A 57536-nucleotide genomic window follows, 5' to 3' on the forward strand; every position below is an offset into this window, starting at 1 on the left:
TCAATCTGAATAACCCCATTTGATAAATCAACAGCTACAGATAAATACATCTGCTGATCAACCGTTACCTTCGCTTCTACTTTCTTTTTTTCTAAATCAATAAATGGATAATGATATGTAATCGTATTCTCTGTATTACTTTGTTTTTTTGAATTGATCATATGCTCTCCTCCACTTCTACAAACACACTATAAACACCCTTATTACACACAATAATGAAATCTATTAAAAAACGCAACTTTTTCATAGAAAAAAGCGAGTTGTCAGACCTATAACAACTCGCCTTTATTTAAAATGTGCGACGAATATTGTACACAAGACTTAATAGATATTGGAATAAGTTAATGAAATCTAAATATAAATTTAGTGCAATCATCGGTACATCTTCATCTTTAATTGGTTGTTTTGCAATTCGATTCATATCGAAAATTGTATAAACCGTAAATACAATGACCCCTAATGCACTAACGAAAATCCATACGACTGATGAAAATTTCACAAAAATCGCAATGATTGAGAATGCGATTAAACCAACTAATAAGATGAATAAGATACTTCCTTTATTCGTAAAGTCTCGTTTCGTATAATAACCATATAAACCAGCTGCGATGAAGATGATTGCGGTCGTTCCTAAAATGAGTAGGACCACTCCTCCACCTAATGCACCTAGATAAAAATTTAATGCACTATAAAATGTAATACCGACTAATGTTGCGACAATAATCGATATGAACCTTCCTAACCTTCTCATTGTACGACTAAACATCATCGCAATTAGTAAGATTAACGTCACAATACTAAGTGGTAATATAAAGACTTGTGGTAATACGGTTCCTATTAATAATCCAATAATTGTAAAAAACCATAAGACTGTGAAGAATTGTAGCACTTTATTGAATTGTTGTTTTTCCATCGGCGTTCGCCTCCATTACCTTACTTACTGTTTTTATACCCGATTTGTTTCATTTTTCAGCAAAAAATTTGTTATGATACGTTTATGACATAATTTAGGAGTGGGTCAATTGAAAATTCAACAAGTAGCAATCGTAGGACTTGGTGCACTCGGTGTACTGTATGCAGAACATTTTTCAAAACGATTACCAAAAGAACGCGTAGAAGTGATTGCAGACGCTAAACGTATTGAACGCTATAAACGCGACGGTATTTTTTGTAATGGCGAACCTTGTACATTTCATTATGTAACACCTGAACAAGCGACACCCGCAGATTTGGTTTTAATCGCCACAAAATTCGATGGTCTATCGGAAGCCATTGAGATGATTCATCCAATCGTACAAAAACAAACCATTATTCTCTCTGTATTAAATGGCATTATTAGTGAAGAAGAGATAGCAAAAGTTTTCGGTGTCAAACATACACTATATTGTGTTGCACAAGGTATGGATGCTTTAAAAACAGGCAACCATATGACTTATGTCAATAAAGGCTTACTTTGTATCGGAGCGGGCTTGGAAGGAATGGAACTTGAACGCCTACATACCGTTACAAACTTCTTCAACGAAACAGAATTCCCCTATGAAATCGATCCAAAAATGCGCCATCGCTTATGGGGGAAATTCATGTTAAATGTAGGTGTTAATCAAACTGTTGCTGCAATTGAAGGTACATTCCATGATGTTCAAATCGAAGGTGAAGCGCGCGAGATGATGGTTGACGCGATGCGTGAAGTCATTACGATTGGACAAGCTGAAGGAATTGCACTTTCGGAAAAAGACTTGAATTATTGGCTTGATATTTTAGCAACACTAAATCCAGATGGAAAACCTTCTATGGCACAAGATGTCGATGCAAAAAGAAAAAGTGAACTGCCACTTTTCGCAGGAACTATCCGAAAATTAGGTGCAAAACATCAAATTGCTACACCAACGAATAATAAACTTTATGAAATTATCCATGCAAAAGAATTAAATTATTAGTATGAAAGCACTTTCATTTCCTTTTGTTTTATTATAATATAACAGTAAGCATTATTTTTCTTTATATCATACATAGAGAATTGTAATGCTTATTTTATTTTTACATAAAGGGGATGAATGGATGAAATTAGCAAAACGTATTTTAATGGCACTTGCATTAGGGGCTATTGTAGGTGTTATCATTAACGCCTTTTTCCCGAGTATTTTTAAACCTTTAGATGGTTATCTATTTACACCACTTGGCACAATTTTCTTAAACTTAATTAAGATGGTGATTGTACCGCTTGTATTCTTCTCGATTGTGACAGGTGTTGCGAATATTGGTGATCCTAAAAAACTCGGCAGAATTGGTATTAAGACGATTACATTCTTTTTAACAACAACTGCTATCGCAATTACAATCGGAATTGTTTTAGCGCTGATTTTAAAACCAGGTCTTGCTGGAACGTTTCAAACAGATAATTTAAACTATGAACCAACAAAAGCACCGCCCGTATCAGAGACATTCCTCGGTATCATTCCAGTTAACCCAATTGCTGCAATGGCAGAAGGTGCAATGCTACAAATTATCTTCTTCGCTGTTTTCATCGGCTTTGCGATTAGCTATTTAGGTAAAAAAGTAGAGGGTATTGCAAAACTAATGGAACAAGGGAACGAAATTATGATGTTCTTAGTCAACCTTGTCATGAAGTTTGCACCATTTGGTACATTCGGTTTAATCGCCTCTGCAGTTGGTCAACTCGGATTTAGTGCATTAAAAGCAATGTTCTTATACATGCTGGTTGTATTGCTGGCACTTGCTGTCCACTTCTTCTTCGTTTACGGCGGTGCTATCAAGTTTTTAGCAAAGCGTAATCCAGTACAGGTAATTAAAACGTATTCTCCTGCAATGGCTGTATCGTTTAGTACATCAAGTAGTAGCGCTACACTACCTGTCGCTATGGAAATTGCGCAGAAAAAACTTGGCGTCCCTCGTTCAATTAGTTCATTCGTACAACCACTCGGTGCAACGATTAATATGGATGGAACTGCGATTATGCAAGGAGTTGCAACAATCTTTATTGCACAAGTTTTCTCGGTTGATTTATCCATTACAGCGCTAATTACAGTCGTATTAACAGCTGTACTCGCAAGTATTGGAACTGCTGCTGTTCCAGGCGCTGGTCTTATCATGCTTGCTATGGTATTAACAGCGGTTGGCTTACCTGTTGAAGGTATCGCTTTAATCATCGGTATTGATCGTCTACTCGATATGACACGTACTATGGTGAATTCAACAGGTGACCTAGCATGTACACTCTATGTAACAACAAGTGAAGAAAATAAAGGTGAAGTATTTGACGATGTTTACGAGTCTGAAGAAGATGATTTTGCAAAATCGCAAACGAAGAGTTAGAGAGAAAAATCGCGCTTTGGTGCGATTTTTTCTTTTCCTACTTGAAACAAAATCTAACGTAATTCGTATATGTACTAACGAAAGGATGGTTGTGTATGTTTTTTGTGACGACATTAATTGCTTTTTTATACGAAGCCTATCTCGCAATTCCGATTGTAGGGGGGGCTACAGTACTTGCTACTGGCTATGCAACTGTATGGGTTGCTCTTGTCATTCATGCAATTGTACTCATCGTTCGTATGGGGACAATCCAATCAAAAGTAGTTCCAATCATTGCGATTTTCTTAACTTGTTTCACATGGATTCCTATACTTGGATGGGGTATTCATCTATGTATCGCAATTCTTTACTTCATTGATTTATTGCTCGGGAAATATTCAATTCGTCGACTGTAATCATTTACTTCACAATCCGAAATATTTAGAATATAATGAAAAGACTAAATATAAGGAGTGAAGTGATATGAAGTTACCTGTTCGTGAAGCTGTACCATTAGAAGAAACTTGGGATTTAACACGTTTAATCAAAGATGAAGATGAGTTTAATGAAAGAGTTGAGGCATTGTTAGATGCTGTACATCAATTCCAAGTAAATTATGAAGATCACTTACACGCTGCTACATCGATTGCACAAGCACTAAAAGATTACGAAAAAATCTTTGAGCAATTTGTGATTGTGCATACATATGCCAATCTCTCATGGGAAACAAACCAAGGCGATGAAGCGGCGCAAGCACGTGTCTCTCGCATGAATCAAGTGGCGGCGACTCTCTTTAGTAAGACATCTTTTTTCAAAACAACATTACTAAGTACATCTGAGGACGTATTGAATGAAGCAGTGGAACAAGCACCTCACTTAAAACATTTTGTAGAAGACATCTTACGCAAGCAACCGTACCAATTACATCCAGAAGTCGAAAAAGCATTCGCCTCACTTAATGTCGCTTTTGATGCACCTTATGCACTCTATAATGCAACAAAAGCACTCGACCTTCGCTTCCCTGATATTGACGTAGACGGTGAACAGTTCCCATTAAGCTATAGCTCATTTGAAAATAATTGGGAACAAGAAGTCGACTTTCATAAACGTCATGCAGCTTTCCAAACATTTTACAGAAAATTGCGTGATTATGAAGCAACAACCGCAAAAGCTTATGATACACAAGTACAAATTGAAAAACGAATGGCGGATTTACGTGGTTTTGATTCTGTCTTCCATTCTCTACTCCACGAACAAAAGGTGACGGAAGATTTATACCACAGACAGATTGATGTCATTATGAACGAATTGGCACCGCATATGCGCCGCTATGCTAAGTTACTTCAAAAAGTACACGGACTTGACCAAATAACTTTTGCTGACTTAAAAATCTCACTAGACCCTGAGTATGAACCGACTGTTACGAAAAAAGAAGCCGAAAAAATGATTTTAGAAGCATTACAACCGATGGGTGAAGACTATACAAAGATGTTACAACGTGCATATGATGAACGCTGGATTGACTATGCACCGAATGAAGGCAAACGAACAGGTGCATTTTGTGCAAGCCCTTATGGCGCAAACTCGTACATCTTGATGTCATGGAATAATCATATGAGTAATGTATTTACACTTGCACATGAGCTAGGACATGCTGGACATTTCCAACAAGCCTATCAAAAACAAAATATTTTTGACGGACGTGTATCACGTTACTTTGTAGAAGCTCCTTCAACATTGAATGAACTGCTAGTCGCAGAACATCTCGTTACAACAAAAGACGATCTTCGTTTTAAACGCTGGATTATTTCAAATATGGTATCAAAAACGTATTACCATAACTTTGTGACACACTTACTAGAAGCGGCGTATCAGCGCGAAGTATATCGTATTGTTGATGCTGGAGGTGCTGTCACAGCGAAACGCCTCAATGAATTAAAACGACAAGTGCTTGAACAATTCTGGGGTGAAGATATTCTTATCAATGAAGGTGCTGAACGCACATGGATGCGCCAACCACATTACTATATGGGCTTATATCCGTACACATACAGTGCTGGCTTAACGATTGCCACACAAGTCGCACAAAGAATCATCCATAAAGACGAAAACGCCGTAGACGACTGGCTACGCGTTCTACAAGCAGGTGGCACAGCCACACCTGAAGAACTCGCTAAAATGGCAGGCGTTGACGTATCAACAGACGAACCACTCCGCAATACCATCGCTTATATCGGACAACTGATTACACAGTTGGAAGAACTGACGGAGGAGTTAGAAAAAGCATAAACAGAGAAAACCCGTAACGATTGCAGTCGTTACGGGTTTTGTTATACTTCTTCGTTTTTTAAATAGTGATAAATCGGCATTTTAATCGATTGTTTTAAATCAAATTCAATCGTAACCACATCTACTTGATCACCTTTTAACGTTTCAATTTTCTCTTGTGTTGCTTTATTAGCCTCTGCTTCTACTTCACCTAAATAATAAAAGTCCGTACCTTCTGCGCCTTCTTTTTGAATGAATAAATGAATCTTCACACCGTGTTCTTTTGCATGAATAATTTTTTCCAATTCTTTCGATTTTAATGTTCTCGGTGTTCTTGAATACCATTTAAATAATTCTGGTGTGATTAATTCATCACCATAATGAACACTTGTCGAAAGTTTTTCATCTTTATGATAGGTCACAAATAAAGGACATGAATCTTCCACTCGTTTATAACCATACACCGTACTCGACATATCACTTCGCCAGTTTAATAAACGACATGCGTCTTTTCGTGAATATTTTTCATAGAGTGTAAATATCTTTTGTTGGTCATATTTCTCTGATTTTCTTAGGCCCACATTTAAAAGGTCTTGCATATGCTGCTTAAAATATTCATTTTGCAAAGGAATATTTAATTCATATACATCATTCTCAACTACCACTAAAGATTGTCCGCCGTAACGTTTTTGGAAAGCCTGTGTGAAAAACTCTAATGTTAAAATACGTTCCATTGATGCGATTGTTTCATAGTCGGTACGCACTTCTTTTTTATTTAATAAATGAATAAATTCTTGCTTTGAAAGCGTTGAGCACTGCAATAGTTCATTCAATAATAATAATTCATGAACTCTTTTACCATTCATTAATTCTTCACCAATCATATACAAAACTTGTACTTCATATTCTGATAAATTCGGGATATCCTCTTTCATTTTGTGCAAGAATTGATAGTACGTTTTATTTGTCCCAATCAGTACATACGGATCAATCGAATTATTTTCCATAAAATCAACTAAACTCGGAATATGCCCTAATCGATTCTTTAACTGTTCATACTTTTCTTTTAAGTTCTTTTGTGTGGATAAGTTTGTATTCGTAATCGAATCAAATATTCTTTGCTTTGCAATTTCTTCAAAATTAACGGTTGAAATCCCTTTAATGAATGACATATCGACTGTCTTACGACGAATTGTATCCTTATTTAACGTTTGATCACCTGAAAGTGCAACTGGAATTAAATAGTTATTCTCATAATTCCCGATAAAGTCAATGATGGTCACAAACTCTTTTTGAGGATGTTTACGCAAACCTCTACCAAGTTGTTGAATAAATACAATACTTGATTGTGTTTGGCGTAGCATAATAATTTGATTCACTACTGGTATATCAATACCTTCATTGAAAATATCAACAGTGAAAATATAATCAATTTCTCCATTTTCTAATTTGCGAATCGTTTTCTCACGTACTTCCTGAGAATCTTCTCCAGTTAAAGCAACGGAAGGATGATTTCTTTGTGTAAAAAGTGTGGCTAATGTGTGCGCCTCTTTTTTATTCGCACAAAAGACAAGACCCTTCAATTTTTCACCCGAATGCCCATAATAAGAGACACGCTCTAATACATGATCTACTCGCTTTTCTTGATCTAAGTACTGAAATTCCTTCGTACTCTGAATTTCTTCTCCTTCTACTTCAAAATCTGTAATACCAAAATAATGGAATGGACATAACATATCTTCTTCTAAAGCTTCTTGTAGTCGAATTTCATACGCCACATTATAATCAAATACTTCATAAATATTAAAATCATCTGTGCGTTCCGGAGTAGCAGTCATACCTAATAAGAAAGAAGGCTTAAAGTAGTTTATAACTTTTAAATAAGATGATGCACCTGCTTTATGCACTTCATCAATTAAAATGTAATCAAATTCTGTTGGATCGAAAGCATTTAAAATCTCTTGTTTAGAGATCGTTTGTATTGTCGCAAATAAGTATTTCGCATGGATATCTTTTGAATTCCCTGTTAATAAACCATATTCATCTAAATCGCCACCAATAATTTGTTGGTAGTCTTTCATTGCCTTTTTTAAAATCTGTTCACGATGCACAATGAATAAAAACTTCTTCGGACAAAAAGCTCGTACATCAAATGCAGATAAGTAAGTTTTACCTGTACCTGTTGCTGAAATAACTAATGCTTTTTCAGCACCCTGATTTCTAAGCCCTGCAATTTGAGCCAATGCTTTTTCTTGCATTTTATTTGGTTTAATTTCAAGTGTTCGACTTAAAGGATTTTCTAAAACATTCATAGGTACTTCTAAAACGACTTGATTCGTATTTGGTGGGGTATAAAGTTGTTCATATTGTCGGATCCATTCAATCGTCAATGGATATGATTTTGTCCAAAGAGTTTCAAACTGATCATGGAAATTATTAATTAATTCACCATGTTCTAACGTAGTCAATTTAATATTCCATTCGTAATTCTTTTTTAATGCATTCGCTGTTAAATTCGAACTTCCTACAATAAACGTTTCGAAGTTTTCATGTTTGAAATAATACCCTTTTGCATGAAAACCATCGATATCAGTTAAACGCACTTCTACATTCTTTAACTTTAATAACTCTTTAAAAACTTTCGGGTTATTAAAATTTAAATACGTGGAAGTAAGAATACGCCCTTTAATGTTTCGAAGGGACAATTCATATAACACTGTTTTTAACATCGCTAAACCACTCTCTGTAATAAAAGCGACTGAAATAAAAAACTCCTTACACGTCTTTAACTCTTGCAGTAAAGTTGGCAACACTTGCTCTTGTTCATTATTTAATAATAATTGCGGTCGATATGTAAGTGGCGCTACAATGTTCGAATCAATAAATCCTCGCTCAATGGATTTCTGTAAATAATTTTGACTAACTTCAATCATCTAACAAACTCCTTTTGAATCTTCTTTACTGCTGGTACATCTGCTGCTGCCCAGTTTAATTGGTCTAATTCTTCGACAGCTATCCATTTACTCGCCTGATGTTCTTGAAGAACCGGCTCTCCTTTTAAAATTTTCGCTTTAAATGTCTCTAGACGAACAACGAATGTCTCGTATTCATATGTTGTATCTTCAATCTGTTCATATACTTCAATACTACAGGCTAATTCTTCTTGAATCTCTCTTATTAATGCTTGTTGTTTTGTTTCCCCATCTTCAATTTTACCACCTGGGAATTCCCATAAACCAGGTAGAGACATTTTTTTACTACGCTGTGCGCAAAAAATCTTCTCTTCATCGTTTACCATAACTGCACCTACTACATGTACATGCTTTTTCATTATTTACGCCTCCTATAAATAAAACGGCAAATATCATGAGAATATTTGCCGTTTTACACTATTATTTCGCTACAATATTAACTAATTTACCTGGTACGGCAATTAATTTTTTAATTTCTTTACCGTCGATGTGTTCTTGTACGTTTTCATTTTCAAGTGCAGCTTTTTCAAGGTCTTCGCGTGAAGCGTCTTTTGCTACAAGTAGTTTCGCACGTACTTTACCGTTGATTTGAACAACGATTTCTACTTCGTCGTCTACTAGTTTTGTTTCATCATATGTTGGCCATTCAGCATATGTGATTGATCCTGTGTGACCTAGTTTCGCCCATAATTCTTCTGCAAGGTGTGGTGCGATTGGTGATAACATTTTTACGAAGCCTTCTGCATAAGCTGTTGGTACAACTTCTGCTTTGTAACATTCGTTGATGAATACCATCATTTGTGAGATTGATGTATTGAAACGGATGTTTTCGTTGTTATCTGTTACTTTTTGAACTGTTTGATTGTACACTTTTTCAAGTGTTGTGTCGTTCGAATCTTGAATCTTATCTGCTAATTCACCTGTTTCCTCATTGATGAATAAACGCCAAATACGATCTAAGAAGCGACGTGCTCCGTCAAGTCCATTTGTAGACCATGGAATCGATGCTTCAAGTGGTCCCATGAACATTTCGTATAAACGAAGTGTATCTGCGCCATGTGATTCGATAATATCATCAGGGTTTACAACATTTCCTTTTGATTTCGACATTTTTTCGTTACCTTCACCAAGAATCATCCCTTGGTTGAATAATTTTTGGAATGGCTCTTTCGTTGGAACAACGCCTAGATCGTATAACACTTTATGCCAGAAACGAGCATATAGTAAGTGAAGTACTGCGTGTTCTTGTCCGCCAATATAGATATCAACTGGTAACCAGCGTTTTAATAGCTCTGGGTCTGCGATTGCTTCTGTATTGTGTGGATCGATATAGCGTAAGAAGTACCATGATGAACCTGCCCATTGTGGCATTGTGTTCGTTTCACGACGACCTTTCATACCTGTTTCAGGGTCTACAACATTTACCCACTCTGCGATATTCGCAAGTGGTGATTCACCTGTACCTGATGGGTGAATATCTTTTGTTTTTGGTAATTCAAGTGGTAGTTGATCTTCTGGAACTGTTGTAATTGAACCATCTTCCCAATGGATAATTGGAATCGGTTCACCCCAGTAACGTTGACGAGAGAATAACCAGTCACGTAAACGATACGTTACTTTCTTCTCACCCACTTTATTTTCTTCCAACCAAGCGATGGCTTTTTGAATGCCTTCTTCTTTACCAAGTCCATTTAAGAAGCCTGAATTAATGTGTGGACCATCTTCTGTGAATGCCGCTTCTTCAATGTTGCCGCCTTCTAATACAGGGATGATTGGTAAGTCGAATTGTTTCGCAAACTCGTAGTCACGCTCATCATGTGCTGGAACAGCCATGATTGCACCTGTACCGTATGAAGCAAGTACATAATCTGCAATCCAAATCGGCACTTCTTGACCGTTAATTGGGTTGATTGCATAAGCACCTGTGAATACACCTGTTTTTTCTTTTGCAAGGTCTGTACGTTCAAGATCTGACTTCATCTTCACTTGATCTAAGTAAGCTTGTACGGCTTCTTTTTGTTCTGGTGTTGTGATGTCTTTTACAAATGCATGTTCTGGCGCTAATACTGTGTAAGTTGCACCGAATAATGTATCTGGGCGTGTTGTGAACACGCGGAATTGCTTATCTGTTCCTTTAATTTTAAAGTCTACTTCCGCACCTTCAGAACGACCAATCCAGTGGCGTTGCATATCTTTAATATTTTCAGGCCAATCTACATCTTCTAAATCGTCAATTAGACGGTCTGCATAAGCAGTAATTTTCAGCATCCATTGTTTCATCGGACGACGTTCTACTGGATGTCCACCACGCTCTGATTTACCATCGATGACTTCTTCATTTGCAAGAACTGTTCCAAGTGCTGGGCACCAGTTTACAGCTACTTCATCAATGTAAGCTAAACCTTTTTTGTATAATTGGATGAAAATCCATTGTGTCCATTTGTAGTATGAAGGGTCTGTTGTATTAATTTCGCGATCCCAATCATAACTAAAGCCAAGCTCTTGGATTTGGCGTTTGAACGTCGCAATGTTTTGCGCTGTAAATTCAGCAGGGTCATTCCCAGTATCTAGTGCATATTGCTCTGCTGGTAAACCGAATGCATCCCAGCCCATTGGGTGAAGTACATTGTAACCTTGCATACGTTTGAAGCGAGATAAAATATCTGTCGCTGTATAACCTTCAGGGTGTCCTACGTGTAGACCTGATCCTGATGGATATGGGAACATATCAAGTGCATAAAATTTTGGTTTTGAATCGTCATTTACTGTTTTAAAAGATTGGTGTTCATCCCAATACTTTTGCCACTTCTTCTCAATCTCTTGATGATTAAAGCTCATGTTTTTTCCTCCTTTAATATAAGAACGCATTCACCAATGACGGAAAATAAAAAGTCCCGTCCCTTGAAAAAGGGACGAGACATATAATTCCCGCGGTACCACCCAAATTAGTGAAAACACTCAACTTGAATCCTTATCGCGGATTAACGGCGTAGGTCAATCATTCCTATGCAGACTCCCAAGGCAAGTTCGATTCCATCCGTTATTAGCTCCCACCAACCGCTAACTCTCTAAAAACTTCCGTTATCTACTACTCCTGATCTTCGTCCTATTAGTATAATGCCTTTATTTTATCTGAAAAGCCTTAAAATAACAAGTCCATTTCTTTAACTCGTTACTTTCTTCCTTTTAAGTGGCAAATCGTAGAAGAAGAATGGAATTGCCGCAAGGAATAGAATACCGATTAATACGATAAACGTTACTTGCATACCATAAGCTTGCGCAAGTACACCACCTACAACAGGCCCTAGCATACGCCCAAATGTCGCAAAACCATTAATCAGTCCTTGGAAGAAGCCGTCTTTTCCTTTCGGTGCGAGCACACTTGCCAATGTTGGAACGACTGGCCAGATGAACATTTCACCGAATGTTAGAATGACCATTGCGACAATAAACATTGTGAATGTTTTTGCAAAAATTAATACAACAAACGACACGATGAAAATGGATAAACCAAATAAGATTTGTGCTTTATAACGCCCTTCTAATTTGCGTACAATTGGTGCAATTAATGGCTGACCAAGAACGATTAGGAAACCATTTACAGCCCAAAGTGCACTATATTGGTTTAACGATAAACCGAGATCTTGTGTATAAGTTGAAATCGTTGATACCCATTGTGAGTACACAAGCCATCCAAGTAAGAAGCCGACACCTAAAATACATAGCGCAATAAGTGGTGCACGATTTTTCAGCTCACCTCTAGGTAATGCCGCTGTTGGTCCATATGCATCTTCTGTTTGAATTTTTTTGAACTTGAATGCAATGCCTAAGAAAAGAATATACATAATTAAGTTGGCAACAAATAAATAATCAAAACTATAAGAAGCTACAACACCTGCTAATACAGGACCCACTGCTACCCCTAGATTTTGCGCTAAGTAAATGGCATTGAATCCTTTTCGACCACCTTCTGGCCACGCAACACCAACAAGTGCAAACATACTCGGAAATACAATCCCGCCACTAAAACCGATAAGCGCAAGCAACCATACATATTGCGGCCATCCATGCCAAATCGTTAAGAGTGCGAGACCCACAATCGTCAAAATAATACCAAATAAAATCGTTTTATAACCACCTATTTTATCAAATAAATAGCCGCCGAGTAGATTCCCTACTACGCCAGCTGCTGCATTTAACATTAATACAAGCCCTGCTACTGTTAAACTTTGACCGAGGTGGTCATGCAGATAAATTGTATTCATTGGCCATAAAAAAGAGTTACCTGTCGTATTTACAAGCATTCCGATTACTAAAAGCCAAACTGTTTTTGGCATTTTCATGCATAAACCCCCTCCTCTAATCTCAAAATGAGATGATATCTATCTCGTAATATTAAAGGAGAAATCACCTCGATACAACCCCAAATATTCCGATTTCCGAAAAATATTTTAACAAACACTTTTTAGCATATCGAAAGCATTTCATGTTAAAATAAATCGTTAGAGGAGATGACAGAAACAATGACAGAAAATCAATTTCCTTTCCCTTCAGATGGAAAGCGATATTATACATGGAACCGCTACTTACGCAATGAGTTCGGTTCAAAAGTATTCAAAGTAGCACTTGATGCTGGGTTCGATTGTCCAAACAGAGATGGCACTGTAGCATTCGGCGGTTGTACATTCTGTTCAGCTGCTGGTTCAGGTGACTTTGCAGGTGATCGTGTAGATCCAATCGACGTACAATTTGCTAAAATCAAAGAGAAGATGGAGCATAAGTGGAAGGGCGGCAAAACGATGGCCTATTTCCAAGCTTATACGAATACACATGCCCCACTTCCTGTATTAAAAGAAAAATTTGAAGCAGCACTTGCATGTGAAGGTGTTGTCGGTCTAAGTATCGCAACGCGTCCAGACTGTTTACCAGATGATGTCGTTGAGTATTTAGCTGAGTTAAACCAACGTACTTATTTATGGGTAGAATTAGGTTTACAAACAGTACATGAAAAAACAGCGAATTTAATTAATCGTGCGCATGACTATCAAACATACGTTGAAGGTGTTAATAAACTGCGTAAACATGGTATTCGTATTTGCACACATATCATTAACGGTCTCCCTCTTGAAGACTACGATATGATGATGGAAACAGCACGTGAAGTAGCCAAACTAGATGTACAAGGCATTAAAATTCATTTACTTCATTTATTAAAAGGAACACCACTTGTCAAACAATATGAAAAGGGCCAATTGGAATTAATGGATCAAGATGCCTATACGCAACTTGTTGCAGACCAATTAGAAGTCATTCCACCAAGCATGGTCGTACAGCGTATTACAGGTGATGGACCAATCGATTTAATGATTGGACCAATGTGGTCAGTGAATAAATGGGAAGTATTAAACGGTATTGATGCAGAACTTGCAAAACGTGATAGCTGGCAAGGTAAGCACTATGTACCTGTGGAGATGACGTCTTCATGCGATTAGAACGTGTTTTACAATATGCTAAAACTCTATTAAGAGATACAATCGAAATCGGTGATACAGTTGTCGATGCCACTGCTGGTAATGGGCATGATACATTATTCTTAGCTGAACTTGTTGGCGACACAGGTCATGTCTATGCATTTGATGTACAGCAACAAGCTGTTGATGCGACAATGAGTCGTCTTGCGGAAGCTGGTGTACAAGCAAGATGTGAAGTCATTCTTGATGGACATGAACAAGTAGCCAACTATGTATCCACACCGATTAAAGCAGCTGTTTTTAATCTTGGTTATTTACCCGGTGCAGCGCATGATGTGATTACAAAACCTTCTACGACGGTGGCAGCACTTGAATCACTGCTTCAACAACTCGTTGTAGGCGGTATGATTGTCTTAGTCATTTACTACGGACATGAAGGTGGTAAAGAAGAACGTGACCGCGTACTCGATTACGTCGCTTCTCTCCCTCAAAAACAAGTCCATGTACTGCGCTATGAATTCATCAATCAACAAAATGACCCACCATTCGTTATCGCACTTGAAAAAGTAAAAGAATTCCCTAAATAAAAAGGAGGCATTCACTCAATTGAGTGATGCCTCTTTCTATTTATCTGTTTATACTTCTTCGACTTGTTCACCATTTAAAATAAGTGAATGTGTAATTTCTGCTTTTAATGAAGCAGAAACCGCACAATATTTTTCTTCACCTAATTTAATCGCACGCCACACTTTTTTAGCTGTAATATCACCATCAACTGTGAACGTAATATGCGCTTTTGTAAAGGCAGTTGGCATTTCCTCTTTACGTTCGCCATCTACTGTAATATCTAATTTTGTAATTTGGTCTAAATGCGGTTTTAAAATCATCGTCACATCAATACCAATACATCCTGCTAAAGCACTCAATAACATCTCTGTTGGTGTTGGTGCAGATGAATTGCCACCATATTTTTCAGTGGCATCCATTAACATTGGAAATCCTGAATCGCCTTTTGCTTCAAAAGCACGTCCACCTTGCCAGGTTGCTTGAATTCTCATTTCTATTCCTCCTAAAATTCGTTTACTTTACGAATAAATTGTTGTGCACGTGCTGTTGTTGGTTTCGCAAAGAACGCTTTTGGATCTTTTGAATCTTCTACAATTCGACCATCTGCCATAAAGACAATACGATCGGCAACATCACGCGCGAAATTCATCTCATGCGTCACAATCACCATCGTCATGCCGTCTTCAGCAAGATTCTTCATAACACGTAGTACATCGCCTACTAATTCAGGATCTAGCGCTGACGTAGGTTCATCAAATAACATCAATTGTGGTTCCATCGCAAGTGCACGCGCAATCGCAACTCGTTGTTGTTGACCACCCGATAATTGCGAAGGATAGTTATCTAATTTCTCAAGTAACCCGACTTTGTCGAGTAAACGCTCTGCACGTACTTGTGCTTCTTCTTTTTTTAATTTTTTTACAACAATTAAAGATTCCATCACATTTTCGATGACCGTCTTATGCGGATATAAGTTGAACTGTTGAAACACCATTCCCGTCTCTTGACGAATCCCATAAATCATTTGCTTTAACTCTTTTTTATTCATATTGGCTTCAATCGTATGTTGACCGACTGTAATTTTACCTTCTGTTAAAATTTCTAGACCATTCAAACAGCGTAAAAATGTACTTTTCCCAGAACCTGAAGGCCCAATTACTGCGACTACTTGATGCGCTGGAATTGTAATCGATAAATCATGTAATACTTCTAGTTCATCAAATTTTTTTGATAAATGTTCTACTGTAATCATATGGACACTCCTAATAAACGGATAAACGTTTTTCAACTCGGTTTAAAATGAATGTGAAGAACACACTCATCGCCCAATACATTAAAGCAATCATAATGTAAAACGGCATATATACATAATATTGCGCGACTAATAACTGAGCCGCGCGCATTAATTCCGTTACAGCAATTGCTGATACAAGCGATGTTTCTTTTAACATACCGACGAATGTATTCCCAATTGGTGGAATAGCGTAGCGAACTGCTTGTGGAATAATAATACGCTTCATCGCCTGTCCTTCTGTCATACCTGATGCAACCGCTGCCTCTAATTGTCCTTTTGGTACAGATTGTAAAGCACCTCGGAAAGCTTCTGCGATATACGCTGCAATATTAATACTTAACGCGATACAAGCTGCTACAATGGATGGTAATTCAATACCATAGTCACTCAATCCATAATAAACAATGAAAATTTGAACAAGCGGTGGTGTACCTCGAATAATCGAGACATAGAATCGTGCAATATTACGTAAAAATGTATTGCCTTTTACACGCATGATGGCAATGATTAAACCTAAAATTAAACCAAAAAACATTGAAACAACGGTAATCAATAATGTATAGTAGGCACCTTGTAAAAGGAAACGCCAATTATCTAGTACGAGCTCCATATTTAGTCCCTACCTTACTTATTTTGTATATTCTGCTGGTGGTTCTTCGTTAAACCATTTTTTATAAATTTTTGTGTATGTTCCGTCTTTCTCCATATCATTTAACGCTTTATTTAATTGATCCACTAGCTCTGTTTGACCTTTTTTCACTGCGATACCAGCTTTATCTGATTTTAAAGCTTCACCAACAGCTTTAATTTTGTAGCCATTTTCTTCAACAATCGGTTTTAAAGCAAATACGTTATTAATCGTTGCATCAATACGTCCAACATTTAAATCTTTTAATGTTGTGATAACATCGTCATACGTATTAATTTTGAATTCGCCTACTTTTTTCATTAAGTCATTACGAAGATATGCTTCATCGTTTGTACCTAAACCTACACCGATTGTTTTTCCTTTGAAGTCTTCTGCTGATTTAATCGTTGTATTGTCATCTTTTACGATCGCTTTTACTTCATTTGTAATATATGGCTCTGTAAAATCAACTTGTTTTTTACGATCATCTGTAATCGTTACTTGGCTTACTAACATATCGAACTTCCCTTTTTGTAAACCCGGAATCAACCCCGAAAAATCTTGTGCGACAAACTTCGCTTTTTTATCTAAACGTTTTGCAACTTCTTTTGCAATATCAACATCAAAACCTGTATATTCTTTATCTTTATCTAAGTAGTTATAAGGTGCATACGTCCCCATAATCCCTACTGTTAATTCTTCTTTTTTCGATACATCGTTTTTACTCGTATCTTCTTTCGAACCACAAGCTCCTAGTACTAATGCAGATGCTGCTACAAGTGATGCTAACCAACCTAATTTTTTCATCTATAATTCCTCCCTTTTTTAAACACCAAAAATACCAAAAAACTCAAAGTGAACAGTCTGTTGAACGAGTTCCTCTAACGTTAACTCTTGAAATGCTGCTTCATGATCCACCCAACGACTTAGTACACCTTCAATTAAACTCATAATAAAAACCGCTAATACTTTCGGATTTTTATGTTTTGCTACCATATGAAACTTTTGTGCTTGCTGAATGTTATGAACAAATGCTTCTTCCATATTCTTTTTAATGCGCACAATTTGTTTTTGTAATAATTCTTCTGATGATAAGCCTTTAAAAAGTAACATTGTAAAAAAGCGATTTTCTTCTGCAAAGTGAAATAGTGCTTCAAATAATCGAGTAGATGAATTTACCGACTGCTCTACCGGAACGCGTGCATTTTGAAAACCGAGTGAAATCATTTGTAATATTTGTTGATTTCCTCTCTCTAAAATATAGAGCGCGATTTCTTCTTTACTTTTAAAGTGCCAATAGAATGTACCTTGTGATACACCTGCTAATGCAACTATGTCTGAGATTTTCGTCTTCGTATAACCAACTGTCGCGAATTGTTCTAATGCAATCTCAATTAATTGCTGTTTTCTTTCTTCTCTCGTAATTCGCTTTGTCATCATCACCAATCTCCTAACTGATTCATCAGTCAATTAATTCCTATGGAAATACTATAATTTATATAATCTCGAATTGCAACTATTTATTCCGATAAATTTAATAAGATTTTAATGTAATCAAAATAACCCACGAGATTCCTTTAAAATCTCGTGGGTTATTTTTTCATTTTCTTTTAAATAAACCTTTCATAAAGCCAGTCGGCTCTGGTTCAATCTCTTGTACTTCTTCTTTCAATTTTTGAACGGTTAATTTATTTAACACCGACATGATTGCACTATTTTGTGATTCAACACGGTCCAACTGGCGTTTATAATCCACTTTTGGCTCTTCTAATTGATGCTTCATCATACTCATTTCTTCTTTTAACCATTCATTTTGTTGATGTTGCATTTGTATAAGTTGTAGCAATTGTGCATTTTGTGCCTCAATCCCTTGAATATGATCTGCCAGTAGTTCCATTGTTTTTGTTAAATCATCGTATTTTTCAACAACTTGTGTATTATACTCTCTTTTAGCAGGCAACATCTCTGCATCTTGTACAACGGTTTCATTCCCAATCACCACAGCAGCTGCTTCTTTTAATGTCATTCCTTTTTCTTGATGCAACTGTTTATAATTTTGAAAAACATGTACATCTTCTTCCGTAAATAAACGATAATTTCGATGATCACGCTTTACATGGTAACCACTATTTTCTAATATTGAAATATAATGCTTGAGTGAAGATTTCGTTACGCCAACTTGTATAGCGAACTCAGCAGTACCGAACATTTTTTCCATAATAATCAAATCCCTTCTTTCTTTACAAAACTATTTCTATTCTCTCAAAAATTATATTAAAATACTATGATTACACAAGAAAAAAGAGAGATGATTGCGTGAATCACCCCTCTTCTATTATTTATTTTTCCCAGAAAGTCGCATTTTTGATACCCACTTTTCGCGGATCAAATACTGGGTCTAACCCCATACGTTTTTGCTGTTCATAATCTTTCAAAGCAAGAATGGCTGGTTTTGCCATAAATAGAATTGCAATGACGTTCACCCATACCATAATGCCTAAACCAATATCTCCAAGCACCCAAGCTGCGGCTGCTGGTCGTACAGCACCAAAGTAAGTAGCTAAAAGAATAACAATCTGAACAATACGTACTCCAATTTTTTGCTTTTTCCCATCAAATAAATACGCCACATTCGTTTCGGCAATATAATAGTAAGCCATCGTTGTTGTAAAGGCAAAGAAGAATAGAGCAAAAGCTACGAAGATTGTACCAAAACCTGCAATTGGGAATGCTGCATCTACAGCATGTTGTGTGAAGGCTGTTCCTGCTTCTACACCAGGTAGATGTTCTACAATAAATGTTCCCTTGCCATCATCTTCTTGTACATTGTACATACCTGTGAACAAAATCATAAAGGCTGTTGCTGTACAAACTAAGAATGTATCCAAGTAAACTGAAGCGGCTTGTACTAAACCTTGTTTTACAGGGTGTGATACTTCTGCTGCTGCTGCTGAATGTGGTCCTGTACCTTGACCAGCTTCATTCGCATAAATACCACGCTTTACACCCCAAGCAATAGCAGCCCCTACCATCCCGCTAAACATTTGCTCTGCGCCAAAAGCACTTTTAAAAATTAGAGCGAAAATATGCGGCACTTCTGAAATATTCATTGCAATGATAATTGCGGCCACTAAAATATATGCAATCGCCATGAAAGGAACAATGATTGAAGCAGCAGTTGCGATTCGTTTTACACCGCCAATAATGATTGCACCTAAAATTACACAAACTACTAAACCAGAAACCCATTTTGGTAACTCAAATGCATTGTACATCGCATCTGCAATCGCATTTGCTTGAACGGTTGGTTGTAAAAATGACATAGCGATTAATGCCGCAATCGCAAAAATCATGCCTAGCCAACGTTTGCCTGTGAACTTATGTATGTAAAAAGCAGGACCACCACGATAAACACCGTTTTTCTCTTCTTTATAAATTTGCGCAAGTGTCGACTCAACGTAAGCTGTAGCTGAACCAATGAAAGCAATTGCCCACATCCAAAAGATTGCACCAGGTCCACCGAAAGCAATCGCTGTTGCTGTTCCAGCAATATTCCCCGTTCCAATTCGCCCTGATAACGCCATCGTCATCGCTTGGAATGATGAAACACCTGCATCTGATTTTTTGCCTGTGAAAATTTGACCGAACATATCTTTTAAGAATCGAACTTGTACTCCTCTAGTTCTCACAGTAAATATAAGTCCCACGATGAGAATACCGTAAATCATCCAAGGACCCCAGAGTAGTTCATAGATGGTATTAATGATTGCTTCCATGTAAATCCTCCTAAATACGAACATTTAAAACATCAAATACATTAAATATACGCTTTTATTAATTACTATATTGTTCTATTATATAAAAGTATTATGTCTTTTTAAAGAGATAATTCTACATTTTTTCGCTCACTCATACATTTTTCCTCTAATTGTATTTTCAGAGAATACAATTAAGTCATTTATAAGCCTTTATTTTATATGTTTTTTATATATTTTATATTTTTGTATTTCTAGAGTAAACTACAGAAAAAAGAAAAGGAATCATGTCACTTATAAAACGTGACATAATCCCTTTTTAAACGATATATCCTATTGTTCGTAGTCTGTTTAAAATAAAATCTTCTGTATATTGATAAATCAAATCACGTTCTGGTTCTTGGAACAAATCATGATAACAGTTCGCCCACTCTTTGTAAGCATACTCAGATAATTTCTGTTTCTCCAACCATTGACGATTGTATTGAATATCAATAATTTTATCGCTCTTTCCATTCATCATTAAGACAGGTATGTCTTTAAAGTGATTTTCTAATTGATAAATGGCTTTCATAAACTGTTGAACATCATGGTACCAACGAATTGTTACATTAGAGTTGTAATAAGGGTCTCGTCCCATTTCTGTATAAAACTCATAACTACGTGACAAAAGCTTCGTATTCATCTCATGATGCATTTTAAAGCTCCCTGCAATCTTACTCACTCCTTTTAAGGCTGCAGCGAATTTTGATGGTTGATGCTGTAAATGTAGCCAAGGTGATGTCAAGATGGCTCCTGCAATCTCATATTTAAATTCACCTACTGCGTACATCGCTAATGTTGCCCCAAGACCATGCCCTAAAATAAATAATGGTAAGTTATATTGTGTCGCTTCATAAATCATTAACTTTATATATTTTTCATATTGTTTTAAATATTCATCATGGGCGGATTTCACTTTACTTTCTTCACCATGCCCAGGTAAGTCCCCTGTGATCACATGAAAACCTGCTACACGAAATTTTTCAATTAACCATGCGTATCTTCTATGATGTTCATACGCACTATGTACGATTACAATAACTGCTTTTGCATGTCCGTCTGCTTCCCATTTCCACATAAACTTCTCTCCTTCATAGTACTCATTCTTATTGTAACGCATTCCTCTACTTTTTCGTTCCATAAATCCAGGATGTCTGATACGATTATGTTACAGTTCAAAGGAAAGAGGGATGAATATGTTATACCCATACAAGGGAAAAGAACCAAAAATTGATCCGACTGCTTTCATCGGTGATAATGTTGTTATTACAGGTGATGTGACAGTTGGAGAAGGTTCATCTATTTTTTATAATACTGTGATTCGTGGTGACGTGTCACCTACAATCATTGGAAAAAAGGTAAATATTCAAGATTTATGCTGTTTACATCAAAGTCCAGCTCATCCATTAATTATTGAAGACGAAGCTTCAATTGGACATCAAGTAACACTTCACAGCTGCCATATTAAAAAAGGAGCTTTGATTGGTATGGCTTCGATTGTTTTAGATGGTGCTGAAATCGGCGAAGGTGCTTTTATCGGTGCTGGTAGTCTTGTAACACAAGGTAAGGTGATCCCACCAAATACACTTGCATTTGGTCGCCCTGCGAAGGTTGTACGTGAATTAAATGAAGAGGATAAAAAAGATATGCAGCGCATTTTAAACGAATATTACGACAAAGGACAATATTATAAATCTGTTCAAAAGAAATAATCTTAGTATTTTTATACCCTTCACTTCTTTTTTTTAACATTTAAAATATTATTTCCTAAAAAAACTAAAAGAAGGTGCTTCTCTTAAACTAGCCTCTTCTTTTTCTTATTTATACTATCAAAAGAAAAAACCAGCCTTCCTAGGGGGATACCCGAAAGGCTGGTTTTATTCTTCTGTAAATTAGTATCCCCAGATCATAGCGAATAATGAACCGAATACTGTTACTAAACCAATAACTACTGAATATAGTGTAATGACGTAAATTGAACCTTTATCGTCTGTTTCACCAATATGCATGAATAGTACTAGTTGTAATGAAGCTTGAGCAAGTGCTGTTACCCAAAGAATAACTAAACCTGCTGTTAATGATACATCAAACTGCACAACGGACAATGCAGCGATTGTTAAAATGATTGATCCAATAAACCCAAGGACATGTTCTTTTGGAAATAATTGTGCCATTTTACATCATTCCTTTCAAGTAAATAAAGCTGAATAGGAAGATCCAAACAACATCTAGGAAGTGCCAGTATAAAGAGAAGATAAACGCTTTATTGGCAGTACGCTTATTAATACCGTGCTTAGCAACTTGAATAATAATCGCAATTCCCCATAGTAAACCAAACGATACGTGGGCACCGTGAGTACCTAGTAAAGTCATTAAACTTGAAGTAAATGCACTTGTTTGAATCGTAGCATCTTCGTGATAGATATAAGTGATAAACTCATCTACCTCTACCGCGATGAATCCTGCACCAAGAATTAATGTAATGATGTAGAACACGATCATTGGTTTAACACGGCCTAAACGCATTGCGTGAACACCTAAACCAATTGTGAAACTAGATGTTAAAAGTAAGAATGTTTCTAGAATTACTGGTGGTAATTCAAAAAGGTCAACACCTGTTGGACCTGAACCTGTACGGTCAACTAATGTGAAATACGCTGTGAATAAAGTTGCGAAAAGAACAATTTCTGCGCCTAAGAATACCCAGAAACCGAAGATTTTCAAATCATTTTCTTCACCTTGGTACTCCAATGGCACTGAATTATTATGTTTTGACATTATCGGTCACCTCTCAATTGACGCTCTGTTTCTTTTAGCTTACGCTCTGTTTCTTCGATTTCTTCAACATGGATATGACGACCATTATCAATTTCAAATGAACGGTAAGCCATGAATAGTAGTGTCACAATACCTAAGATAATTGCGATACCAATTTCGTTGAATACAAAGAAGAATGATGCTAATCCCATAACAACTGATTGCCAGAATGGCGCTGCAGAGTCATTAGGCATATGAATATCTTTAATTTCGCCTGCTTGTAAATCGCGGCCTTCTTTTTTAGCAAACCAGAATTCATCAAGACGAGAAATTTTTGGAATAACTGCGAAGTTATACTCAGGAACTGGAGAGTGAGTAGCCCATTCAAGTGAACGACCATCCCATGGATCGCCAGTAACTTTTAATTCTTCTCTGTGACGAACACTGTAGTAGATGTTGTAGCAAAGCGCTAAGAAACCAAGAGCTAATACTAATGCACCAATGAATGAAATCATGTTTAATGTACCATAGCCAGTTTCAGCTGAGTACGTGTACATTCGACGAGCGTAACCATCTAAACCTAAGATGAACATAGGGAAGAATGTTACGTTGAAACCAATTGCGATTAACCAGAAACCAACTTTACCGATTGAATCTTTAAGTTGGAAACCGAAGATTTTAGACCACCAGAAGTGGTAACCAGCTAGTACACCAAATACTGTACCAGGAATTAATACATAGTGGAAGTGAGCAACTAAGAATAATGTATTGTGATATTGATAGTCAGCACTTGCCATTGCTAGCATTACCCCTGTAACCCCACCGATAGTGAAGATTGGAATAAAGCCTAGAGCATATAACATTGGTGTCGTAAATGTAATACGACCATGACGCATTGTTAATAACCAGTTGAAAATCTTAACCCCAGTTGGAACTGCGATTAACATTGTAGTGATTGAGAATACGCCGTTTACTGCTACGTTTTGACCCATTGTGTAGAAATGGTGAGCCCATACTAAGAATGATAGTAACGAGATGATGATCATAGAAGCAACCATCGAACCATAACCGAATAAGTTTTTACGAGCAAATGTAGAGATTACCTCACTGAATACACCGAACGCTGGAAGAATTACGATGTATACCTCTGGATGTCCCCATACCCAGAAGATGTTCGCCCAAAGCATGTCCATACCGCCATCTTCTGTAGCGAAGAATTTAGTACCGAACTGGCGATCCATTGTCATCATTACAAGTGCTACTGTTAACACTGGGAATGCAAATACGATGATAATGTTTGCGATAAATGATGACCAAGTGAACATTGGAACTTTCATCCATGTCATACCTGGAGCACGCATTTTCACGATTGTTGTTACAAAGTTAATCCCTGTCATTAATGTACCTAGACCCGAGATTTGTAGTGACCAAGCATAATAGTTATTGTTTACGCCTGGGTTAAATTCAATACCTGCAAGTGGGAAATATGACGTCCAACCTGCGTTTGGAGATCCACCAATGATGAATGAAACGTTAATTAACACTGCACCCATTGCGAATAACCAGAAAGATAATGCGTTAAGACGTGGGAATGCTACGTCGCGCGCACCAATTTGTAGTGGAATAACTACGTTGAACAAACCAAATAAGAATGGCATTGCTACGAAGATAATCATTAACACACCATGTGTACTGAAAATCTCATTATAGTGTTCAGAGTTTAATAATTTATTGTCCGGAACAGCAGTTTGAGCACGCATTAATAACGCCTCAACCCCACCTTTGAATAACATTAGTAATGCTACGAAAATGTACATTACACCGATTTTTTTATGGTCTACTGTCTTTACGTAGTTAGTATATAACCAACCCCATAACTTGAAATATGTTAGACCTGCAACTACTGCGATTACACCAACTAAAATACCGATCGCCGTACCCATGATCAGTGGTTCTTTAAGCGGTGCAAATACTTCACTCATTGTCATTTTGGTAAACAATTTGGTTAACTCCTTTCATACATCTACTATTTAGTAAATAACATGTTGTATCAATGTAATCGGATTATTCACCGATATCGTCCATTTCTTCCATGTCGTGAGAATCTGAATCTAAATTACCATTTTGAGCTTTTTTAGATTCATTATATTTCTCAGCATCCATCATCTTAGAGTGATCCATAGGTGGTGAAGAGAAACCTAAATGAGTAGAAGAGAAGCTCTTACGTCCAACAACACTTGCTTTAAGTAAGTTACTGAACTCTTTTTCTGTTAATTTTGGTTCATTTGCTTTTACATCTTTAACCCACTGATCGAATTCACCTTGTTTTTGAGCAGTGATTTCGAATTGCATTGCCTCGAATCCTTCACCGTTGAAGTTCGAGTTACGACCCCAATAGTCTCCCTCGTGGTCTGCTGCTAAATGGATTGTTGTTAACATGTCTGTCATCGCATATTTCTGACCAGCTAATTGTGGAACCCAGAAACTTGTGATTGTACCATATGAGTATAAACGGAACTCAATTGGACGATCTGTTGGAATATGTGCATAGTTTACAGTTTCAATTCCTTCTTCAGGATAACTGAAATGCCATTTCCATTGTGATGATGACGCATAAATTACTAGAGGTTTCTTGTCTCCGTAACCTTCTGGTTTACTTTCTACATCCTTTAATGTGATGATTGTTACAACTGATAAGAAAGCAACTGTTAGGATTGGAATAACTGTCCAGAAAATTTCTAGTTTGTGGTTACCTGCTTCGTGTGGTGGCTCATAGTCCGCCGCTTGTTTTCCAGCACGGTATTTAACTAACATATTGATTAATAAAACATAGACAACTGCTAATACACATAACATTGTCCCGATAGAGATCCAGATCGTGTTCGATAATGTTTGTGCGTTAGGTCCTTTTGGATTTAGTACCATTAATGGTTCACATCCAGATAAAAACACTGCTAACAAACCTGCAACGATTGGCATAATTAACACTTTTTTACTCATGTTGTACTCCCTTCTAAAACAACCTTCTTTTAATTTAAGTGCAGAATGTTGAATGGATATTGAAGTGTTTCCCCCTAACCTATTCTATGTAGAATAAGCAAGTTTATGAACTGCTGAGATGATTGAACATTTTTTACTCTTATTCGTCTTAATCATTGAGTCGTTCTAATTTCTTTTATAATTGCTATAGAACGAAAATACGTTAAACTAAAACGATTGTTAAGACGAAGTATAAGACGAGTAAAGCAACCCAAGCTCTCTAACCCTCTTCTTACACTAAGAAGCATTCAACCTTCTTTTCAATTCAAATGAATTATAAACCTAATATCTACCGAAAAGAATAAAAATATCTATAATTTCACATTTTCTTTGAAAGTTTTTGAACGTTCTGTGGACGACTTCTATTTATAGCAACTTTAAAGTATTTCTTAGTTACTTTAGAACTGTATAATTACCTTTTAATAACTTAATTAGTTTTCATAAACCAATATTTCTTTTGCAACTTTTTATAAATTCTAGAATACACTGCAAAAATAGGTCGTTCTTACACGAAAAACTCTTGAAAATGGAAAAAGCCACAAACAAACGACATAAACCTTACAAAAACAAAGTCTATTCGTTTGAATTGTAAATCTTTTCGATTGAAGGAGTTTACTCATATATTATATAGGAAAAACTTCTTACCCATTATAACATTGTTCTTCTTTTCTTCAATACTCAATTCTAAATTCAACGTCTTCTAAAATAGTCTGTAAAATCTGGCTTTTAAATAGAGTTTCTTCTATTTAAATAGTACATATGCTACTATACGTATTTTTCTTATTCACCCCTCTCTTTTTATACGCATATAAAATATCAGACCATACCTCCTTATTTATTTTTTACCATCTCTATTATTTTCCCTTATTCCATAATTTTACTCGTTAAATATAGAGAAATTTTCATATAAATCATTAAAAAGAACCTAGGACAGAACAAAATAATATGTCTCAATACGAATGATCAAATCAATTGAACGCGTAAAAATGACTCCTGAGGGAATAGCGTGAGCTGAAAACCCGACAGGAACGTAGTGACGAGGAGTTTGAAGCCATACCCGAGCGCTACGTAATATCGTGGGGCAAGATTTGCAACAGGACGTTGCGTTCTTTTCTCGCCTACCTCTATTCGTTTTCCGAAGCGGAAATGATCTGAACGAACAAATCCCGTATGATTTTGAAAAATCATACGGGATTTGCTCTGTTGAAAATACTTTTGTCTCAGATTCTTAAATTGTTTTTCTTAATACACTCTCTGGAAAGTCAACTCGCTCCGTTTTACGTGTACCATCTGGTTGGATATTGTTTTTGATATAAATTATCTCACTTAACATATTTTGAAGTGTATTTGTTAATAAATCTTTTTTATTTTGCTCAGTTACTTCACAGTAAATCCACTCATTCGTTCCAGCGCCATTGTTTACATGCGGTGTAAACGACACAGCCGTATTAAAATAATCAAACGTATTATTACGAATTGTTGGATTGATTGTGCCATTTGCGATAATTCCATTTGCATTGAATGTTTCAGCATGCTTTTTACTCATCTTAAATGTATTTTTTTCAATCAATGTATTCGACCAATTCATCGCACGAATTGGATCTTTTCGTAAATTATAAAAAATATTCGAACGAATAACTACTTGATTATGCAATTTTTTATACGAATATTTATGCGTACCAATTGCGCGTGGCATATTTGAAAACTCATTTTTCTCAATTAATACATTTGTATTTGGATACGCATCAAATTTACTCCATTGTTGACTCCAGCCATTCGTTGTACGATCTGGTGTATCTAAATTAATCGCTTCTTTAATAGATGAAGCATTATCCTTAGCATTTTTAAATGATGAATTTTTTATCGTTACATTTTTAGAGGCATCCATTTCAATAAAGTGTGCATTGTACATATTTTTAAACTGAATACCCTCCACTGTTACATTCTGATTATGTCCCATAATAATGGCTATACCACGCTCATGATTTTTCATATCAAATGTAACATTCCCTTTTCCTATAAACTTAATATTTTTTTCACCTTTGTACTTATCATATACGCCTGTTGAGTGTGCTTTAGACGGGCGAATTAATTGAAAAATTGATGTAGATGGTTGAAATACATATGTCCCTGTCTTTGTTCCTTTTATGATTTTTACTCCGTCTTCAAATTGAAGCGTTACATTAGACGGTACATAAAGCGCATTAGAAATCGTGTATGTCCCTTTTTTAAAAATAAGCGTACCACCTTTTTTCTTTTCAAAGAGTTCTAAATAAGAGCGAATAAGATAATAATCTTTCGTATCTTTATTATATGTTGAATAACGAAGAATTATTGGGTCGAAAGGTTTTGAAGATGGTGAAATTGTGTAGGTATTTTTTTGCGCTGCTTGGACTGTAGTCATCGTATACTGATTTTCGTAAATTAAGCTCAAACCTACAATTATAAAGAATAATATTACAACTCGAATCACTTTATTTCTCATTTTTAAGCTCCTTAGATGTATATGGATACATTTTTTCTCACTTACACTATTTTACACTGTTAAAAATTGATGTAAACGATAAAAAAATGGCAGGAGTTTCATGTTTTTGCATGACTCCTACCATTTTACTTTATTATTTTAAAAGTTTTGCTTTTAATGCATCTGCTTTGTCTGTTGCTTCCCATGGAACATTTAAATCTGTACGTCCAAAATGTCCATAAGCTGCTGTTTGTTTATATATAGGACGGCGTAAATCAAGCATTTTAATAATACCTGCTGGACGTAAGTCAAATAATTCACGAACAGCTTCTACAAGTTCTGCTTCTGTTACTTTGCCTGTGCCGAATGTATCGATTGCGATTGATACAGGTTGTGCTACACCGATTGCGTATGCTAGCTGTACTTCTGCTTTATCTGCAAGACCAGCAGCTACGATATTTTTCGCTACATAGCGTGCTGCATAAGCACCTGAACGGTCAACTTTTGTAGCATCTTTACCAGAGAATGCACCACCACCATGACGTGCATAACCACCGTAAGTATCAACAATAATTTTACGACCTGTTAAACCTGCATCACCTTTTGGTCCACCAATTACAAAGCGACCTGTTGGATTAATAAAGTATTTTGTATCTACATCTAATAGTTCAGCCGGTACAACTTCCGCAATCACATGTTTACGAAGATCTTCATTGATTTGTTCTAATGTTACTTCCTCATCATGTTGTGTTGAGATAACGATTGTATCCACACGTACAGGGTGGTTATTTTCATCGTATTCTACCGTTACTTGTGTTTTACCATCTGGACGTAAATACTTTAATAATCCTGATTTACGAACTTCTGTTAAGCGACGTGATAATTTATGCGCTAGACTAATTGGTAGCGGCATTAGTTCAGGTGTTTCATTATTTGCATAACCGAACATTAAACCTTGGTCGCCAGCACCGATTGCTTCGATATCTTCATCTGTCATGCTTCCTTCACGTGCTTCTAAAGCTTGGTCTACACCTTGTGCGATATCAGGTGACTGTTCACCGATTGCCACAAGTACAGCTAGGTTTTCTGCATCAAAACCATATTTACCACGTGTATAACCGATTTCTTGAACTGTTTCACGAACAATTCCTTTAATATCTACATATGTAGATGTTGTAATTTCTCCTGCTACTAACACAAGTCCTGTTGTAACAGTTGTTTCACATGCCACACGAGCATTTGGATCTTTTGCGATGATTGCATCTAAAATCGCATCTGAAATTTGGTCACAAATTTTATCAGGGTGTCCTTCCGTAACACTTTCTGATGTAAATAATCGACGTTGAGCCATAATTGGTTTCCTCCTATACGAGATCGCCTCGAAAAAAGATACGGTACTCTTTATCCATGTGTGTTCCTTCTATATTATTGTAGAAAAAACTCCAAGCCAGCCTATGCTGCTTTTTACACGAGGATTTTTTTATAGAAAGTGCCAGTATATACGTAATAAAAAGATGGTTTTTTCCACCACCATATATTTTGAAATAAAAAAACCCTCTCACTCATACAGTATGAGAGAAAGGGGTTATTTCGTAAGCACCTTTCACTCTTATCGTTCAAGGAATGAATCCTTGCATTCAGATTAGCACCAGCGCATCTCGTGAAATGAAATGCAGGTTGCCGGGTTTCGTAGGGCCTGACCCTCCACCAGCTCGGGATAAGAGTATCCGTTCATAGCCTATGTTAGTAGAATTATACGTCGATGTCAACCTCAATTTGAATATGACTTAAATGTTATACCTATATAGAGCGTTTTAAATAAAGTATATATATAATTTGTCCTAAACATGGTAAAATGTTAAAAAAATAAAAAAACATATCATATTAGTATAGACTAATTCTTTTAATGTGTTATACTAATTCCATAAATGATGACTAACCACATTTGTGGGTACAATAAATACGAAAAAAGGATGGTATATACACATTATGAATTCAGTAGAAATGATGAATGAACTGAACACACTTCTATCAGGTAATAACATTAAAGAACAACTAACTGTTCCAGAACTAGTTGAAAAAGCAACATCTCGCGGTGAAGCGATTTTAACAGTTGATGGTGCATTACGTGCTAACACAGGTAAATACACAGGTCGTTCTCCTAAAGATAAGTTTATGGTTGAAGAAGCGTCTTCAAAAGATCATATTGATTGGGGTTCAGTAAACCGTCCAATCTCATCTGAAGTATTTGATGCCCTTTATACAAAAGTAATTAATTATCTTAAAGAAAAAGAAGAAGTGTTCGTATTCAAAGGTTTTGCTGGTGCTGACGCTGAAACACGTTTAGCAATCCGCGTTGTAAATGAATATGCTTGGCATAATCTGTTTGCACATAATCTATTCATTCGTCCAACAGAAGAAGAAGCTGCAAACCATATTGCTGATTTCACAATCGTATCAGCTCCAACATTCCATGCAGACCCAATTGTAGACGGTACAGAATCAGAAACATTTATTATGGTTTCACTTGAAAAGAAAATCATCTTAATCGGCGGTACAGAATATGCTGGAGAAATGAAAAAATCAATCTTTGGTATTATGAACTACTTATTACCACAACAAGGTATTTTATCAATGCATTGCTCAGCAAACGTTGGTGAAAAAGGTGATACAACTTTATTCTTCGGACTTTCTGGTACAGGTAAAACTACTTTATCTGCAGACGCAAATCGTAAATTAGTTGGTGACGATGAGCATGGTTGGTCAGATAATGGCGTGTTCAACATTGAAGGTGGTTGCTATGCAAAAACAATCAACCTTTCAGCTGAAAAAGAACCTGAAATTTATAACGCAATTCGTTTCGGTACAGTACTTGAAAACGTAGTAGTAGATGAAAAAACACGTATCCCAGATTATGATGATGAAACACCTACTCAAAATACACGTGCTGCTTATCCGATTACGAATATTGATAATATCGTATTACCATCTGTTGCAGGTCACCCAAATACAATCATCTTCTTAACTGCAGATGCATTTGGCGTATTACCTCCAATCTCTAAATTAACAAAAGAACAAGCAATGTATCACTTTATCTCTGGTTTCACTTCAAAAACACCTGGTACAGAACGTGGTGTTGTAGAACCAGAACCAGTATTCTCTACTTGCTTCGGTTCTCCATTCTTACCATTACCAGCAACAGTATATGCTGAAATGTTAGGTAAGAAAATTGATGAACATAATGTTAATGTATTCCTAGTAAACACTGGTTGGACTGGTGGTTCATTCGGTACAGGTACACGTATGAAACTTTCTTATACACGTGCGATGGTTAATGCTGCAATCGAAGGTAAATTAAATGATGTACCAACTGAAAAAGATGCATTCTTCGGTTTAGCAATTCCAACTTCAATTGAAGGCGTACCAACTGAATTATTAAATCCTCGTAATGCTTGGGCTGATAAAGATGCTTATGACATCAAAGCAACACAACTGGCTGGTATGTTCCACGAGAACTTCAAAAAATTCGGTAAAGTGGCCGAAGATATCGCAACAAAAGGCGCTCCTTTAGTTTAAGATTAGTTACACCCAAATATCATATGGTTTAAATAGAAAAGAGGCTCTTTCCCAAAGAGAGCCTCTTTTATTTTTGTTTAATTTAATGAAATTGTATGACCTAATTGATTTTCCCACTTTTGTTGTGTTTGTTCTAAAGCTTTTTTCATTCCTAGTTCATCGACTAGATCTCCCTTTATCACTTCTCGAATAGTATATTCAAAGGATGACTCTCCTTGCTCTTTCCATGATTGCTGTAAATTTTTGTGCATATGTGTTCCGGTATTTAATTGAAAAATAATTCCATTCAATCGTTTTAGATTATTTAATGAACCGATATATATGTCTCCAGTTTGCTTATTTGTAATCGTATAAATACCTGCTTCAATTTTTATTTCTTTATACTGCTCTTTTAATATTTTTCGTTGATCCATTCCATTCATCTCTTTTCTTATTTTTTCACCCAATAAGCACTACCATCATTTTCTCGGTCTACAAAACCATATTCAATTAAATAACGACGAATTGTTACATAATCCGGATCATATTTAGCAATCGCTGCATTTAATTCTTGCTCTGTATATCTTTTCGTTTGATCAAGCATCGATGTAATTGCGCGTAATACGATTACTTTTTGCTTCTGTTTTTTGGGGAAGCGCACTAATTGTCCCTCTAAACCATTCGGGAAAAGTTTTCTTAGTACTTCTTCTTCCTCCTCACGCGTTACATGATAGCGTTCATCTACCATTGTAGCTGTTGCATGGATTGGCACATATTCCACTGGATTCTCCTCCTGTTCTTTTAATAAAGTCATCATCGCTAAAAATGTTTTTGCTTGGCGCTCTTTTTCTCTCAATGCAAAACGATATTGGCGAATTGTAGAGGCACTACCAATCGCTAATTCTTGCTGAATTTGCTGATCTGTTTTACCTTCATAAAAAGCTTTCATTACATGGCTTTGTTGTTCTGTTAACCCCGTCATTTTTTTATTAAGCTGAATAAAATAATGAAAAGGTGATTGATGTTGCGTTTGAATATGAACTTCCATATATTTTTGTGCTTCTAATAAACGCTCATTGTGTGGGTAAATAATGCCCTTTTCAATAACATCACCACAAAAAATACATGTATAGCTTTGTTCATCTTCTATAAAACCTTTTACTAATTGTTCAACAGTCGCCTGCTCAAATATATCTTTCTCCATCATACACCTCCTATTTATATAAACAATATAACATTTTGTTTATAAATTTGTAAACTTAAATTTAAAACGTTTATTAAAAAAGGCTGTTTTCGCATAAATTGTTGCTTTCTTGGGTATAGGTATAAAGAGTAAGACATTATAGTTTTTAAGGAGGCATAGATTATGTGGCTAGATGTTTATGAGGATTTTAGTGAATTAAGTAAATCGGAACAGTTAGCACTATTTGAAGCAATGAAGCAAGATTTATTTCCAGAAGAACCGAATAAAATTGTTGAAATTCTTAAAAACATTCGTGAAGCACGATTTTCTTCGGGGTTAGGCTGTGTTCATTGCGGTAGTACAGATGTTAAACGGAATGGTAAATATCGCAGTCGCCAACGCTATCTATGCAAAGATTGTGGGAAGTCGTTTAATGATATGACGAATACACCCATTCTCAGGCTCGCGTTATCCTGAAAAATGGGTTAAATATATCGAACTTATGGTTGAAGGATATACGCTACCTAAAATTGCTGACAAACTTCAAATCCACATTTCTACCGCATTTTATTGGCGACATAAAATCTTATACGCATTGAGTAGTCTTGGTTTTAACCAATTACAAGGTATCGTTGAGAGTGACGAAACATTCTTTCGTGAATCCTTAAAAGGTCATCGTCAAATTAGCCATAGAAAACCTAAAAAGCGTGGAGAAAAAGATGAAAAAAGAGGGATTTCCAATCTTAAAATTGCTGTTGTAGTTGCACAAGACCGTATTGGAAATATAGTTGCTCGAAAAGCAGGCACAGGTCGTGTTAAGGCAGAGGAAATAGATATGGCAATAGGGGGATATATTGACGCTTCTGCTTTACTATGTACAGATACAGCAACTAACTATAAGAAGTTTGCAAAAATTAAAGGGTTACAACACGAAACGGTAAATGAGCGATTAAAACAACGAGTGAGAAAAGGGATTTTCCACATCCAGCACGTAAACAATTTTCATAATCGTTTAAAAGGTTGGATGGAACGCTTTAAGGGTGTAGGAACTCGTTATTTAGACAATTATCTTTATTGGTTCCGTTGGCTTGAAATAGGGAAACATTTAGCATTTGACAAGAGGATAGAACAAATGCTTATTTCAGCCTGTCAAAAATCTAATTATAAAACTGTTGAATTGCTTAAAAGTGCATAATAAAAGACCTCTAAAATCGAGGTCAAATTATTATTTTTGGTCTGATAATTCTTCTCCAACAAGTATTTTAAAGAGTTCTGCTGACGTATCCGTATCTAATTGAATATATTTACTTTCAGCGTCTATAACGAGTTCCACTTTATCTTTGCTCGGACTTATCCAAAGTTCATATGATACCGCTTTTTCTTCAGAGTTTTTAAATTGAAATATGAACCTGTAATCAGCAGGGTAAGCCATATTTACTTTTGCATTTTCCCAATCAATATCATTTAAAATACTTTTCACTTTTTTAACCTGTTCAGTACCCGTGATTTCTTTGAAGTCTTCATATTTATTTTCTTCACCAATTCGATTTTGAACTTTTATATATTGTTCTTCATTTTCTATTACGTTTGAACATCCTACTAAAAAGATTGATACTATCCCAAAAAGTGCAATAAAGTATTTTATTTTTTTCATAACACCTTCTCCTTTATATATTAGACGGTTAAAATTGGAAAAAATTTCATATTAATTATAGCATATTAAAAAAAACAACAAACTTTACGAAAACAGCCTAAAAAATTAATTAATCTTGTTCATCTTTTACAAACACGGCATTCGCATTTCCTTCTTGGAAAAGCTCAATGACTGGCTGTGCGTCTTCGATCGATATTTGATTAAAAATCACTTCTGTACCATAATCACGAATCTCTAATCTTTCAACACCTTCACAATCTGTAAAAGTCATCATAAACCATTTTAATTTTCGTCCATCATATGAATCATCTCGCAAAAATAAAAAATGTTCCTTTGTGAGTTCAATTGAATGAATATGCACAAGTCCTTCTTGTTGTGTATTCTCTGCTACTGCGTGTAGCTCATGAATTTGCTTAGTTTCTTCATTCCAACATTGTACTTGTACCTCTGCTAATTTCACTGCGTATCGATTCCATAATCGTTCCCAATACCAATAATTTTTTGAAAAAGGTGTATGACCATTTTGATTAATATCAATTTTCGCACGAAAATAACCCACTCATATTCACCCTTCCATCATTGTCTTTTCATCCACTGTAGTGCTTTTACAAGAACCTGATGGTTTAATTTACCCGGAAAGAAATGATTCAACTCAGGATAGTACCATGTCTCTATTCTTTTATGATGTTTTTTTAGCAACTTTTCTAACAGATGTGCATGTGTCACTCGAACATTCAAATCTTTTTCACCATGAATAACTAAGACTGGTGCATGAATATGTTCTAATTGTTTTAAAGCAGAGCGCTTATTATAAATATCAGGCACACGACTCGGTGTACCACCAATTACTCGTTTCATCATACGACGCATATCGACTCGTTCTTCATACGTTAATTCTAATGACGACACACCTCCCCATGTGACCACAGAGGTTATATCATCTCGTAAAATAGCTGTCCATAACGCCATAATTCCACCGCGTGAGAATGCAAATAGATGAATTTTTGAAGAGTTATATCGACTTTTTAGTACATCTACTCCATGAACAGCATCATATACATCTACTCCACCAAATTGATCCTTGCCTTCTCCACCACGGTTTCCTCGGTAATAAGGTGCAAAAACAACAAAACCTTGTGACGCAATTTCAGCAATTCTTGCAGGACGTACCATACCGATTGACTGAATACCACCACGTAAATAAAGAACTCCTTCATAATCGCCTTTTTGTACGGGTTCTGCTAGCATTCCTTTCACGCGAACCCCCTCAGACCAATACGTAATTTCTGTTAATCGAATATGTGGACTAGGTGATGGATAAATTCGTTCCGTTACAATCATGGCATTCTTCACACGCGTTCGCTCTCCTTCTCTAGCATCTTCTTCATTCCAGCATCTTTCATATAAAAACTTAAATGCTCTTCATTCATTAAATCTTCTGTTGGACAAAGAACAGCCCCTAATGTTTCGTATCTTTTGAAATCTTCATCTAGCGACTGTACTTCTGCTGTATACACTGCTTTTACAAAAGGTTCTTCACACTGCACATAATAAGAAGCAAACCACTCAATGTTCGTAAGGGTAGCTCCTGTTTCTTCATACACTTCACGAATAACTGCTTCTGTTAAGGTTTCTCCTACCTCTACTTTGCCACCCGGAAATTCAAGTCCTCTTTTTGGATGATTCGTTAATAGCCACTGATTTTGTTTTTTAGCTAATATTAAAATATGCGTCGGTTCTATTTCAAATGCCTCTTTTTTAAAAGATAAAGTGACACCATAACCATTTAAATCTGTAAATTTAAACAAGAAAATCACTCCCTTATACAAAGTGTAACGAAAAATACATAGAGAAACAACGATACAAAAAAGAGTATCGCGTATTAAGCCATACTCTTACTTTGTCTTTATACTGACATATCAAATAACTGACCTCGATTCGGATCTTGTGCGACTGGATTTTCTGACATTGTTTCAATTAGAGCTGTTGCATTTTGCTCTTGAAAATCCATTGCTTTTCCCACAACACTAAGCTGTACTTGCTGTTGTAATTGCATCGCTGATAAAGCAGATGACATTGCTGCTACGTCCATTTTTACACCTCTTTTACATTCGTGCCCTTGTCTTTAATTATACATATTTTTTTACAAAATATACTATACCACCTTTACATAAACAGTGTATATTAATCTAGCAAGAAAAAAAGCAAAAGGAGGCTATATGAATAATGAAAAAAATCATTATTTTCGAGGTACAAGGCGGCAGCGACAAAGGTCCAGACGGTTATAGAAAAGATACGATGCCCATGGTACAAGCTTTACAACAACGTGGATTTGAAGCAGAGGTTGTTTTCTATGATTTTGAACGCCAACAAGAGATTTTAAACGACGTTTTAGAAAATGCCTGTGCATATGTATCGCGTATTAATCCCGGGAACTTAAAGCATGAATCAGCATACTTTTCTATGCTACGCCAGCTTTGTGAAAATGGCATAATCGGTATGCCACATCCAGACGCTATGATTGGCTATGGCGCAAAAGATGCCCTTGTTAAATTAACGAATACGTCACTCGTGCCAAAAGACACGTATGCATATTATTCATTACAGGAGCTATTCGAGCAATTTCCTTCATCACTAGCAAAAGGCGAACGTGTATTAAAACAAAATCGTGGATCTACAGGCGAAGGTATCTGGCGAGTTTCACTAGTTGATGAAGGCGAAGTTCCACATGCAAAATCAAAAATTAAGTGTACAGAAGCAAAAGATAACCATGTGGAATATTGGGAACTCAGAGACTTTATGTATTTCTGCGAACAATATATTACAGGTGATAATGGTATGCTTGTTGATATGCCGTTCTTACCACGTATTAAAGAAGGCGAAATTCGTTTATTAATGTTAAAAGATTGCCCAATTAATGTTGTGCATAAAAAGCCTCAAGACCATGAAGATGCTTTTAGTGCTACATTATTTTCTGGTGCTGCCTATCGTTATGATTCACCAGAAGAATGGCAAGAGCTTGTAACATCATTTTTAATGCAGTTACCTGATGTTACAAAACAGTTAGGCGGTTATGATTTACCATTACTTTGGACTGCCGACTTCATTTTAGATACGAATCCAGATGGAACAGATTGCTATATACTTGGTGAGATGAACTGTTCATGTGTTGGATTTACTTCTGAACTTGAACTAGCTCATGATATTGCAGAAGCAATTATCGACCGAGTGGCTACTTCAGCACATTAAAAAAGAGGCTAAGCTTTAAACTTAGCCTCCCTTCTTTTCAAACTCTTAGAGAGTATAATGGGTTTTTAAACAAAAGAAATGAATAATTACTTCTTAGCTGTAGCTCTCATAATAAAGCTGACAATTAAGATTAAAATAATACTACCGATTAATGCTGGGAATACGTAGAATTTACTTACTTGCCATCCCCAATCTCCTAGTAATACACTACCAAGCCATGCACCGACAATACCTGCTAGAATATTTCCTAGAATACCACCAGGCACATCTCTTTTAACAATAAGTCCTGCTAGCCAACCCAAGATTCCCCCTATAATGATGTACCAAAGAAATGAAAACATAATACCCTTCTCCTCTCATATATAGGTTCTATAATCTATTTCCTAAAAGTTGCTAGTCTAAACATTTTTATTTAATTTTTTTTAAAATCATTCTATTGGGGATTTTTTAAAAAATCGAGTATACTAAAAGAAGGTATTCTAAGTTCATAATAGAAAGAAGTTTGATGATGAAACAAATTTTTATTTTCCTATTTCGTGTTTATCAAAAAGTGATTTCTCCTTTAAAACCGCCTAGTTGCCGCTTCTATCCCACATGTTCTAACTATGGAATTGAAGCGATGCGTAAACATGGTGCAATCAAAGGCACGATTTTAACTGTATATCGTATTCTACGCTGTCAACCGTTCTCAAAAGGCGGTTATGATCCTGTACCAGAAGAATGGCCATCGAAAAAAAAATAATTTCGATGGTTTTTCTATTGTCAAAAAGTATTTTTTCTAGTATATTCATAAGAGTAAATCGTAACCATTACTATTTAAGGAGGAAATTATGAAGAAACTCTCACTACTTTTACTCGTAGCTATTTTAACTATTTTTACAGCAGCGTGTGGTAATACAGAAAAAGAAAACAACGCTTCGAAAAATCAAATCAAAATTTATACTACCGTCTATCCTTTACAATATTTCGCAGAAAGAATTGGTGGCGATCACGTCAATGTATCATCAATTTATCCACCTGGTTCAAACGAGCATACATTTGAGCCAACACAAAAAGACATGATTGCATTAGCAGATGCAGATTTATTCTTTTATATTGGTTTAGGTCTAGAAGGTTTTGTAAGTAATGCACAAAAAACATTAAAAAATGAAAGTGTTAAAATGGTAGAAACAACAAAAGATGTACCCGAGAGCGCTTTAGATGTAAGTACTGCTTCAAAAGAGCATGATCATGATGAACATGAAGGTGAAGCACATGAAGATGAACATGACCACGGTGGTGTTGATCCGCACGTATGGTTATCTCCTATTATTTCACAAGATTTAGCAAAATCGATTAAAGATAGCCTTGTTCAAAAAGATGCGACTCATAAAGCGGATTACGAAAAAAATTATGAAGCATTGATTAAAGACTTGAAAGATTTAAATACAGACTATAAAGAAATGGCTGACAATGCGAAACGTAAAGAGTTCTTTGTTTCACATGCAGCATTCGGCTATATTGCTGGGACATATGGTTTAAAACAAGAATCAATTGCAGGATTAAATTCACAAGATGAACCTTCTCAAAAAGAATTAACAAAAATTGCAGATGAAGCGAAAAAAGATAATATTCAATATATCTTATTCGAACAGAATGTATCTTCTAAACTTGCAGAAGTATTAAAGAATGATATTGGTGCTGAGAGTTTAACAGTTAATAACTTGAGTGTTTTAACAAAAGAAGATATCGCTGCGAAAAAAGATTATGTATCGATTATGAAAGAAAACTTAGAAACATTTAAAAAAGCGTTACAATAATAAAATAAGTGTTAAACATCTTCTCATATGAGCATAAAAAAACGAAATCGCATCGTAATGCGGTTTCGTTTTTTTTCGTTACAAACCCTAAAAGAGCGAATGAAATATTTTATCAAAGCCTCTTTATGCATTTACTCGCAATTTAATCCATTCATGCACACGAGTTGTCGCTATCCCCTGCTCATACGTTTGTTCAAAAAAATTCGATTTCATCTTTCATCAAACGAAGTACAGTCGTACAACGTGTGCCGTAACCTTCTCGTTTGATAAAGATTGAAGATAAATCTCGTTCTAACAAGAGACCTGCTCCTGTATTAGGTAATCGTTCATCATTCGGCTTTATATCATCTAATCCAATCTGCGCAAGTTCTTCTGTTGTAGCTTGTTGTTCTAATTGATGCGCAACTAACATCTTCATGCGCTCTAATTTTGGCCATGGTGTATTCAATGTCGCATTACTTACACAATGAATACCAGGTTCAATTGTATGTAACACATTTTCGATATTATTATAATGCATGAATGTTTCACCGTCGTAAACAAGTACATTCATTGCACCGTAACGTGTGCGTTCTTGCTGAATTGCTTCCAAGAAGGCTTCTGGATATTCAGTGCCTGCCACAAAATTTTTGACAATTTCACCACGCGACTTCTCACCTACAGGATCCATTGAAAAGTCACGATAATTTGTGACAGCGGCGAAGCGCCCATTTTCTTGAACTGCAAGCCAGCCACCCATCTTTTCTAAATCACGCCCACCAAATATATTCGGCTCATCTTCCCAGAAAGCAGCTTCTTTTGCTGGTCTTTCATAGAATTCATCGCGGTTGGCTACAACAATGAGTGGCTGATTTTCTACTACTTTATAAGCAAATGTAATGATACACATCATTTTCAACTCCTTGAATAATGTACGTTCTTTCTACACCATAACCGAAATTTCTCCTATAAGTCAAAATTAAAAAAGTGGGCTTAAGTTCCCCCCACCTAAGCTCACTTTTATGCTACTATTAATTTCGAACCGAACATATACATCACATATAGACCAATTCCCATTAAGACAGCTGTTGAAGGCTTGAAATGGCTCGAAAAAATATAAATTGCCACAATCAGAATGACCATACCTACTGCACCGATAATACCATTTCGTTGCGTTTCATGAAAGGACTCTTGTGACATATGCTGAACTTGCAGTTTTAAATTAAGCAATGTCAAAATCGGTAGTAATGTAATGACTCCTGATAAGAATAAATATTTCGATTGACTTAAAATCGTAGCGAGCAGCATAACTGAACCGCCAATGATGAATTGGATGACATACCCCATATGTTTGAAATCTCCCTTTGTGTTTTGTAAATGTCGTTTCTCTTGTATTGTAATTTCATATTTAATATAAGTAAATTGAATTTATTATATAGTTAACATTACATTTTTCTATAGTTAGGTGATTACATGAGTATTTTAAAATTAAAAGCATACATTGCAGCTGTAAAATTTGGTTCATTGACGAAAGCGGCAGAAGCACTTGATTATACGCAACCAAGCATCAGTCATATGATTCATTCATTAGAAGATGATTATGGTTTTTCGTTATTAACACGTAGCAAAAGTGGTGTGACCCCCACTGATAATGGGCTTGAGCTTCTTCCAATCATGCAAGATATCGTACAACGCTATGAACATCTCTCTGAAGCCGTTTGTGCCATTCATGGTTTAGATGTCGGGGCAATTCGGATTGGCGCTTATACGTCCATCTGCGTTCATTGGATGCCTTATTTATTAAAGGAATTCCATAAAAGTTATCCTAAAATTGATATTCATTTATTTGAAGGAAACTCAGATGAGATCCATGCATGGCTTGAAGAAGGCCATATTGATTTTGCAATTAGCACAATTCAGCGTCCAGAAGAATTTCACTTTTTACCACTCATGGAAGATCGCATGATGGCAATTCTTCCTGAAAATCATACACTTGCAGAAAATCATACGTTTTCAATTGAGCAATTTGCAGAAGAACCTTGTATTATTCCATATGAAGATACACATAAGGATGTACAACGTATTTTTAAACAAGCAAATGTTAAGCCAAATATTGCGTATCAAATTCGTGGTGATGAAGCAATTATTGCCATGGTTAAACAAGGCCTTGGTATCTCTTTATTATCAGAGCTACTCATTCAAGACCACGCTGATGATATGATAAGCCTACCTCTTGAACCAAACCATGTTCGTACACTCGGCATTACATCAAAAGACGATTTAAAAAGTTTGTCACCTGCTTCCAAAAAATTCATTCCATTCATGCAAGAGTGGCTTAAAAAACAAAAAAATGCATACTAAAAGAGGAATCGTATAAAAATGATTCCTCTTTTTCAATATTATTTTGGTATTAATTCCAGTAATTTACGACGAAGTAATTTTCCTGTACCATTTCGCGGTAATTCTTCGACGAAATGAATTTGTTTGGGTAGTTTATATTTCGCTAATTTATCTTCGCAAAAGGCTAAAATCGTTTCTGCATTCAATGTTGTCTCTTTTGACATAATAAAGGCAGCCGGAACTTGTCCCCATATCTCATCTTGGACACCACATACACCAACTGCGGCAATATGCGGATGCCCTGCTAATACATTTTCAATTTCAGCTGGATAAATATTTTCTCCACCTGAGATAATTAAATCTGAACGACGATCTGCTACATAAAGGTAACCTTCATCATCAAAATAGCCAATATCTCCTGTGTGTAAAAAACCGTCTACCTGTGTTTTAATATGAGCATGTTGTCCAACATAACCTGGTGTCACACTGTCTCCTCTTACACAAATCTCTCCATGGTCAAATGGTCTTTCTGCTCCTGCAATACAAATTTCGTTAAACATCAGTGGTTTTCCAACAGAACCCACTTTACGAAGCGCGTCTTTACTGGAGAGTGTCGCTACTTGGCTTGCTGTTTCCGTCATGCCGTATGTTTGCGCTACACGTAGACCAATGGCTTCTGCACGTGTTAAATAGCTTTTGGGAACAGGACCACCACCTACTAATAGTAATTGGAACTTTGGTGATACCCGCTGTTCTTGGTCTTCAATATAAGACACTAACTTCTCTAACATGACCGCGACAGCTGACATACGAGTCGCTGTACCTTCAATTAATTGTGTCGCTACTTCTTCGACTGTATATTTCTCATACAAATCTAGTCGAACACCATGTAAAATACATTTGCACAGCATAGAGAACCCGCTAATATGGAAAATAGGGACTGTACAAATCCATGCTTCATCTTCTACTAAACCTGTATTATAAAGTGCTGAAGTCGCACTCGCCATATGATTACCAATCGTTTGACGAACACCCTTTGGTTTACTAGTTGTACCTGATGTGTACATAATCGTCATTGTTTCATCTCGTGACCAATGTTTAATTACCTCTGCCTTTTCTTGTGAGGTCATTAAATCAGAAAATAGAATTTGCAATTTATGCGTAGAAGGTAATTGTTCTACTAAATCGTCATCCACAAGTAATGCATCTACTTGTGCATCCTGAATTTGATAAGCAAGCTCTGCTTCTGTTAATCGTAAATTTAATAACACCATCTCGATACGCAATTGCATACATGCAAAAATCGTCCGAATAAGATGCGGTGTTGACCGCCCAAAAATGGCAACGCGTTGTCCTTCATGTAAACCGGCAGCTTTTATAGCACCAGCATAATATTTTGATTGTTCGGATAGCTGTTCATACGTCCATTTCTCATCTTGAAAAGTTAATGCTACACGATGAGGTGTTAATGACGTGCGTTGCTCAATCCAGTTTGGTATCATTTTTTTCATCCCTAACTCTATTGTTTTCATCCTTTCTTATTCTAATACGAAACATGTGAAATACAAAACGGAAACCCCTCAAATCGAAAGGTTTCCGTTCGTATATTATTTTGTTTTATTTAATTCAACTGCGATTTGAGCACCGATATGCGCATTGTGTTTTACTAATGCAATGTTAGCTACTAGGCTCTTACCTTCTGTTAACTCTTTTACTTTACCTAATAAGAATGGCGTAACTGATTTACCTTGAATATTATTTTCTTCTGCTTCTTTTAATGCTTCATGAATAATATTTGTAATGAAGTCATGGTCTAATGCATCTTCTTCTGGGATTGGGTTAGCGATTACCGCGCCACCAGCCATATTTAAGTTCCATTTTGTACGTAAAGTTGCTGCAACTTCTGCAGGTGTATCTTGACGGAAGTTTACATCAAATCCTGATTTACGTGTGAAGAATGCTGGTAATTCGTCTGTACCGTATCCAATAACAGGCACACCTTTTGTTTCTAAGAATTCAAGTGTTAAACCAATATCTAAAATTGATTTTGCACCTGCACATACAACACCTACTTTAGAAGTTGCTAATTCTTCTAAGTCAGCTGAAATATCCATTGTTGTTTCTGCGCCGCGGTGAACGCCACCAATACCACCTGTTACGAATAACTCGATTCCTGCTAATTCAGCTGCAATCATTGTTGCCGCTACTGTTGTTGCACCGATTTTTTTCGTTGCGATTAAGTATGGAATATCACGACGAGAAGCTTTTGCTACATTATCCGCATTACCGAACATTTCTAATTCTTCATCTGATAAACCGATTTTGATTTTACCGTCGATAATTGCGATTGTTGCTGGAACTGCACCATATTCACGAATGATTTGTTCTACTTCACGTGCTGTTTGTACATTTTGTGGGTAGGGCATACCGTGTGAGATAATTGTTGATTCCAATGCAACGATAGCTTTACCAGCGTCCATTCCTTCTTGTACTTCTTTTGATAATTCGATGTATTGTTTCATAATTAATCCTCCAGTTCTTGTTCTAACGATTGTTTTGTTAATTCAGGACGTACAGTAAACTTAGATTCAAGCGTATTTTTCGCATTGATTAATCCTGCTTGAATCGTCTGTTCAAATGTGTACTTCTCTAACCAAGCATGTACAACTGCTGAGACGAATGCATCTCCTGCGCCTGTAACATCCTCAATTTGATTTGCTGCTCGTGCTTCAAAATGTGTTGGCATCAAGTTCTTGTTTGCAGCATAAACTCCCTTTGCGCCAGCTGTAATTACGACATTTTCTACGCCCATCTGAGCGATTTCTTGAATTGCTTGTAAATAATCTGCTTCTGATGTAATCGTACGATTTGTTAATGTTTCGGCTTCATCTGTATTACAGATGAACCATGTAACGCCTTCTAATGTTGTTGGCATACGGTTCATCTTTGGAGAAGATACCGGCACAATAATAAGAGGTACTTCTCTCGTTACTGCAAATTGTTGAATATAATCAACTGTTTCTTTCGGACAATTCAAATCAACTATAATTGCCTGAGCAGTTGATAAAACATGTTCATGCTTCATTAGAATTTGTGGTGTTAATGCATCATAGACGTCCATATTCGCTGTTGCCATAACCAATTCGCCTTGTTCATCCATAATGGCTGTGTAAGAACCTGTTGAACATTGTTCCAACTGCTCGACTTCTTCTAAATGAATAAAAGCATTCGAAGCTGCAACAATTGCTTGCCAATCAGAATCTTTTCCAGCAGTCGTCAGTAAACTCACTTGATGTCCAAGTCTTCCCAAGTTTTCAGCAATATTTCGCGCTACGCCGCCTACACTTTCTGTAGATGTTACAGGATTTGATGTCCCCATCTGAACCTGTCCCTTCAAATGAAGTTTTCGGTCCATATTGGCTCCACCAATACATATAATTTTGTTTTCTTTTGGCAACACATACGCTCTCCCTATAATTTTACCCTTTTTCACTAACCCCGATATTAAGTTAGCTAGAGCCGGTCTCGACATTTCTAATTTTTCAGCCATCTCTTGTTGCTGCATAAACGGGTTTTCCTTAATGAGTTGAATCAGTGCTTGTTCTCTCTCCGTCAATGTCATCACCCTAAGTTTTATTTGTTTACATCATAAACAAAATTAAGTTATATGTCAAATGTTTATAAAAACAAACTTTTGTTTATTATCGTTATAAATAATAAACAAATTTGACAATATAAACCTTATAAGTTAGTATTCAATGTAACTTAATAGGTCTACACTAGGGGTGTTATTTAACTGAGATGAGTCCTACTCAAACCCTTTGAACCTGAACTAGTTAATACTAGCGTAGGAAAGTGTCAATTCTATACATACTGAAAAAAGTCTATACTTTTTTGTTATGCAATGATTTGTTATACACAACTTTCCTACGAAGGTTGTGTATTTTTTTAAGTTAAAATAAATTAAGAGGAGTTGTTTTGAATGAAAAAAACAGTAGTAGTCACAGGTGGGAGTAGAGGGTTAGGTGCAGTTATTGTCAAAACACTTGCACAACAAGATTTTCAAGTTGTCATTAATTATTATCAAAGTAAAGAAGCTGCTGAAAAATTAGTAGCTGAAATTGGTGAAGACAAAGCGATTGCTATTCAAGCTAATGTAACGAATCGACAAGAAGTCGATCAATTAATGAACATGGCAACAGAACACTTTGGTCAAATAGACGCTGTTGTAAATAATGCATTAATCGACTTTAAATTTGATCCGATTAAACAAAAATCTTTCAAAGACCTTTCTTGGGATGATTATCAAAAACAGCTGGATGGTACGTTAAAAGCGGCATTCAATACAAGCCAGAGTGTAATTCCGCAATTTATTGAAAGAAAAAATGGTAGCATTATTAGTATTGGTACTAATTTATTTCAAAATCCTGTCGTACCCTACCATGAATACACAACTGCTAAAGCAGCTTTGATTGGTTTCACACGTAATCTCGCTTCAGAATTAGGCGTTTATGGCATCCGAGCAAATGTTGTTTCAGGAGGTCTTTTAAAAACAACAGATGCCAGTGCTGTTACAACACCTGAAGTATTCGATTTAATCTCTCAATCTACACCTTTAAGAAAAGTAACCACACCACAAGATGTTGCCAATATGGTAGCGTATCTATGTTCCGAAAAAGCACATGGAATTACAGGACAGAACTTTACAGTAGATGGTGGTTTAACAATGAACTAATCTCTATCCAAAATAAATCGAGGTGTAAATCATGTTAAAAACTACAGAAAAACAGTTACATATAGGTGTTTTACTATATGGTTGTGGTCATCATCAAGCAGCTTGGCTAATGGACAATTCACGCATTGAGGATATTGGAAGTATCTCTTATTATCAAGAATTAGCTCAACTAGCGGAAAAAGGATTGTTAGACGCTGTATTTTTTGCAGATCATCATGCTTTTCCAGCAAATGATGCACAAGTCATGCCTGCATTTTGGTTTGATCCACTAATTAACTTAACAGCTATTTCTCAAGTAACCCATCATATTGGTTTAGTTGCCACTATTTCAAGTACTTTTTCTAATCCCTATACAGCTTCTAGACAGCTATTAAGTTTAGATCATCTTACCGAAGGGCGCGTAGGTTGGAATCTCGTTACATCAATGAGTGACAATGAAGCTCGTAATCATAGTATGGAGGCATTACCACCCCATAATCAACGCTATGAAAAAGCTGAAGAGTTTTCGATACTTATGGATCAGCTATTTTTATCTTGGGATGCTTGCGATTTCGTCCATAATCGTGAAGAAAATAAAATCATCAATACTTCAAATATTCACTCTTTTAATCACAGTGGTCATTATTTCCAAGTTGCAGGTCCTTCTACTGTACCAAAAAGTCCACAAGGTGCACCGGTCAAAATGCAGGCAGGTGCTTCAAAACAGGGCGTTGCTTTAGCGGCTAATCATGCGGAAGTAGTCTATTCAGTCTCATGGAATCTCAAGCAAGCTAAAAATTTTCGACATAAATTAAATGACGCAATTGAAAAATCATCTAACTCTAAGAAACATATTAAAATTTTACCTGGATTAGTAACATATGTAGGTCATACACATGAAGAAGCTTTAGCTAAAAAAAAAGCTATAGACCAAGCTCTCCCAATTGAAGTTGCTTTAAAACAATTAAGTTCATTTATTCAGCAAGACTGCTCAAATTGGAATGTTGATGAAAAGGTCCCTCCATTACCTCCTGTAGAAGCATTCAATGGACCTGTGGGACGCTACGAAACGATTCTAGAAATCATTCGTGATACTGATCCAACTGTGAAAGAATTACTCGGTTACTTGAATGCTGGTGGTGGACATTGTACATTGATTGGTACACCACAGGAAATTGTTGATCAAATGGAGATATGGTTTAAGGAAGGCGTAGCTGATGGATTTAACCTTATGCCTCCAATATTACCTGATAGTTTAGAAGATTTTGTTGACATGATTGTTCCTGAAATGCAAAAAAGAGATATTTTTAGAAAAGCTTACACAGAGCATACATTCCGCGAACGCATGGGATTATGATAATAAAAAAGTAGCGTAAACCATCCAAAGGTCTACGCTACTTTTTATAATTATTTAAGTTCTATGGGAAACGTGGGAACTGACCGAAGTCTGGTTGACGTTTTTCTTTGAATGCATCGCGACCTTCTTTTGCTTCATCTGATGTGTAGTAAAGAAGTGTTGCGTCACCTGCAAGTTGTTGAATACCTGCTAGACCGTCTGAATCTGCATTGAACGCGCCTTTTAACATACGAAGAGCCATTGGTGAAAGTGCAAGCATTTCTTCACACCATTTCACTGTTTCGTCTTCTAACTGCTCGTAAGGTACTACTGTATTAACTAAGCCCATATCAAGTGCTTCTTGTGCATCATATTGACGGCATAAGAACCAAATTTCACGTGCTTTTTTATGACCAATAATACGTGCTAAGTAACCTGCACCGTAACCACCGTCAAATGAACCTACGCGAGGACCTGTTTGACCGAAGCGTGCATTATCAGCTGCGATTGTTAAGTCACAAACAACGTGTAATACGTGTCCGCCACCGATTGCATAACCTGCTACCATCGCAACAACTGGTTTTGGAATTTTACGAATTAATGTTTGTAAATCTAATACGTTTAGACGTGGAATATTATCGTCACCTACATAACCACCGTTACCACGTACTTTTTGGTCACCGCCTGAACAGAATGCTTTTTCGCCTTCACCTGTTAAGATGATTGCACCGATTTTCGCATCATCACGCGCACGTGTGAAAGCATCAATCATTTCAGCAGTTGTTTTTGGACGGAATGCATTACGAACCTCTGGACGGTTAATCGTAATTTTTGCGATTCCATTGTATGATTCATATTTAATGTCTTCATAGACATGTTCTGTTACCCATTGACGAGTCATTATGAACTCCTCCTACTATTATAGATGTAATTGCTCTTTTACTATTGTAGCAAAAGATTGTGGATTTTCCACATGAATTGCATGCCCAACTTTTGGTACAACAATTTGTTGAGCATTTGGAAATAGTCCCTTCATCTGCTCAGAGATTGTTATAAACTTCAAGTCAAGCTCTCCATTTAATAATACCACATTTTTCTCGAATTTTGACAACTCCGACCAATATGAATTTTGTTGCCCTGTTCCCATTCCACGTAAACTGTTCGCTAAACCAATCTCTTGTTGATTCAAGCGTTCCTGTCGAATCGCATGTTGCTTTTCTTCAGATAATAACTTTTGTGTTTGGAATAACGGGATATCTTGCCAATAATCAACGAAATCCACGATACCTCGCTGTTCAATTCGATCTGCCAGTAAATGATCCAACTGAATACGCTGCTCTCGCTCTTCAATTGTTTTTAAACCTGGTGACGCATTTTCTAAAATTAGCGTATGAATACGTTGTGGATAATTCATTGCATAAGCTAACGCCACACGTCCTCCCATTGAATAACCAATTAAATCGAATTGTTCGATTTGTTTCCATTCAAAGAAGGCTTCTAATATTTCAACTTGTTCTTGCATAGAATAATAGCGCAATAACTTCGGTGCATCCGTCTGACCATGTCCAACTAAGTCAATCGTAATCAGACGATGTGTAGCAGGAAGTTGTTCAATCACTTCATCCCACGTGCGTGTACTACCTGTAAAGCCATGTAAAAAGACAATTGTTTGCTCTTGTCGGGCATTATGTACTTCATAATGTACATCAATGCCACGTATATTCGTTATTACACTTGCCATAATTGATTAAGCTCCTCATTCATGCCTGCCCATAGTTTACGATGTGTGACAACATTCTCTTCACGATTCGTTTGTACTTCAATGATTCGAAGATTTTTTTCTTTCGGTTGTTGTAAAACAGACTTAAATTCTTCCTTCGTATGAACATGCTCATACTGTGCATCATACATACGTGCCAATTCTTCAAAGCCAAGCCCTGTAGGTGTACCAAATAATTGTTCATAATGTGCTTCAATAGATGATTGTGCTAAATAAGAGAAAATACCGCCACCATCATTATTCATCACAATAATCGTTAACTGTGTATCTTGATAACGACTCGCAAGCAAACCATTCGCATCATGTAAAAATGCTAAATCACCAATTAATAAGTACGTGTCGCGCATCGTACCTAATTGTGCGCCAATTGCAGTAGATACAACACCATCAATACCATTTGCACCACGATTCGCAAATATACGAATATTACGTTCAGTTTGATAGAAGAATGTATCTACATCACGTATTGGCATACTACTGCTCACAACTAAATCACTTTGATCTGGTAAACATTCAAACAGCGTTCCTGCCAGTGCACCTTCATCATGCTCTTGAGCAATATAGGCTTTGACATGTTGACATGCAATTTCATTTGCTCGTGTAAAGATTTGTTGATATTCCACATCATAGTTCATCTCATCTACATTAAAATCAGACATCCAAGAATCGATTTCTGCTTGAATGTGTGTAGTTGTAACACCTAACGGATCTCTAAATAAACTATCTTCATCTACTGTAATAAAAGTACGAGGTTTCACGGCTTTTAAAAATAGTGTTAGCGGCTTTGAAACAGGCTGCGCACCAAATCGAATGACCGTATCTGGATGCATGTTCTTTTTAAATACATCATTTTTTAAGATACTATCATAATGTTCGATCACATAATGCTTACAGTCATTTGGCACTTGGGTACGTAGCTGCGATAAACTTTCAACTAATACAGGCCACTTTAATGTACGAATAAATGACCAAACTTCGTTTAAATCTGTACCTTCTGCTAATTCCCCCATTACAACAAAACCTTTTCTAGCTTGTTGAATAGCCTCTTTCCAAAATTGTAGTGCATCATTACTTGGTACGAGTTTCGCAGTAAATGACTGATGAAAAGTTGGCTTTGGTAATTCATCTTGAAAATCAATCAAAAGCGGTTCTCTAAAAGGAATATTTAAATGTACAGGTCCTTTAGGAGAAGCCATCGACACAGTTGTAGCGCGTGCAATATGACGTTCAATATGAGGCAGTGTCGCTTCATATTCGTCTGGAATTGGTAAATCAACAGACCATTTCACATGATGTCCATATAAGTCCGGTTGATTAATCGCTTGCGGTGCTCCGACGTCGCGCAGTTCATGCGGACGATCTGCTGTTAAAATAATAAGTGGAACTCGTGCATAATATGCTTCTACAATCGCAGGAAAGTAGTTGGCTGCTGCTGTCCCTGATGTACAGAGTAACACAACAGGCTTCGCCTTTGTTTTCGCCATACCTAGCGCTAAAAAGGCTGCTGAGCGCTCATCTACTTGTCGAACTACGTTAAACTCTTTAGAAGATGCAAACCCATAAGCAAGAGGTGTCGAACGTGATCCTGGACTTATAACAACATCGGTTACGCCAGACTCTGCTAATGAGCCGATGATTCGATAAACATAATCCGATAGAATTTGCTTATTCATCATTCAACTTTCCTCCTAATGTACGTAACATCGGTCTAAACTTCACCAATGTTTCCTCGTATTCACTTTGTGGTTCAGAATCTGCTACAATGCCGCCGCCTGCATATAAATAAGCTTTTTTATCTTGTAATAATGCTGAACGAATCGCAACAGCAAACTCACCGTCGCCATCTGCGTTAAGCCAACCAATTGGTGCTGCATATACACCACGATTCATCGGTTCATACTGGCGAATCATCTCCATCGCAACTTCACGTGGTGACCCTCCAAGCGCAGGCGTTGGATGTAATTTTTCAACCATTTGTAAGATTGTCGCATCTTCTTTTAAAATACCTTCAATTGGCGTATGAAGATGCTGAATATCACGAATCTTTAATAAATCTGGATGATTTGGTAACGTATACTGTTCACACGTTTCTTTAAATGAATTTGAAATCATATCTACAACATACTGATGTTCTTGTAAATTCTTCGTATCATTTAAAAGAATACGTCCAAACTCCTCATCTTCTTGAACCGTTGTACCACGTCGAATTGAACCCGCTACACAAGATGAATACGCTTTTTTATGATTTACAAAAACTAGTCGCTCAGGTGTGGCACCTAAAAACAAGTCTTGCCCTTGCTCCTGTGCAAATAAATAACTTTCTGGTTGTTCTTCTGAAAGTTGCGCTAATAAATTCGACGTATTTACTTCTTTGTCAAACGTCAGCGCAAGTGAGCGCGCAATCACGACTTTATCTGCTTGTTTTGCTTTGATTTGATTTGTTACTTGTGTAATAGATTGAAGATATTCCTCTTTATACGGTTCTTCTGTTAATACAACATGTGGTTTGATATACGTCTTTAATGTACGTCCTTTCGCTTGTTCAAGCAATGCTTCTCGTTCTTCTCGTGCAAGCTCAATATCTTCATCTGTAATGACTTCATCTGATACAAGATGCGTGTTCATATAAAAACGTCCATTTGACTCTACTAATTGGTGTTTTGCCAGTGCGAAATTCGCATGCGAAAAATTCGCCCATTCATCCGATACACCTTTTTTCGGATCAAAGGTAAAGCTACCAAATAGAATGGGTTGTTGTTTAATTCCTTTTAACGATGTTGAATGAATCAAATGCTTCCATGCTTTTTCAACATCTTCATAGCGAGCATCTGCATCATTACTTTTAATTGTATAAGCATGACCTAGCCCAACTAAAGTGAAATCTTTATCTTTGTTTTGCCAATAAAAACATTGTCCCTTAAACTTTTCTTCGCCGATTTCAAAAAATACTAAAGTAGATTGTGTTTCTAACTCTTTCGACTCAATATAAAAGTGGACTGTCGACTGATCAGTTTTACTTAGATCGCCGTTTATCGTCGACAATTTACGATTCATCAAAATTACCTCCGTCAGTAGATTCTAAATCTACTCGTACATACTTACTTCATATACTATCATACAACTTTATAAGCTATTCAGCACATAATAAATCCTAGCTTCTTTCGATTTTAGAAATAAAATGTTGAAAGTTTTCAGCTGCAATTCCTTTTATTTCTTCTGTTGTAAAAATACCCTCTAATGCTTGTAAAAGATTCGGTATTTCCTCTGTTCTCGTCAGATTTTCAACATACAAATCAATTCCCTCAAAATCTGAGCCAAGACCAACTCTAGATGGTGTGATAATTTTAGCAAGATGTTTAATATGCTTTACTAAGTCATCAATTGTCACAGATGCTTCATTGCTAATAAAAGGAGGATAGAATACACAATGTACATGCCCACCTTTTTCAGCAACTGCTCTTAATTGTTGATCATATAAATTACGTGGATGATCTTGAATAGCACGTGCATTTGAGTGACTAGCAATCACATACTTTGCTTCTTGCAACGTATCCCAAAAACCCTGTTCATTTAAATGCGATACATCGATAATAATGTGATGTGCATTTAATAAAGCAATGACTTCTCGACCAAAAGGTTTAATCCCCATTGCTGGATTCTCTTCAGCGCCATAAGCTACTGCATTTTCATGATTCCATGTTAGACCGCATAATAAAATGCCTGCATCTATAAATGTTTGGAGTTTTCGCAGATCTGAACCAATTGCATCGCAGCCTTCTAAACTTAGAACAGCACCGATTTGATTTGGTTGTAATTGTTGTAGTTGTTTCCAATCTGTAATGTGTACCATTTCTTCATAAGGTGTTATGATTTCCTGATGAAAAATTTCTACTTGGCGAATCGCTTCTAAGTATCGTTGATTTTCATTTAGTGTATCGTCTATAAAAATCGCAAATACTTGTAATTTCGTATTTGTCTTTTTTAATTGTTCTAACGTTACTTCTAGTTTCTCATTGTTTTTAAAAGAGATTGGTGCTTCTGCTTGTGATAATGTATAAAGAACGTCACAATGCAAATCAATTATTTCCATTCTTACACCTCGTTTTACTATTCCATTACTTTAACTATATAGATGTTTTAGACATTGTTCTAGTAAATATAAGAAAAAAGTCAAAACAATATCGTTCTGTAACGACATCGTTTCGACTTTTATTAATAGCAGAATATAATGTTGTTGCATCTACAATGTGCATTGGTTCTCCACTTGCAGCCCCTTCCCCTTTTTATTAGCAACTGAAGCAAGTGACAAATCACTCTCTAATGTATATCCTGTTTTTTCACCTACAAATGTAAAAGAACACTTTTATTAGAGTTTATTTTATTAAACAGTGTGCTTGAGAATGAAAACCCTTGAGGACGTAAATACGTTTTTGAACACCATACTGTTTAGCAGAGAAGATTTCTTTAAATGTTATGTTTTTCATTCCATATTGAAGCAACTTCATTAAATCATATGCAGTTAAATAATGATTACCATGATGGAGACCTTCAACATTTTCAAAATGAGTTTGATTCATATCAAGTTCTTTTAGCTTCTCATTCATTAAATGAACGAAGTTTTTTTCATCACCTACAACATATTTTGCAATAGCTAAAGATGCATCTGCTCCTGAATGTAACATAACACCATAAAGTCTATCTTCAACTCTCACTTTTTCATTAGGCTTAAATCCAACAATCGAAGCGTTTGTTTGTTGAATATAATCAAAAATTGAATTCGGAACGGTTACTTTATTTTGTAAATTCGGAATATTCTCTAATGCAACAGTAACAGTCATTAATTTAGTTAAAGAATCTGGATAAGCTCTTTTTTCAGCTTCTTTTGCATAAAGTACTTGATTCGTATTTAAGTTAATTAAAAGAGCTTCTTTACTTTTAATATTCTTTTTCAAGGTATTTTTATTTTGAATAAGTAGCACTTTATTTTCTTCTTCTATATTTTTTTCATAACAATCGGTATGGTTTTTTCATTGGCAAATAACTCCTGAACTTGCATTATGGCAATAATGCATCCAGATAAAATAACCGCTGTTACTTCATATATTCAATTAATACTAGATATTTGTTAGAATACCCGACCAAATAATTTAAAAAACAAAAAAATAATCGATTGCATATAATATGCAATCGATTATTAGTATGACCCCTACGGGATTCGAACCCGTGTTACCGCCGTGAAAGGGCGGTGTCTTAACCGCTTGACCAAGGGGCCAATATGGCGGAGAAGGAGGGATTTGAACCCTCGCGCCGGTTGCCCGACCTACACCCTTAGCAGGGGCGCCTCTTCAGCCACTTGAGTACTTCCCCATATGGCTCCGTTGGCAGGACTCGAACCTGCGACCCTCTGATTAACAGTCAGATGCTACTACCAACTGAGCTACAACGGAATCATATAAATGGTGGGCCTAAATGGACTCGAACCATCGACCTCACGCTTATCAGGCGTGCGCTCTAACCAGCTGAGCTATAGGCCCATTTTGGAGCGGGTGAGGAGAATCGAACTCCCGACAACAGCTTGGAAGGCTGTGGTTTTACCACTAAACTACACCCGCAATCATGGTGGGTTTGGACGGAATCGAACCGCCGACACTTAGAGCTTCAATCTAATGCTCTACCAACTGAGCTACAAACCCATGATTGTATTTATGTATATTTTGTAAAAATGGCGGTCCGGACGGGACTCGAACCCGCGACCTCCTGCGTGACAGGCAGGCATTCTAACCAGCTGAACTACCGGACCATTTTTAATTGGTTGCGGGGACAGGATTTGAACCTGCGACCTTCGGGTTATGAGCCCGACGAGCTACCGAACTGCTCCACCCCGCGATAATAATATTTATATTGTATGGTATGGCTAATATGGAGGAGGAAGAGGGATTCGAACCCCCGCGCGGTTTGACCCGCCTGTCGGTTTTCAAGACCGATCCCTTCAGCCAGACTTGGGTATTCCTCCGAGATAGTATATAAAGTTCTTACTTGGTGGACCTTGCAGGACTCGAACCTGCGACCGGACGGTTATGAGCCGTCTGCTCTAACCAACTGAGCTAAAGGTCCTTTAGGTAATATGGCGGCCGAGGGGATCGAACCCCCGACCTCCCGGGTATGAACCGGACGCTCTAGCCAGCTGAGCTAGGCCGCCATAATAATATTGGTTAAAGTTTTAAATTGGTGGAGCCTAGCGGGATCGAACCGCTGACCTCCTGCGTGCAAGGCAGGCGCTCTCCCAGCTGAGCTAAGGCCCCAATATAATGGGTATGTTGTTAATGGTCGGAATGACAGGATTCGAACCTGCGACCCCTTGGTCCCAAACCAAGTGCTCTACCAAGCTGAGCTACATTCCGGAAATGGTGCGCCCGGCAGAAGTCGAATCCACAACCTTCTGATCCGTAGTCAGACGCTCTATCCAATTGAGCTACGGGCGCAAAAATAATATACGGTTTTTAAAAAATGGTGCCGAGGGCCGGAATCGAACCGGCACGGTGATCACTCACCGCAGGATTTTAAGTCCTGTGCGTCTGCCAGTTCCGCCACCCCGGCATATTTGGAGCGGAAGACGAGGTTCGAACTCGCGACCCCCACCTTGGCAAGGTGGTGTTCTACCACTGAACTACTTCCGCAATATGCTTAGATATTTTTATCTGACAGTTATGAAATTATAAGAAACTATGGTGCGGGTGAAGGGAGTCGAACCCCCACGCCTTGCGGCGCTAGATCCTAAGTCTAGTGCGTCTGCCAATTCCGCCACACCCGCATAGTAAATATTAAAGTGGTGAGTCATGCAGGATTCGAACCTGCGACCCTCTGATTAAAAGTCAGATGCTCTACCAACTGAGCTAATGACTCAAAATGGTGCCGGCGAAAGGAGTCGAACCCTCGACCTACTGATTACAAGTCAGTTGCTCTACCAACTGAGCTACACCGGCATATTTTGATGGTGGAGGATGACGGGATCGAACCGCCGACCCCCTGCTTGTAAGGCAGGTGCTCTCCCAGCTGAGCTAATCCTCCATTATATAACAGCCCGGCAGCGTCCTACTCTCACAGGGGGAAACCCCCAACTACCATCGGCGCTAAAGAGCTTGACTTCCGTGTTCGGCATGGGAACGGGTATGACCTCTTTGCTATCGCCACCAGACTATTTTCTTAAGATTTCTCTTAAGGACAAGAATTATTATATCAGTTTAACGAGTGAATGTCAATCGTTTTTCTAAAATAATTTTTATTCTTTCAAAACTGGATAAACGGTTCATTGAAACACAATTGTTTTGGTTAAGTCCTCGATCGATTAGTATTCGTCAGCTCCATATGTCACCATACT

53 protein-coding genes, 20 tRNA genes, 2 rRNA genes, 1 pseudogene, 2 riboswitches and 1 other annotated feature (2 of these 79 only partly in view) are annotated in these 57536 nt (G+C 36.7%); of the genes and pseudogenes, 15 read left to right on the top strand and 61 right to left on the bottom strand.

Going from position 1 to position 57536, the window contains the following annotated elements:
- Positions 1-161 carry the 5' portion of a hypothetical protein gene (locus MHB75_RS08180; protein WP_340997034.1) on the bottom strand. Its footprint begins 127 nt before the window's first position, so 161 of the gene's 288 nt are visible here — the first part of the coding sequence; the start codon lies at positions 159-161; its stop codon lies off the left edge, out of view.
- A 128-nt stretch (positions 162-289) separates the two neighbouring features.
- Complete coding sequence (locus tag MHB75_RS08185) at positions 290-913, bottom strand: Bax inhibitor-1/YccA family protein (RefSeq protein WP_340997036.1); 624 nt, start codon at positions 911-913, stop codon at positions 290-292.
- A gap of 100 nt (positions 914-1013) precedes the next feature.
- Between MHB75_RS08185 and MHB75_RS08190 the strand changes: the two genes are divergently transcribed.
- The 4 genes from MHB75_RS08190 to pepF all read left to right on the top strand — a co-directional run bounded on the left by MHB75_RS08190 (position 1014) and on the right by pepF (position 5601).
- Entirely contained in the window at positions 1014-1937 is a 924-nt protein-coding gene (locus MHB75_RS08190; RefSeq protein WP_445667000.1) for a ketopantoate reductase family protein, read from the top strand.
- 121 nt (positions 1938-2058) lie between these two features.
- Positions 2059-3333, top strand: a complete 1275-nt coding sequence (locus tag MHB75_RS08195) for a dicarboxylate/amino acid:cation symporter (protein ID WP_340997040.1) — start codon at positions 2059-2061, stop codon at positions 3331-3333.
- Positions 3334-3428: 95 nt separating this feature from the next.
- Complete coding sequence (locus MHB75_RS08200) at positions 3429-3728, top strand: hypothetical protein (RefSeq protein WP_068451745.1); 300 nt, start codon at positions 3429-3431, stop codon at positions 3726-3728.
- Positions 3729-3795: 67 nt separating this feature from the next.
- Positions 3796-5601: an oligoendopeptidase F gene (gene pepF / locus MHB75_RS08205; protein ID WP_340997042.1), complete on the top strand. Its 1806-nt coding sequence runs from the start codon at positions 3796-3798 to the stop codon at positions 5599-5601.
- A 41-nt stretch (positions 5602-5642) separates the two neighbouring features.
- Here the strand turns inward: pepF and MHB75_RS08210 are convergent, their stop codons facing one another.
- The 4 genes from MHB75_RS08210 to MHB75_RS08225 form a co-directional block, all read right to left on the bottom strand.
- Positions 5643-8513, bottom strand: a complete 2871-nt coding sequence (locus MHB75_RS08210) for a DEAD/DEAH box helicase (RefSeq protein WP_340997043.1) — start codon at positions 8511-8513, stop codon at positions 5643-5645.
- The gene (locus tag MHB75_RS08215; protein WP_338838097.1) at positions 8510-8911 is read right to left on the bottom strand and encodes a (deoxy)nucleoside triphosphate pyrophosphohydrolase; all 402 of its coding nucleotides are present in this window, start codon (positions 8909-8911) and stop codon (positions 8510-8512) included. The genes MHB75_RS08210 and MHB75_RS08215 overlap by 4 nt, the downstream gene beginning before the upstream one ends.
- A gap of 61 nt (positions 8912-8972) precedes the next feature.
- On the bottom strand, positions 8973-11390 hold the full coding sequence (leuS, locus tag MHB75_RS08220; protein WP_340997046.1) for a leucine--tRNA ligase: 2418 nt from the start codon (positions 11388-11390) through the stop codon (positions 8973-8975).
- A gap of 67 nt (positions 11391-11457) precedes the next feature.
- Positions 11458-11663: a binding site (T-box leader), on the bottom strand.
- Positions 11664-11716: 53 nt separating this feature from the next.
- The gene (locus MHB75_RS08225; RefSeq protein ID WP_141274707.1) at positions 11717-12889 is read right to left on the bottom strand and encodes an MDR family MFS transporter; all 1173 of its coding nucleotides are present in this window, start codon (positions 12887-12889) and stop codon (positions 11717-11719) included.
- A 186-nt stretch (positions 12890-13075) separates the two neighbouring features.
- On the opposite strand from MHB75_RS08225, the gene MHB75_RS08230 reads away from it, so the two are divergent.
- Positions 13076-14044: a TIGR01212 family radical SAM protein gene (locus tag MHB75_RS08230; protein WP_340997048.1), complete on the top strand. Its 969-nt coding sequence runs from the start codon at positions 13076-13078 to the stop codon at positions 14042-14044.
- Complete coding sequence (locus tag MHB75_RS08235) at positions 14035-14610, top strand: tRNA (mnm(5)s(2)U34)-methyltransferase (RefSeq protein WP_340997050.1); 576 nt, start codon at positions 14035-14037, stop codon at positions 14608-14610. The genes MHB75_RS08230 and MHB75_RS08235 overlap by 10 nt, the downstream gene beginning before the upstream one ends.
- A 48-nt stretch (positions 14611-14658) precedes the next feature.
- Here the strand turns inward: MHB75_RS08235 and MHB75_RS08240 are convergent, their stop codons facing one another.
- The 8 genes from MHB75_RS08240 to MHB75_RS08275 all read right to left on the bottom strand — a co-directional run bounded on the left by MHB75_RS08240 (position 14659) and on the right by MHB75_RS08275 (position 21387).
- Entirely contained in the window at positions 14659-15081 is a 423-nt protein-coding gene (locus MHB75_RS08240) for an OsmC family protein (RefSeq protein ID WP_141274701.1), read from the bottom strand.
- A gap of 11 nt (positions 15082-15092) precedes the next feature.
- Positions 15093-15842: an amino acid ABC transporter ATP-binding protein gene (locus MHB75_RS08245; protein WP_141274700.1), complete on the bottom strand. Its 750-nt coding sequence runs from the start codon at positions 15840-15842 to the stop codon at positions 15093-15095.
- Positions 15843-15852: 10 nt separating this feature from the next.
- Entirely contained in the window at positions 15853-16494 is a 642-nt protein-coding gene (locus MHB75_RS08250; RefSeq protein ID WP_068451709.1) for an amino acid ABC transporter permease, read from the bottom strand.
- Between the two features lie 18 nt (positions 16495-16512).
- Positions 16513-17319 carry a substrate-binding periplasmic protein gene (locus MHB75_RS08255; RefSeq protein WP_340997054.1) on the bottom strand — a complete coding sequence of 269 codons (807 nt, stop codon included), beginning with the start codon at positions 17317-17319 and terminating at the stop codon, positions 16513-16515.
- 18 nt (positions 17320-17337) lie between these two features.
- Positions 17338-17949, bottom strand: coding sequence for a TetR/AcrR family transcriptional regulator (locus MHB75_RS08260; RefSeq protein WP_340997055.1), 612 nt, complete (start codon positions 17947-17949; stop codon positions 17338-17340).
- A gap of 163 nt (positions 17950-18112) precedes the next feature.
- Complete coding sequence (locus MHB75_RS08265) at positions 18113-18730, bottom strand: MerR family transcriptional regulator (RefSeq protein ID WP_141274697.1); 618 nt, start codon at positions 18728-18730, stop codon at positions 18113-18115.
- A 121-nt stretch (positions 18731-18851) separates the two neighbouring features.
- Positions 18852-20288, bottom strand: a complete 1437-nt coding sequence (locus MHB75_RS08270; RefSeq protein ID WP_340997059.1) for an alanine/glycine:cation symporter family protein — start codon at positions 20286-20288, stop codon at positions 18852-18854.
- Between the two features lie 298 nt (positions 20289-20586).
- The gene (locus tag MHB75_RS08275) at positions 20587-21387 is read right to left on the bottom strand and encodes an alpha/beta hydrolase (RefSeq protein ID WP_068451691.1); all 801 of its coding nucleotides are present in this window, start codon (positions 21385-21387) and stop codon (positions 20587-20589) included.
- Between the two features lie 118 nt (positions 21388-21505).
- Between MHB75_RS08275 and MHB75_RS08280 the strand changes: the two genes are divergently transcribed.
- Positions 21506-22021 (top strand): gamma carbonic anhydrase, encoded by a 516-nt coding sequence (locus MHB75_RS08280; RefSeq protein ID WP_141274694.1) that lies wholly within the window; start codon positions 21506-21508, stop codon positions 22019-22021.
- Positions 22022-22201: 180 nt separating this feature from the next.
- Here the strand turns inward: MHB75_RS08280 and qoxD are convergent, their stop codons facing one another.
- From qoxD to metK, 6 genes are all read right to left on the bottom strand, one after another.
- Positions 22202-22483 (bottom strand): cytochrome aa3 quinol oxidase subunit IV, encoded by a 282-nt coding sequence (qoxD, locus tag MHB75_RS08285; protein WP_068451687.1) that lies wholly within the window; start codon positions 22481-22483, stop codon positions 22202-22204.
- A gap of 1 nt (position 22484) precedes the next feature.
- Positions 22485-23087, bottom strand: coding sequence for a cytochrome (ubi)quinol oxidase subunit III (locus MHB75_RS08290; RefSeq protein WP_068451683.1), 603 nt, complete (start codon positions 23085-23087; stop codon positions 22485-22487).
- Positions 23087-25054, bottom strand: a complete 1968-nt coding sequence (gene qoxB, locus MHB75_RS08295) for a cytochrome aa3 quinol oxidase subunit I (RefSeq protein WP_141274706.1) — start codon at positions 25052-25054, stop codon at positions 23087-23089. Before qoxB ends, MHB75_RS08290 begins: the two co-directional genes overlap by 1 nt.
- A 76-nt stretch (positions 25055-25130) precedes the next feature.
- Positions 25131-26066 (bottom strand): cytochrome aa3 quinol oxidase subunit II, encoded by a 936-nt coding sequence (qoxA, locus tag MHB75_RS08300; protein ID WP_340997062.1) that lies wholly within the window; start codon positions 26064-26066, stop codon positions 25131-25133.
- A gap of 1267 nt (positions 26067-27333) precedes the next feature.
- Entirely contained in the window at positions 27334-28590 is a 1257-nt protein-coding gene (locus MHB75_RS08305; protein ID WP_340997064.1) for a right-handed parallel beta-helix repeat-containing protein, read from the bottom strand.
- A gap of 133 nt (positions 28591-28723) precedes the next feature.
- A complete protein-coding gene (gene metK / locus MHB75_RS08310) occupies positions 28724-29920 on the bottom strand; it encodes a methionine adenosyltransferase (RefSeq protein ID WP_141274638.1) in 1197 nt (398 codons plus the stop codon).
- Positions 29921-30175: 255 nt separating this feature from the next.
- Positions 30176-30293, bottom strand: a riboswitch (SAM riboswitch).
- 265 nt (positions 30294-30558) lie between these two features.
- Between metK and pckA the strand changes: the two genes are divergently transcribed.
- Positions 30559-32145 (top strand): phosphoenolpyruvate carboxykinase (ATP), encoded by a 1587-nt coding sequence (gene pckA / locus MHB75_RS08315; RefSeq protein ID WP_340997066.1) that lies wholly within the window; start codon positions 30559-30561, stop codon positions 32143-32145.
- 77 nt (positions 32146-32222) lie between these two features.
- On the opposite strand, the gene MHB75_RS08320 is transcribed toward pckA, so the two are convergent.
- Both MHB75_RS08320 and MHB75_RS08325 read right to left on the bottom strand, forming a co-directional pair.
- A complete protein-coding gene (locus tag MHB75_RS08320) occupies positions 32223-32558 on the bottom strand; it encodes a GIY-YIG nuclease family protein (RefSeq protein WP_340997067.1) in 336 nt (111 codons plus the stop codon).
- Positions 32559-32575: 17 nt separating this feature from the next.
- Complete coding sequence (locus MHB75_RS08325; protein WP_068451662.1) at positions 32576-33331, bottom strand: DUF2087 domain-containing protein; 756 nt, start codon at positions 33329-33331, stop codon at positions 32576-32578.
- A 159-nt stretch (positions 33332-33490) separates the two neighbouring features.
- Here MHB75_RS08325 and MHB75_RS08330 point away from each other — a divergent pair.
- Positions 33491-34502 (top strand): annotated as a pseudogene (locus MHB75_RS08330) (IS1595 family transposase).
- 30 nt (positions 34503-34532) lie between these two features.
- Here MHB75_RS08330 and MHB75_RS08335 read toward each other — a convergent pair.
- The 5 genes from MHB75_RS08335 to MHB75_RS08355 form a co-directional block, all read right to left on the bottom strand.
- Positions 34533-34961, bottom strand: coding sequence for a hypothetical protein (locus tag MHB75_RS08335; protein WP_121177788.1), 429 nt, complete (start codon positions 34959-34961; stop codon positions 34533-34535).
- A 109-nt stretch (positions 34962-35070) separates the two neighbouring features.
- The gene (locus MHB75_RS08340) at positions 35071-35520 is read right to left on the bottom strand and encodes a hypothetical protein (RefSeq protein WP_068451660.1); all 450 of its coding nucleotides are present in this window, start codon (positions 35518-35520) and stop codon (positions 35071-35073) included.
- 17 nt (positions 35521-35537) lie between these two features.
- The gene (locus tag MHB75_RS08345) at positions 35538-36302 is read right to left on the bottom strand and encodes an alpha/beta hydrolase family protein (RefSeq protein ID WP_340998598.1); all 765 of its coding nucleotides are present in this window, start codon (positions 36300-36302) and stop codon (positions 35538-35540) included.
- A gap of 8 nt (positions 36303-36310) precedes the next feature.
- Positions 36311-36769, bottom strand: coding sequence for an RNA deprotection pyrophosphohydrolase (gene ytkD, locus MHB75_RS08350; protein ID WP_141274634.1), 459 nt, complete (start codon positions 36767-36769; stop codon positions 36311-36313).
- A gap of 98 nt (positions 36770-36867) precedes the next feature.
- On the bottom strand, positions 36868-37053 hold the full coding sequence (locus tag MHB75_RS08355) for a putative motility protein (RefSeq protein WP_141274633.1): 186 nt from the start codon (positions 37051-37053) through the stop codon (positions 36868-36870).
- 134 nt (positions 37054-37187) lie between these two features.
- Here MHB75_RS08355 and MHB75_RS08360 point away from each other — a divergent pair, with 134 nt between their 5' ends.
- Positions 37188-38210, top strand: a complete 1023-nt coding sequence (locus MHB75_RS08360) for a Cj0069 family protein (RefSeq protein ID WP_340997071.1) — start codon at positions 37188-37190, stop codon at positions 38208-38210.
- Between the two features lie 86 nt (positions 38211-38296).
- Here the strand turns inward: MHB75_RS08360 and MHB75_RS08365 are convergent, their stop codons facing one another.
- A complete protein-coding gene (locus MHB75_RS08365) occupies positions 38297-38551 on the bottom strand; it encodes a GlsB/YeaQ/YmgE family stress response membrane protein (RefSeq protein WP_068451639.1) in 255 nt (84 codons plus the stop codon).
- A gap of 167 nt (positions 38552-38718) precedes the next feature.
- Here MHB75_RS08365 and yidD point away from each other — a divergent pair, with 167 nt between their 5' ends.
- Together yidD and MHB75_RS08375 are read left to right on the top strand one after the other, a co-directional pair.
- Complete coding sequence (gene yidD, locus MHB75_RS08370) at positions 38719-38952, top strand: membrane protein insertion efficiency factor YidD (protein ID WP_068451636.1); 234 nt, start codon at positions 38719-38721, stop codon at positions 38950-38952.
- Positions 38953-39040: 88 nt separating this feature from the next.
- Positions 39041-40009, top strand: coding sequence for a metal ABC transporter solute-binding protein, Zn/Mn family (locus MHB75_RS08375; RefSeq protein WP_340997073.1), 969 nt, complete (start codon positions 39041-39043; stop codon positions 40007-40009).
- A 193-nt stretch (positions 40010-40202) separates the two neighbouring features.
- Here MHB75_RS08375 and MHB75_RS08380 read toward each other — a convergent pair whose 3' ends face one another.
- The gene (locus MHB75_RS08380; RefSeq protein ID WP_340997076.1) at positions 40203-40898 is read right to left on the bottom strand and encodes an NRDE family protein; all 696 of its coding nucleotides are present in this window, start codon (positions 40896-40898) and stop codon (positions 40203-40205) included.
- Positions 40899-41008: 110 nt separating this feature from the next.
- Entirely contained in the window at positions 41009-41335 is a 327-nt protein-coding gene (locus tag MHB75_RS08385) for a GlpM family protein (protein WP_340997077.1), read from the bottom strand.
- Between the two features lie 126 nt (positions 41336-41461).
- On the opposite strand from MHB75_RS08385, the gene MHB75_RS08390 reads away from it, so the two are divergent.
- Entirely contained in the window at positions 41462-42349 is an 888-nt protein-coding gene (locus MHB75_RS08390; protein ID WP_340997079.1) for a LysR family transcriptional regulator, read from the top strand.
- A 38-nt stretch (positions 42350-42387) separates the two neighbouring features.
- Here the strand turns inward: MHB75_RS08390 and MHB75_RS08395 are convergent, their stop codons facing one another.
- The 3 genes from MHB75_RS08395 to MHB75_RS08405 form a co-directional block, all read right to left on the bottom strand.
- Positions 42388-43860, bottom strand: coding sequence for an o-succinylbenzoate--CoA ligase (locus MHB75_RS08395; protein WP_340997080.1), 1473 nt, complete (start codon positions 43858-43860; stop codon positions 42388-42390).
- 75 nt (positions 43861-43935) lie between these two features.
- On the bottom strand, positions 43936-44850 hold the full coding sequence (locus MHB75_RS08400; protein WP_141274626.1) for a pseudouridine-5'-phosphate glycosidase: 915 nt from the start codon (positions 44848-44850) through the stop codon (positions 43936-43938).
- 2 nt (positions 44851-44852) lie between these two features.
- Positions 44853-45950 carry a carbohydrate kinase gene (locus tag MHB75_RS08405; protein WP_340998601.1) on the bottom strand — a complete coding sequence of 366 codons (1098 nt, stop codon included), beginning with the start codon at positions 45948-45950 and terminating at the stop codon, positions 44853-44855.
- 149 nt (positions 45951-46099) lie between these two features.
- Positions 46100-46199: riboswitch (TPP riboswitch) on the top strand.
- Positions 46200-46310: 111 nt separating this feature from the next.
- Between MHB75_RS08405 and MHB75_RS08410 the strand changes: the two genes are divergently transcribed.
- The gene (locus MHB75_RS08410; protein ID WP_141274624.1) at positions 46311-47063 is read left to right on the top strand and encodes a 3-oxoacyl-ACP reductase; all 753 of its coding nucleotides are present in this window, start codon (positions 46311-46313) and stop codon (positions 47061-47063) included.
- Positions 47064-47094: 31 nt separating this feature from the next.
- Positions 47095-48399, top strand: coding sequence for an NtaA/DmoA family FMN-dependent monooxygenase (locus MHB75_RS08415; RefSeq protein WP_340997084.1), 1305 nt, complete (start codon positions 47095-47097; stop codon positions 48397-48399).
- A 61-nt stretch (positions 48400-48460) separates the two neighbouring features.
- On the opposite strand, the gene menB is transcribed toward MHB75_RS08415, so the two are convergent.
- From menB to MHB75_RS08555, 28 genes are all read right to left on the bottom strand, one after another.
- Positions 48461-49279 carry a 1,4-dihydroxy-2-naphthoyl-CoA synthase gene (gene menB, locus MHB75_RS08420; protein WP_068451610.1) on the bottom strand — a complete coding sequence of 273 codons (819 nt, stop codon included), beginning with the start codon at positions 49277-49279 and terminating at the stop codon, positions 48461-48463.
- Between the two features lie 18 nt (positions 49280-49297).
- The gene (gene menH / locus MHB75_RS08425) at positions 49298-50119 is read right to left on the bottom strand and encodes a 2-succinyl-6-hydroxy-2,4-cyclohexadiene-1-carboxylate synthase (RefSeq protein WP_141274622.1); all 822 of its coding nucleotides are present in this window, start codon (positions 50117-50119) and stop codon (positions 49298-49300) included.
- The gene (menD, locus tag MHB75_RS08430) at positions 50107-51834 is read right to left on the bottom strand and encodes a 2-succinyl-5-enolpyruvyl-6-hydroxy-3-cyclohexene-1-carboxylic-acid synthase (protein ID WP_340997089.1); all 1728 of its coding nucleotides are present in this window, start codon (positions 51832-51834) and stop codon (positions 50107-50109) included. Before menD ends, menH begins: the two co-directional genes overlap by 13 nt.
- A complete protein-coding gene (locus MHB75_RS08435) occupies positions 51824-53212 on the bottom strand; it encodes an isochorismate synthase (protein ID WP_340997090.1) in 1389 nt (462 codons plus the stop codon). Before MHB75_RS08435 ends, menD begins: the two co-directional genes overlap by 11 nt.
- A gap of 97 nt (positions 53213-53309) precedes the next feature.
- Positions 53310-54248 (bottom strand): dipeptidase, encoded by a 939-nt coding sequence (locus MHB75_RS08440; protein WP_340997091.1) that lies wholly within the window; start codon positions 54246-54248, stop codon positions 53310-53312.
- Positions 54249-54531: 283 nt separating this feature from the next.
- Entirely contained in the window at positions 54532-55110 is a 579-nt protein-coding gene (locus tag MHB75_RS08445) for a D-alanyl-D-alanine carboxypeptidase family protein (RefSeq protein WP_340997092.1), read from the bottom strand.
- Between the two features lie 248 nt (positions 55111-55358).
- Positions 55359-55430 (bottom strand) — tRNA-Glu (locus MHB75_RS08450).
- A 4-nt stretch (positions 55431-55434) separates the two neighbouring features.
- Positions 55435-55525, bottom strand: a tRNA-Ser gene (locus tag MHB75_RS08455).
- Positions 55526-55528: 3 nt separating this feature from the next.
- Positions 55529-55605: transfer RNA gene (locus tag MHB75_RS08460), tRNA-Asn, on the bottom strand.
- 10 nt (positions 55606-55615) lie between these two features.
- A tRNA-Ile gene (locus tag MHB75_RS08465) sits at positions 55616-55692 on the bottom strand.
- Positions 55693-55696: 4 nt separating this feature from the next.
- Positions 55697-55770 (bottom strand) — tRNA-Gly (locus MHB75_RS08470).
- Between the two features lie 5 nt (positions 55771-55775).
- Positions 55776-55851 (bottom strand) — tRNA-Phe (locus tag MHB75_RS08475).
- 30 nt (positions 55852-55881) lie between these two features.
- Positions 55882-55958 (bottom strand) — tRNA-Asp (locus MHB75_RS08480).
- 9 nt (positions 55959-55967) lie between these two features.
- A tRNA-Met gene (locus MHB75_RS08485) sits at positions 55968-56044 on the bottom strand.
- Positions 56045-56078: 34 nt separating this feature from the next.
- Positions 56079-56171, bottom strand: a tRNA-Ser gene (locus MHB75_RS08490).
- A 24-nt stretch (positions 56172-56195) separates the two neighbouring features.
- Positions 56196-56272, bottom strand: a tRNA-Ile gene (locus MHB75_RS08495).
- Positions 56273-56283: 11 nt separating this feature from the next.
- Positions 56284-56357: transfer RNA gene (locus MHB75_RS08500), tRNA-Met, on the bottom strand.
- A gap of 27 nt (positions 56358-56384) precedes the next feature.
- Positions 56385-56460: transfer RNA gene (locus MHB75_RS08505), tRNA-Ala, on the bottom strand.
- Between the two features lie 22 nt (positions 56461-56482).
- Positions 56483-56559 (bottom strand) — tRNA-Pro (locus MHB75_RS08510).
- A gap of 4 nt (positions 56560-56563) precedes the next feature.
- A tRNA-Arg gene (locus MHB75_RS08515) sits at positions 56564-56640 on the bottom strand.
- A 26-nt stretch (positions 56641-56666) separates the two neighbouring features.
- A tRNA-Leu gene (locus tag MHB75_RS08520) sits at positions 56667-56755 on the bottom strand.
- A 5-nt stretch (positions 56756-56760) separates the two neighbouring features.
- Positions 56761-56835 (bottom strand) — tRNA-Gly (locus MHB75_RS08525).
- A 49-nt stretch (positions 56836-56884) separates the two neighbouring features.
- Positions 56885-56969: transfer RNA gene (locus MHB75_RS08530), tRNA-Leu, on the bottom strand.
- Between the two features lie 16 nt (positions 56970-56985).
- A tRNA-Lys gene (locus MHB75_RS08535) sits at positions 56986-57061 on the bottom strand.
- A 4-nt stretch (positions 57062-57065) separates the two neighbouring features.
- Positions 57066-57141 (bottom strand) — tRNA-Thr (locus MHB75_RS08540).
- A gap of 9 nt (positions 57142-57150) precedes the next feature.
- Positions 57151-57226 (bottom strand) — tRNA-Val (locus MHB75_RS08545).
- An 11-nt stretch (positions 57227-57237) separates the two neighbouring features.
- Positions 57238-57353: ribosomal RNA gene (gene rrf, locus MHB75_RS08550) — 5S ribosomal RNA — on the bottom strand.
- Positions 57354-57483: 130 nt separating this feature from the next.
- Positions 57484-57536, bottom strand: a 23S ribosomal RNA gene (locus MHB75_RS08555) (it continues 2877 nt past the right edge of the window).

Origin of the sequence: Kurthia sp. FSL E2-0154 (assembly GCF_038003625.1) — a bacterium.
In the GTDB taxonomy this organism is placed as follows: Bacteria; Bacillota; Bacilli; order Bacillales_A; family Planococcaceae; genus Kurthia; species Kurthia gibsonii.

Bases quoted from the DNA above. Each gene is read 5' to 3' on its own strand.
- MHB75_RS08185 (WP_340997036.1), bottom strand. From the start codon at position 913: ATGGAAAAACAACAATTCAATAAAGTGCTACAATTCTTCACAGTCTTA.
- MHB75_RS08195 (WP_340997040.1), top strand. From the start codon at position 2,059: ATGAAATTAGCAAAACGTATTTTAATGGCACTTGCATTAGGGGCTATT.
- MHB75_RS08200 (WP_068451745.1), top strand. From the start codon at position 3,429: ATGTTTTTTGTGACGACATTAATTGCTTTTTTATACGAAGCCTATCTC.
- pepF (WP_340997042.1), top strand. From the start codon at position 3,796: ATGAAGTTACCTGTTCGTGAAGCTGTACCATTAGAAGAAACTTGGGAT.
- MHB75_RS08210 (WP_340997043.1), bottom strand. From the start codon at position 8,513: ATGATTGAAGTTAGTCAAAATTATTTACAGAAATCCATTGAGCGAGGA.
- MHB75_RS08215 (WP_338838097.1), bottom strand. From the start codon at position 8,911: ATGAAAAAGCATGTACATGTAGTAGGTGCAGTTATGGTAAACGATGAA.
- leuS (WP_340997046.1), bottom strand. From the start codon at position 11,390: ATGAGCTTTAATCATCAAGAGATTGAGAAGAAGTGGCAAAAGTATTGG.
- MHB75_RS08225 (WP_141274707.1), bottom strand. From the start codon at position 12,889: ATGCCAAAAACAGTTTGGCTTTTAGTAATCGGAATGCTTGTAAATACG.
- MHB75_RS08230 (WP_340997048.1), top strand. From the start codon at position 13,076: ATGACAGAAAATCAATTTCCTTTCCCTTCAGATGGAAAGCGATATTAT.
- MHB75_RS08235 (WP_340997050.1), top strand. From the start codon at position 14,035: ATGCGATTAGAACGTGTTTTACAATATGCTAAAACTCTATTAAGAGAT.
- MHB75_RS08240 (WP_141274701.1), bottom strand. From the start codon at position 15,081: ATGAGAATTCAAGCAACCTGGCAAGGTGGACGTGCTTTTGAAGCAAAA.
- MHB75_RS08245 (WP_141274700.1), bottom strand. From the start codon at position 15,842: ATGATTACAGTAGAACATTTATCAAAAAAATTTGATGAACTAGAAGTA.
- MHB75_RS08250 (WP_068451709.1), bottom strand. From the start codon at position 16,494: ATGGAGCTCGTACTAGATAATTGGCGTTTCCTTTTACAAGGTGCCTAC.
- MHB75_RS08255 (WP_340997054.1), bottom strand. From the start codon at position 17,319: ATGAAAAAATTAGGTTGGTTAGCATCACTTGTAGCAGCATCTGCATTA.
- MHB75_RS08260 (WP_340997055.1), bottom strand. From the start codon at position 17,949: ATGACAAAGCGAATTACGAGAGAAGAAAGAAAACAGCAATTAATTGAG.
- MHB75_RS08265 (WP_141274697.1), bottom strand. From the start codon at position 18,730: ATGGAAAAAATGTTCGGTACTGCTGAGTTCGCTATACAAGTTGGCGTA.
- MHB75_RS08270 (WP_340997059.1), bottom strand. From the start codon at position 20,288: ATGGAAGCAATCATTAATACCATCTATGAACTACTCTGGGGTCCTTGG.
- MHB75_RS08275 (WP_068451691.1), bottom strand. From the start codon at position 21,387: ATGTGGAAATGGGAAGCAGACGGACATGCAAAAGCAGTTATTGTAATC.
- MHB75_RS08280 (WP_141274694.1), top strand. From the start codon at position 21,506: ATGTTATACCCATACAAGGGAAAAGAACCAAAAATTGATCCGACTGCT.
- qoxD (WP_068451687.1), bottom strand. From the start codon at position 22,483: ATGGCACAATTATTTCCAAAAGAACATGTCCTTGGGTTTATTGGATCA.
- MHB75_RS08290 (WP_068451683.1), bottom strand. From the start codon at position 23,087: ATGTCAAAACATAATAATTCAGTGCCATTGGAGTACCAAGGTGAAGAA.
- qoxB (WP_141274706.1), bottom strand. From the start codon at position 25,054: ATGACAATGAGTGAAGTATTTGCACCGCTTAAAGAACCACTGATCATG.
- qoxA (WP_340997062.1), bottom strand. From the start codon at position 26,066: ATGAGTAAAAAAGTGTTAATTATGCCAATCGTTGCAGGTTTGTTAGCA.
- MHB75_RS08305 (WP_340997064.1), bottom strand. From the start codon at position 28,590: ATGAGAAATAAAGTGATTCGAGTTGTAATATTATTCTTTATAATTGTA.
- metK (WP_141274638.1), bottom strand. From the start codon at position 29,920: ATGGCTCAACGTCGATTATTTACATCAGAAAGTGTTACGGAAGGACAC.
- pckA (WP_340997066.1), top strand. From the start codon at position 30,559: ATGAATTCAGTAGAAATGATGAATGAACTGAACACACTTCTATCAGGT.
- MHB75_RS08320 (WP_340997067.1), bottom strand. From the start codon at position 32,558: ATGGATCAACGAAAAATATTAAAAGAGCAGTATAAAGAAATAAAAATT.
- MHB75_RS08325 (WP_068451662.1), bottom strand. From the start codon at position 33,331: ATGATGGAGAAAGATATATTTGAGCAGGCGACTGTTGAACAATTAGTA.
- MHB75_RS08335 (WP_121177788.1), bottom strand. From the start codon at position 34,961: ATGAAAAAAATAAAATACTTTATTGCACTTTTTGGGATAGTATCAATC.
- MHB75_RS08345 (WP_340998598.1), bottom strand. From the start codon at position 36,302: ATGATTGTAACGGAACGAATTTATCCATCACCTAGTCCACATATTCGA.
- MHB75_RS08355 (WP_141274633.1), bottom strand. From the start codon at position 37,053: ATGGACGTAGCAGCAATGTCATCTGCTTTATCAGCGATGCAATTACAA.
- MHB75_RS08360 (WP_340997071.1), top strand. From the start codon at position 37,188: ATGAAAAAAATCATTATTTTCGAGGTACAAGGCGGCAGCGACAAAGGT.
- MHB75_RS08365 (WP_068451639.1), bottom strand. From the start codon at position 38,551: ATGTTTTCATTTCTTTGGTACATCATTATAGGGGGAATCTTGGGTTGG.
- yidD (WP_068451636.1), top strand. From the start codon at position 38,719: ATGAAACAAATTTTTATTTTCCTATTTCGTGTTTATCAAAAAGTGATT.
- MHB75_RS08375 (WP_340997073.1), top strand. From the start codon at position 39,041: ATGAAGAAACTCTCACTACTTTTACTCGTAGCTATTTTAACTATTTTT.
- MHB75_RS08380 (WP_340997076.1), bottom strand. From the start codon at position 40,898: ATGTGTATCATTACATTTGCTTATAAAGTAGTAGAAAATCAGCCACTC.
- MHB75_RS08385 (WP_340997077.1), bottom strand. From the start codon at position 41,335: ATGGGGTATGTCATCCAATTCATCATTGGCGGTTCAGTTATGCTGCTC.
- MHB75_RS08390 (WP_340997079.1), top strand. From the start codon at position 41,462: ATGAGTATTTTAAAATTAAAAGCATACATTGCAGCTGTAAAATTTGGT.
- MHB75_RS08395 (WP_340997080.1), bottom strand. From the start codon at position 43,860: ATGAAAACAATAGAGTTAGGGATGAAAAAAATGATACCAAACTGGATT.
- MHB75_RS08400 (WP_141274626.1), bottom strand. From the start codon at position 44,850: ATGAAACAATACATCGAATTATCAAAAGAAGTACAAGAAGGAATGGAC.
- MHB75_RS08405 (WP_340998601.1), bottom strand. From the start codon at position 45,950: ATGACATTGACGGAGAGAGAACAAGCACTGATTCAACTCATTAAGGAA.
- MHB75_RS08410 (WP_141274624.1), top strand. From the start codon at position 46,311: ATGAAAAAAACAGTAGTAGTCACAGGTGGGAGTAGAGGGTTAGGTGCA.
- MHB75_RS08415 (WP_340997084.1), top strand. From the start codon at position 47,095: ATGTTAAAAACTACAGAAAAACAGTTACATATAGGTGTTTTACTATAT.
- menB (WP_068451610.1), bottom strand. From the start codon at position 49,279: ATGACTCGTCAATGGGTAACAGAACATGTCTATGAAGACATTAAATAT.
- menH (WP_141274622.1), bottom strand. From the start codon at position 50,119: ATGGCAAGTGTAATAACGAATATACGTGGCATTGATGTACATTATGAA.
- menD (WP_340997089.1), bottom strand. From the start codon at position 51,834: ATGATGAATAAGCAAATTCTATCGGATTATGTTTATCGAATCATCGGC.
- MHB75_RS08435 (WP_340997090.1), bottom strand. From the start codon at position 53,212: ATGAATCGTAAATTGTCGACGATAAACGGCGATCTAAGTAAAACTGAT.
- MHB75_RS08440 (WP_340997091.1), bottom strand. From the start codon at position 54,248: ATGGAAATAATTGATTTGCATTGTGACGTTCTTTATACATTATCACAA.